This is a genomic window from Aliihoeflea sp. 40Bstr573 (genome assembly GCF_024105655.1).
In the GTDB taxonomy this organism is placed as follows: Bacteria; Pseudomonadota; Alphaproteobacteria; order Rhizobiales; family Rhizobiaceae; genus Aliihoeflea.
The window spans coordinates 224,249-270,835 of the sequence record NZ_JAAAMH010000005.1; the positions used below are offsets into that span (position 1 = coordinate 224,249).

General features: G+C 64.7%; 45 protein-coding genes and 1 tRNA gene (1 of these 46 running past the window's edge). 28 read left to right on the forward strand and 18 right to left on the reverse strand.

The genetic code is table 11. The annotated features are described in order from the left end of the window. The 6 genes from GTK01_RS09165 to GTK01_RS09190 form a co-directional block, all read right to left on the reverse strand. Positions 1–25 carry the 5' portion of a 3-hydroxybutyryl-CoA dehydrogenase gene (locus GTK01_RS09165; protein ID WP_252925569.1) on the reverse strand. Its footprint begins 857 nt before the window's first position, so the window shows 25 of its 882 coding nt (coding positions 1–25); its start codon is at positions 23–25; its stop codon lies off the left edge, out of view. Between the two features lie 129 nt (positions 26–154). Then, positions 155–1,084: an electron transfer flavoprotein subunit alpha/FixB family protein gene (locus tag GTK01_RS09170; protein WP_252925570.1), complete on the reverse strand. Its 930-nt coding sequence runs from the start codon at positions 1,082–1,084 to the stop codon at positions 155–157. Positions 1,085–1,109: 25 nt separating this feature from the next. Further along, positions 1,110–1,856, reverse strand: a complete 747-nt coding sequence (locus GTK01_RS09175) for an electron transfer flavoprotein subunit beta/FixA family protein (RefSeq protein ID WP_252925571.1) — start codon at positions 1,854–1,856, stop codon at positions 1,110–1,112. 167 nt (positions 1,857–2,023) lie between these two features. Then, complete coding sequence (locus tag GTK01_RS09180) at positions 2,024–2,782, reverse strand: rhomboid family intramembrane serine protease (RefSeq protein WP_252925572.1); 759 nt, start codon at positions 2,780–2,782, stop codon at positions 2,024–2,026. Between the two features lie 6 nt (positions 2,783–2,788). Next, positions 2,789–3,370 (reverse strand): cob(I)yrinic acid a,c-diamide adenosyltransferase, encoded by a 582-nt coding sequence (locus GTK01_RS09185; protein ID WP_252925573.1) that lies wholly within the window; start codon positions 3,368–3,370, stop codon positions 2,789–2,791. Position 3,371: 1 nt separating this feature from the next. After that, positions 3,372–3,572 carry a twin transmembrane helix small protein gene (locus GTK01_RS09190; RefSeq protein WP_024587019.1) on the reverse strand — a complete coding sequence of 67 codons (201 nt, stop codon included), beginning with the start codon at positions 3,570–3,572 and terminating at the stop codon, positions 3,372–3,374. Between the two features lie 262 nt (positions 3,573–3,834). Here GTK01_RS09190 and GTK01_RS09195 point away from each other — a divergent pair, with 262 nt between their 5' ends. Continuing rightward, on the forward strand, positions 3,835–4,689 hold the full coding sequence (locus GTK01_RS09195; protein WP_252925574.1) for a YihY/virulence factor BrkB family protein: 855 nt from the start codon (positions 3,835–3,837) through the stop codon (positions 4,687–4,689). On the opposite strand, the gene GTK01_RS09200 is transcribed toward GTK01_RS09195, so the two are convergent. After that, positions 4,656–5,549, reverse strand: coding sequence for a DMT family transporter (locus GTK01_RS09200; protein WP_252925575.1), 894 nt, complete (start codon positions 5,547–5,549; stop codon positions 4,656–4,658). The two genes, GTK01_RS09195 and GTK01_RS09200, sit on opposite strands and share 34 nt — an antisense overlap. A 145-nt stretch (positions 5,550–5,694) precedes the next feature. Between GTK01_RS09200 and GTK01_RS09205 the strand changes: the two genes are divergently transcribed. After that, positions 5,695–5,988, forward strand: coding sequence for a hypothetical protein (locus GTK01_RS09205; protein WP_252925576.1), 294 nt, complete (start codon positions 5,695–5,697; stop codon positions 5,986–5,988). On the opposite strand, the gene gluQRS is transcribed toward GTK01_RS09205, so the two are convergent. Next, the gene (gene gluQRS, locus GTK01_RS09210; RefSeq protein ID WP_252925577.1) at positions 5,985–6,860 is read right to left on the reverse strand and encodes a tRNA glutamyl-Q(34) synthetase GluQRS; all 876 of its coding nucleotides are present in this window, start codon (positions 6,858–6,860) and stop codon (positions 5,985–5,987) included. The two genes, GTK01_RS09205 and gluQRS, sit on opposite strands and share 4 nt — an antisense overlap. Before the next feature lie 70 nt (positions 6,861–6,930). Here gluQRS and GTK01_RS09215 point away from each other — a divergent pair, with 70 nt between their 5' ends. Both GTK01_RS09215 and GTK01_RS09220 read left to right on the forward strand, forming a co-directional pair. After that, positions 6,931–7,611, forward strand: a complete 681-nt coding sequence (locus GTK01_RS09215) for a DNA-3-methyladenine glycosylase (RefSeq protein WP_252925578.1) — start codon at positions 6,931–6,933, stop codon at positions 7,609–7,611. Between the two features lie 93 nt (positions 7,612–7,704). Next, a complete protein-coding gene (locus GTK01_RS09220) occupies positions 7,705–8,262 on the forward strand; it encodes an HNH endonuclease (protein ID WP_252925579.1) in 558 nt (185 codons plus the stop codon). A 27-nt stretch (positions 8,263–8,289) separates the two neighbouring features. Here GTK01_RS09220 and GTK01_RS09225 read toward each other — a convergent pair whose 3' ends face one another. Together GTK01_RS09225 and GTK01_RS09230 are read right to left on the reverse strand one after the other, a co-directional pair. Next, entirely contained in the window at positions 8,290–8,796 is a 507-nt protein-coding gene (locus GTK01_RS09225) for a disulfide bond formation protein B (RefSeq protein ID WP_252925580.1), read from the reverse strand. Positions 8,797–8,807: 11 nt separating this feature from the next. After that, complete coding sequence (locus GTK01_RS09230; protein WP_252925581.1) at positions 8,808–9,389, reverse strand: YqaA family protein; 582 nt, start codon at positions 9,387–9,389, stop codon at positions 8,808–8,810. A 150-nt stretch (positions 9,390–9,539) separates the two neighbouring features. Here GTK01_RS09230 and GTK01_RS09235 point away from each other — a divergent pair. Then, positions 9,540–9,624: transfer RNA gene (locus GTK01_RS09235), tRNA-Leu, on the forward strand. A gap of 40 nt (positions 9,625–9,664) precedes the next feature. On the opposite strand, the gene GTK01_RS09240 is transcribed toward GTK01_RS09235, so the two are convergent. Next, positions 9,665–10,450, reverse strand: coding sequence for a helix-turn-helix domain-containing protein (locus tag GTK01_RS09240; protein WP_252925582.1), 786 nt, complete (start codon positions 10,448–10,450; stop codon positions 9,665–9,667). A 109-nt stretch (positions 10,451–10,559) separates the two neighbouring features. On the opposite strand from GTK01_RS09240, the gene GTK01_RS09245 reads away from it, so the two are divergent. The 3 genes from GTK01_RS09245 (at position 10,560) to GTK01_RS09255 (ending at position 15,402) form a co-directional block, all read left to right on the forward strand. Then, positions 10,560–12,134 carry an ABC transporter substrate-binding protein gene (locus GTK01_RS09245; protein WP_252925583.1) on the forward strand — a complete coding sequence of 525 codons (1,575 nt, stop codon included), beginning with the start codon at positions 10,560–10,562 and terminating at the stop codon, positions 12,132–12,134. Between the two features lie 85 nt (positions 12,135–12,219). Then, entirely contained in the window at positions 12,220–14,214 is a 1,995-nt protein-coding gene (locus GTK01_RS09250; protein WP_252925584.1) for a CocE/NonD family hydrolase, read from the forward strand. A 147-nt stretch (positions 14,215–14,361) separates the two neighbouring features. After that, positions 14,362–15,402 (forward strand): aldo/keto reductase, encoded by a 1,041-nt coding sequence (locus tag GTK01_RS09255; RefSeq protein ID WP_256483795.1) that lies wholly within the window; start codon positions 14,362–14,364, stop codon positions 15,400–15,402. Between the two features lie 5 nt (positions 15,403–15,407). On the opposite strand, the gene GTK01_RS09260 is transcribed toward GTK01_RS09255, so the two are convergent. The 3 genes from GTK01_RS09260 to GTK01_RS09270 form a co-directional block, all read right to left on the reverse strand. Further along, positions 15,408–15,653: a hypothetical protein gene (locus GTK01_RS09260; protein WP_252925586.1), complete on the reverse strand. Its 246-nt coding sequence runs from the start codon at positions 15,651–15,653 to the stop codon at positions 15,408–15,410. Between the two features lie 88 nt (positions 15,654–15,741). Next, the gene (locus tag GTK01_RS09265) at positions 15,742–16,980 is read right to left on the reverse strand and encodes a GNAT family N-acetyltransferase (protein WP_371924306.1); all 1,239 of its coding nucleotides are present in this window, start codon (positions 16,978–16,980) and stop codon (positions 15,742–15,744) included. Then, the gene (locus GTK01_RS09270) at positions 16,980–18,389 is read right to left on the reverse strand and encodes a polysaccharide biosynthesis C-terminal domain-containing protein (RefSeq protein WP_252925587.1); all 1,410 of its coding nucleotides are present in this window, start codon (positions 18,387–18,389) and stop codon (positions 16,980–16,982) included. Before GTK01_RS09270 ends, GTK01_RS09265 begins: the two co-directional genes overlap by 1 nt. A 96-nt stretch (positions 18,390–18,485) precedes the next feature. Between GTK01_RS09270 and GTK01_RS09275 the strand changes: the two genes are divergently transcribed. Next, positions 18,486–19,706: an MFS transporter gene (locus tag GTK01_RS09275; RefSeq protein ID WP_252925588.1), complete on the forward strand. Its 1,221-nt coding sequence runs from the start codon at positions 18,486–18,488 to the stop codon at positions 19,704–19,706. A gap of 7 nt (positions 19,707–19,713) precedes the next feature. Here the strand turns inward: GTK01_RS09275 and secA are convergent, their stop codons facing one another. Next, positions 19,714–22,434 (reverse strand): preprotein translocase subunit SecA, encoded by a 2,721-nt coding sequence (gene secA / locus GTK01_RS09280; protein ID WP_252925589.1) that lies wholly within the window; start codon positions 22,432–22,434, stop codon positions 19,714–19,716. A 234-nt stretch (positions 22,435–22,668) separates the two neighbouring features. Here secA and GTK01_RS09285 point away from each other — a divergent pair, with 234 nt between their 5' ends. The 6 genes from GTK01_RS09285 (at position 22,669) to GTK01_RS09310 (ending at position 26,802) form a co-directional block, all read left to right on the forward strand. After that, positions 22,669–23,649, forward strand: a complete 981-nt coding sequence (locus tag GTK01_RS09285) for a peptidylprolyl isomerase (protein ID WP_252925590.1) — start codon at positions 22,669–22,671, stop codon at positions 23,647–23,649. 24 nt (positions 23,650–23,673) lie between these two features. Further along, positions 23,674–24,915, forward strand: a complete 1,242-nt coding sequence (gene argJ / locus GTK01_RS09290; protein WP_252925591.1) for a bifunctional glutamate N-acetyltransferase/amino-acid acetyltransferase ArgJ — start codon at positions 23,674–23,676, stop codon at positions 24,913–24,915. 1 nt (position 24,916) lies between these two features. After that, positions 24,917–25,678, forward strand: a complete 762-nt coding sequence (locus GTK01_RS09295; protein ID WP_252925592.1) for an N-acetyltransferase — start codon at positions 24,917–24,919, stop codon at positions 25,676–25,678. Next, entirely contained in the window at positions 25,675–26,100 is a 426-nt protein-coding gene (locus GTK01_RS09300; protein WP_252925593.1) for a (deoxy)nucleoside triphosphate pyrophosphohydrolase, read from the forward strand. Before GTK01_RS09295 ends, GTK01_RS09300 begins: the two co-directional genes overlap by 4 nt. A gap of 109 nt (positions 26,101–26,209) precedes the next feature. Next, positions 26,210–26,524, forward strand: a complete 315-nt coding sequence (locus GTK01_RS09305) for a hypothetical protein (protein WP_252925594.1) — start codon at positions 26,210–26,212, stop codon at positions 26,522–26,524. A 92-nt stretch (positions 26,525–26,616) separates the two neighbouring features. Continuing rightward, entirely contained in the window at positions 26,617–26,802 is a 186-nt protein-coding gene (locus GTK01_RS09310) for a Flp family type IVb pilin (protein WP_252925595.1), read from the forward strand. Positions 26,803–26,806: 4 nt separating this feature from the next. On the opposite strand, the gene GTK01_RS09315 is transcribed toward GTK01_RS09310, so the two are convergent. Then, positions 26,807–27,664 carry a methyltransferase domain-containing protein gene (locus tag GTK01_RS09315; RefSeq protein WP_252925596.1) on the reverse strand — a complete coding sequence of 286 codons (858 nt, stop codon included), beginning with the start codon at positions 27,662–27,664 and terminating at the stop codon, positions 26,807–26,809. 65 nt (positions 27,665–27,729) lie between these two features. Here GTK01_RS09315 and GTK01_RS09320 point away from each other — a divergent pair, with 65 nt between their 5' ends. Genes GTK01_RS09320 through GTK01_RS09335 form a run of 4 tightly spaced genes read left to right on the forward strand, consistent with a single transcriptional unit; the run spans position 27,730 to position 30,085 of the window. Further along, positions 27,730–28,515: a ComF family protein gene (locus tag GTK01_RS09320; RefSeq protein ID WP_371924309.1), complete on the forward strand. Its 786-nt coding sequence runs from the start codon at positions 27,730–27,732 to the stop codon at positions 28,513–28,515. A 30-nt stretch (positions 28,516–28,545) separates the two neighbouring features. Beyond that, positions 28,546–28,812, forward strand: a complete 267-nt coding sequence (gene grxC / locus GTK01_RS09325; protein WP_252925598.1) for a glutaredoxin 3 — start codon at positions 28,546–28,548, stop codon at positions 28,810–28,812. Beyond that, positions 28,809–29,663: a carbon-nitrogen hydrolase family protein gene (locus GTK01_RS09330; protein WP_252925599.1), complete on the forward strand. Its 855-nt coding sequence runs from the start codon at positions 28,809–28,811 to the stop codon at positions 29,661–29,663. The genes grxC and GTK01_RS09330 overlap by 4 nt, the downstream gene beginning before the upstream one ends. Then, positions 29,660–30,085, forward strand: coding sequence for a DUF1178 family protein (locus GTK01_RS09335; protein WP_252925600.1), 426 nt, complete (start codon positions 29,660–29,662; stop codon positions 30,083–30,085). The genes GTK01_RS09330 and GTK01_RS09335 overlap by 4 nt, the downstream gene beginning before the upstream one ends. A 149-nt stretch (positions 30,086–30,234) precedes the next feature. Here GTK01_RS09335 and ubiG read toward each other — a convergent pair whose 3' ends face one another. Next, complete coding sequence (ubiG, locus tag GTK01_RS09340; protein WP_252925601.1) at positions 30,235–30,993, reverse strand: bifunctional 2-polyprenyl-6-hydroxyphenol methylase/3-demethylubiquinol 3-O-methyltransferase UbiG; 759 nt, start codon at positions 30,991–30,993, stop codon at positions 30,235–30,237. Positions 30,994–31,150: 157 nt separating this feature from the next. Between ubiG and GTK01_RS09345 the strand changes: the two genes are divergently transcribed. The 9 genes from GTK01_RS09345 to GTK01_RS09385 all read left to right on the forward strand — a co-directional run bounded on the left by GTK01_RS09345 (position 31,151) and on the right by GTK01_RS09385 (position 44,095). After that, the gene (locus GTK01_RS09345; RefSeq protein WP_252925602.1) at positions 31,151–32,077 is read left to right on the forward strand and encodes an ABC transporter ATP-binding protein; all 927 of its coding nucleotides are present in this window, start codon (positions 31,151–31,153) and stop codon (positions 32,075–32,077) included. After that, positions 32,074–32,835 carry an ABC transporter permease gene (locus GTK01_RS09350; RefSeq protein WP_252925603.1) on the forward strand — a complete coding sequence of 254 codons (762 nt, stop codon included), beginning with the start codon at positions 32,074–32,076 and terminating at the stop codon, positions 32,833–32,835. The genes GTK01_RS09345 and GTK01_RS09350 overlap by 4 nt, the downstream gene beginning before the upstream one ends. A 126-nt stretch (positions 32,836–32,961) precedes the next feature. Beyond that, positions 32,962–34,215: an aspartate kinase gene (locus GTK01_RS09355; protein WP_252925604.1), complete on the forward strand. Its 1,254-nt coding sequence runs from the start codon at positions 32,962–32,964 to the stop codon at positions 34,213–34,215. An 80-nt stretch (positions 34,216–34,295) separates the two neighbouring features. Next, positions 34,296–36,566 (forward strand): phosphoenolpyruvate--protein phosphotransferase, encoded by a 2,271-nt coding sequence (gene ptsP / locus GTK01_RS09360; protein ID WP_252925605.1) that lies wholly within the window; start codon positions 34,296–34,298, stop codon positions 36,564–36,566. 11 nt (positions 36,567–36,577) lie between these two features. Beyond that, positions 36,578–37,657: a peptide chain release factor 1 gene (gene prfA / locus GTK01_RS09365; RefSeq protein WP_252925606.1), complete on the forward strand. Its 1,080-nt coding sequence runs from the start codon at positions 36,578–36,580 to the stop codon at positions 37,655–37,657. Beyond that, positions 37,650–38,504 (forward strand): peptide chain release factor N(5)-glutamine methyltransferase, encoded by an 855-nt coding sequence (gene prmC / locus GTK01_RS09370; protein ID WP_252925607.1) that lies wholly within the window; start codon positions 37,650–37,652, stop codon positions 38,502–38,504. The genes prfA and prmC overlap by 8 nt, the downstream gene beginning before the upstream one ends. Positions 38,505–38,795: 291 nt before the next feature. Next, the gene (locus tag GTK01_RS09375; RefSeq protein WP_252925608.1) at positions 38,796–39,644 is read left to right on the forward strand and encodes a DUF4167 domain-containing protein; all 849 of its coding nucleotides are present in this window, start codon (positions 38,796–38,798) and stop codon (positions 39,642–39,644) included. Between the two features lie 204 nt (positions 39,645–39,848). Next, on the forward strand, positions 39,849–42,455 hold the full coding sequence (clpB, locus tag GTK01_RS09380) for an ATP-dependent chaperone ClpB (RefSeq protein ID WP_252925609.1): 2,607 nt from the start codon (positions 39,849–39,851) through the stop codon (positions 42,453–42,455). A 161-nt stretch (positions 42,456–42,616) separates the two neighbouring features. Then, positions 42,617–44,095: a L,D-transpeptidase family protein gene (locus tag GTK01_RS09385; protein ID WP_252925610.1), complete on the forward strand. Its 1,479-nt coding sequence runs from the start codon at positions 42,617–42,619 to the stop codon at positions 44,093–44,095. Positions 44,096–44,178: 83 nt separating this feature from the next. On the opposite strand, the gene GTK01_RS09390 is transcribed toward GTK01_RS09385, so the two are convergent. Next, positions 44,179–46,125 (reverse strand): M23 family metallopeptidase, encoded by a 1,947-nt coding sequence (locus GTK01_RS09390; protein ID WP_252925611.1) that lies wholly within the window; start codon positions 46,123–46,125, stop codon positions 44,179–44,181. Positions 46,126–46,587 lie beyond the last annotated feature (462 nt).

Here is a 46,587-nt window from a genome sequence, read left to right on the forward strand (position 1 = left end):
CGATCGTCCTGATTGTACCCGTCATCGTGATGTAATCCCGTCGAGCCGCCTTCGTATGGGCGTCTTCACTTCATATTGCGGTGCAAAGTAAAAGGGCGAGACTGGTTCGTCCAGTCCCGCCCGCTGTCATTTGCAACAATTCCCGACGGCTGTGTCAGAGCGCCTTTTCGAGCTCCGGAAGCACGGTGAAGAGATCGCCGACGAGGCCGTAATCGGCGACCTGGAAAATCGGCGCTTCCTCGTCCTTGTTGATGGCGACGATGACTTTCGAGTCCTTCATGCCGGCAAGATGCTGGATCGCGCCGGAAATGCCGGCTGCGATGTAGAGCTCGGGGGCGACGACCTTGCCGGTCTGGCCGACCTGCCAGTCGTTCGGTGCGTAGCCGGCGTCGACGGCCGCGCGGCTTGCGCCGACGGCAGCGCCGAGCTTGTCGGCGATCGGCAGCATGACCTCCTCGAACTTCTCCTTCGAGCCCAGCGCGCGTCCGCCCGAGATGATGATCTTCGCCGAGGTCAGTTCGGGGCGATCGGACGCAGCGATGCGGTTTTCGACGAAGGTCGAAAGGCCCGGATTGTCGGCGGCCGAAACGCTTTCCACCGAAGCCGAACCGCCTTCGCCGGCGGCCTGGAAGGAGGCGGTGCGAACGGTGATCACGCGCTTGGCGTCAGTCGACTGCACGGTCTGGATCGCGTTGCCGGCATAGATCGGGCGCTTGAACGTATCGGCGGAGACGACCTCGACGATGTCGGAAAGCTGCATCACGTCGAGGAGGGCGGCGACGCGCGGCATCACGTTCTTGGCCATGGTGGTGGCCGGCGCGATGATCGTGTCGTAGCCGTCGGCTAGCTTGACGATAAGGGCGGCGAGCGGCTCGGCAAGGCGCTCGGCGAGCTCGTCGGCCTCGGCCAGCAGAACCTTGCGCACGCCGGCCAGCTTGCCGGCGGCATCGGCCGCAGCCTGCGCGCCCTTGCCCGCCACCAGCACGTCGACGTCGCCGCCGATCTGGGAAGCTGCCGAGAGCGCCTTGACGGTCTGGTCCGACAGGGTCGCGTTGTCGTGTTCGGCAATCAGAAGAATAGCCATGTTGTCTGTTCCTTTTGCCTTGAAATTACAGAACGCCGGCGGACTTGAGGCTCGCCACCAGTTCGGCGACGTCCTTGACCTTGACGCCCGCCTTGCGGCCGGCCGGCTCCTCGGTCTTCAAGACCTTCAGATGCTGCTTGACTTCCACGCCGTAATCGGCGGCGGACTTCTCGTCGAGCGGCTTCTTCTTGGCCTTCATGATGTTCGGCAGCGAAGCATAGCGCGGCTGGTTGAGGCGAAGATCGGTGGTCACGATTGCCGGCATCTTGGCCTCGATCGTCTGCAGGCCGCCATCGACCTCGCGCGTGACCTTGGCTTTGTCGCCCTCGATCTCGATCTTGGAGGCGAAGGTCGCCTGGCTCCAGCCGAGCAGGGCGGCGAGCATCTGGCCGGTCTGGTTGGCGTCGTCGTCGATCGCCTGCTTGCCCAGGATGACGAGGCCAGGATTTTCCTCTCCCACGACGCCCTTCAGGATCTTGGCGACGGTCAGCGGTTCGGTGGTCTCGTCGACCTTGACGAGGATCGCACGGTCGGCGCCCATCGCAAGGGCGGTGCGCAGCGTTTCCTGGGCCTGCTGCGGTCCGATCGAGACGACGACGATCTCTTCGGCCTTGCCGGCTTCCTTGAGACGGATCGCCTCTTCGACGGCGATTTCGTCAAACGGGTTCATCGACATCTTCACATTGGCGAGGTCGACGCCCGAGCCGTCCGCCTTGACGCGGATCTTGACGTTGTAATCCACCACCCGCTTGACGGGGACCAGAACTTTCATTCGCTTGAGACCTTTCCCTTGGATGCAGCGTCTGCATCTAACAATGTGCACGGCTCGGCACTTGTCAGAAATCGACATTCCGGGGCTGCCCGGCACAATCGCGGCGGACCGTAGTTTGTGGCGGAATGAGCGTCAATAGCGCGCTCGGCCCTCAAAACGGTTGAATTTCACTGGTCCCAGGGACCGCGTGGCCGCGCCGGATCGCCGGCAACCGGCGCGACGATCGCCGCTTGCGGCGTGACGATCCGGCGGTCGAGCAGCGGCACCTCCGGTCGTTTCAGCGCGACCAGCAGGACGGCGCCGGCGAGGATGCCGCCGATATGGGCGGCCCAGGAAATCTGGTCCTCCCCTGCCAGCGCGAACATGATGAACTGGAACCCGATCCACAGCGCCAGGACGATCCAGGCGGGGATGCGCAAGGGAAGCCGGCCGAAAGCCAGCACCCAGATCTTCACGCGCGGGTGGAGCAGGAGGTAGGCCGAGACGATGCCGGCGACGGCACCCGAGGCGCCGATCAGCGGAACTTCCGAAAGGGGCGCCATCATTCCATGGAACCACGCGCCGGCGACCGCGCAAAGAAGGTAGAAGGCGAGGAATTTCCAATGTCCCATAGCGTCCTCGACATTGTCGCCGAAGACCCAGAGGAACAGCATGTTGCCGCCAAGATGCAGAAGATCGCCATGCAGGAAGGCGTAGGTGACGTAGGACGCCTTGCCGGGAAGAATGGCGAGTTCAGGCGGCAGTTCGACATGGTCGAAGGCAACGGAGGGAATGTAGCCGTAGGAATAGGCAGCGGCCTGCGTCGCCTCCCACCCGCCGGCCACGCTCCAGAAATAGACAATGACGTTCACCGCGATCAGGCCGACCGTGACATACTGCGCCTTGATGAAACGGAGGCGGTTGGCGTCGTGGAGCGGAATGAACATGCGTCGTCAGCGGTTCTGTCCGGGCACCCACAGGACGTCGGCTCGGCCGTCGTCGTTGACGGCGCGGGCGGCCACGAAGAGGAAGTCGGAAACGCGATTGATGTAGCGTATCGCGTCGGCGCCGACGATCTCGCCCTCCACCCGCGACAGTTCCACCATCATCCGTTCGGCGCGGCGCGTGACAGTGCGCGCAAGGTGAAGCGCGGCCGCGGCGGGCGAGCCGCCCGGCAGGACGAACGTGCGCAGCGGCTCGAGGCGCTTGTTCAGGACGTCGATATCGGCTTCGACGCGCGCGACCTGCGACGCGACGATACGCAGCGGCTCGTAGGGCAGGGGCTTGCCGGTGTCGGGCGCGGCCAGATCGGCGCCGAGGTCGAACATGTCGTTCTGGATGCGCACGAGCATGGCGTCGATTTCGCGATGGGCGGTCTCGGTGTGGACGCGCGCCATGCCGATGCAGGCATTGGCCTCGTCCACCGTGCCGTAGGAGGCGACGCGCAGGTCGTATTTTGGCCGACGCTCCCCCGAACCCAATGCCGTCGTGCCGTCATCGCCGGTGCGGGTATAGATGCGGTTCAAGATGACCAAGTCAGCCTCCGGACTGGCGGGAGAAATAGAGCGCCAGCATGACGAAGACGAGCGCCAGGAACTGCAGGACGACGCGCGCCTGCATCAGCTTGTTGGACGTGTTGCCGGAGCCGCCGCGCATCATGTTGATCAGGCCGCGCACAAGAACGAAGGCGACCGCGACCATGAACAGGACGGCAATGACGTTGAAGACGGTGGACATCTGAATTCCCGATTTGGAAAGAAAAGCGCCGCAAGACGTTGAGGAATGCGCGGCGCGCATTTGGACATGAGGTTGGCATGCATTATGGAGCGCAGCCGTGCAATCTTCCAGTGGCGGCGGCCGATTGCCTCACGGCTATCGAGTTTCGGGCAAGCCGGCCGCTCTAGAAGTGAAACCGGAAGTTGGCTGAAACCGTATCGTCAACTGATCTGGAACAACGTTTCGAGGCTCGGGATTGGTCGATGTCTTTGCTGGTCCGACGATGATCCGACAGGTTGTCGCGACGAAGCGGGTGCTGGGTGACGCACTCGGGCATTTCAACAATGACGACGGCTGGGCGATGGCGAGCCATCTGGCCCTGTCGGCGCTGCTGGCGTTGTTTCCGTTCCTGATCTTCGCCACGTCGCTCGCCAGCTTCCTCGGTGCCAAGGCGTTTGCGGACACCGCCGTCCATCTCGTCTTCGACACCTGGCCGGATGAAATCGCTTCCCCGATCGCCTATGAGGTGACCAGCGTGCTCACCGTCCAGCGCGGCGATTTCCTTACTCTCGGCGTCATCATCGCTGCCTTCTTCGCGTCCAACGGCATCGAGGCCTTGCGCGTCTCGCTCAATCGCGCCTACCGGGTCAGCGAAACGCGGTCGATCTTCACGTTGCGGCTGCAGAGCCTCGCCTTCGTCTTCATCGCGACGGTCGGATTCGTCGTCGTCTCGGCGCTGCTCGTCGTCGCGCCGCTGATCGCAGACCTTGCCCAGGAGCATGTCCCCTGGCTTGAGCCCTATATGGGCACCATCACGATCTGGCGATTCGTTGTTGCGTCACTGGTCATCGTGACTGGTCTGGTCGCCGTGCATTTCTGGCTGCCGGCCGGCAAACGGCGCTTCGTCGACATCGTGCCCGGCATCATCTTCACGCTGATCGGCTGGGTGATCGGGTCGACGGCATTTGCGAACTACCTGTCGCAATTCTCGTCCTATGCCACGACCTATGCGGGCCTTGCCTCGATCATGATCGCGCTGGTGTTCCTTTACATCGTCTCGGTGATCTTCATCATGGGCGGCGAGCTCAATGCCGCGATGAAGCGCTATTTCGAGGCCCGCGCGCGCGTTCCGGGCTGAGCCCTTCTCGTCGCCACGGCCACACCGATGGTCGTCAGCACCATGCCGCCGATCTGCAGCGCGTTGAGCGTCTCGCCAAACAGCACCCAGGCGATGAGCGCCGTCACGGACGGCACGAGGTAGAAGAGCGACGACACCTTCGCCACCTCGCCCTCGCGGATGAGATACATCAGCAGGAAAATCGCGCCAACCGAAAGGACCAGCACCAGCCAGGCCATGGCGAAGACCAGATCGCCGGTGAGGCGATAGGTCTGCGTTTCGAATGCGAAGGTCGCGACGAGCATCAGCGCGGCGCCGCCGACATATTGCCAGATCGTACCGACGACGAGATCCCCGCTCGCCACGAAACGCTTTTGCCAAACCGTTCCGGCACTGATCGCAAGCATGGCGACGAATGCTGAAACGAGCGTCGCCGCCGTCACGCCGCCGAGCGCGCCGAGCTTGGGCGCAAGCACGATGGCGACGCCGGCAACGCCGAGCGCCATGCCTGCCCAGTGTCTGCCCGTTAGCCGTTCACTCAGGAACGCTGCCGCCATCATCGCGGTTGCGAGCGGTTGCAGGCCGACGATCAGTGCCGAAAGTCCCGCCGGCATGCCGTTGTGGATCGCCCAGAAGACACCGCCCAGATAGACGCCGTGGATCAGCGCGCCAGCAATCATTGCGTGCGCCGCCTGCCGGCGATCCATCGCGCGCCAGCGGATGGCGATGAGCAACAGCCCCAGGAGAGCGATCGTCAGGGCGAAGCGGACCGCGAGGAAGACGAAGGGCTCGGCCCACGGCATCGCATAACGCGCGCCGATGAAGCCAGTTGACCAGAGCAGTACGAAGACGATTGGGACGAGGCGGATCAGGAGCGGCATTAAAACTCGCGCGGTTCTTGTGCAGTCGCTCTAATTGCGTTGCGATGCGCAAGCAATTCGAAAGAATTGAAGCGCACTCTTATGTTCGATGCGGGTGAATGCAGACGGGGCGCATCCTTGACCCTTGGAGGGAAAGGATAATCGCATGCTTTGGAATCTGAGTTTCATCTGGCTGTGCATGGCGGTGGCATCGGTTGCGATCCTGTCGTTTCTGCTCGGGCTTTGCATGGACGCGATCATGGGCCCCGACGGCTTCGGGCCGATCGGCAATACGGTCGTGCTCATCGCCGGCTTCTTCCTGACGATCGCGCTCTACAACCATGTCGGTCATAAGTTCGTCGATCTGCGGATCGCGACGACCCATGGGCTCGGGGGCGCATTCGTGACGGTGGCGCTTCTGGCGGGACTGAAGGCGATCGGGAGCCGGATGCGGCTCTAGAGCCCGACCATCCGCCGGATGTCGTTCGGGGTCAGGCCAGCCGTGCGCAGGGCTTCGAGCCCGGTGTCGCCGCGGCTCTTGGACAATTTGCGTCCATCCTCGCCCAGGATGAGATCATGATGCAGATAGACCGGCGGCGACAAGCCGAGCAGTTCCTGCAACAGCCGCTGGCCCGACGTCGCATGGAAAAGATCGCGTCCGCGCACGACATGGGTGACGTCCTGGATCGCGTCGTCGACGACGACCGATAGTTGGTAGCTCGTCGGCACGTCCTTGCGCGCGACGATGAAATCGCCCCAGACGCGCGGATCAGCCGATATCAGGCCGGTCTCGCCTTGCGGGCCCGAGCCCTGCTCCTGCCAGTCGAGCTTGCCCGAAACGCGCTCCATCGCCGCGTCGATGTCGAGCCGCCATGCAAAAGGCGCGCCCGCCTCGATGCGCGCGCGGCGCTCGTCTTCCGGCAATTCGCGCTCGATCGTCGGATAGAGCGGCGCGCCGTCCGGATCGCGCGGCCAGTCCGCCCCTCGCGCTTCCTCCTCGGCGATGACAGCGCGGACGTCGCCGCGCGACAGGAACGCGGGATAGACGAGTTCGGCCTCGACAAGGCGGTCGAGCGCCTCCCGGTAGTCGTCGAGATGGCCGGACTGGCGGCGCACCGGTTCCTCCCACTCGAGCCCCAGCCATTCGAGATCGTCGAGGATCGCGCGCTCGAACCGCGGCCGGCAGCGCTCGCGATCGATGTCCTCGATCCGCAGCAGGAAACGGCCGCCAACCTGTCGCGCCAGATCGTGGTTCAAGAGCGCGGAATAAGCGTGGCCGAGATGGAGCGGGCCATTGGGGCTCGGCGCGAAGCGGAAGACGGGTTGCGACATTGACAGGTGAAGAGCGTTGCAGGGTTGATCGTGCGATTGCTACGCTGGATCGGTGAGGAGGACAAATGCCATGCGCCGTATCGACACGCCGGACGACATCGCCGAGGGGCTGAGCGCGCTTGTCGCCGCAGATCCGCGCCTGGCGGACGTCATCCAGACCGCCGAAGAGGTGACGCTTCGGCGCAGTGAGCCGGGTTTCGCCAGCCTCGTCTCCATCATCGTGTCGCAACAGGTGTCGCGCGCCAGCGCGCAGGCGATGATGCGCAGGCTTACCGCGCTCGCCGACCCGCTGACACCACACGCTGTCGCCATGGGCGGGCCGGACATGCTGCGCGAGGCCGGTATCTCGCGGCCGAAGCAGCGCGCGATCCTGGCGCTTGCCGAAGCGCTGGACGCCAGGACCATCGACCTCGAAGCACTGTGCCTGCTTGATGCCGAGGAGGCGATCGGCCATCTGACGGTGCTGCCGGGCATCGGTCCGTGGACGGCGCAGATCTATCTTCTCTTCTCCGCCGGCCATCCCGACATCTTCCCGGTCAAGGACGTCGCGCTGCAGAATGCCGTCGGGCGCGCCTTCGCCATGGACGTGCGGCCGAGCGAGCGCGAGCTGCACGCTATCGCCGCAGCATGGAGCCCGTGGCGCGGGGTCGCGGCGCGGCTGTTCTGGGCCTATCACCATGCCACGATCGGGCGGAGTGCCGCGCCGATGCTGACGCCCGCCGACGCCGACCCGCAAACGCGCTTGGGATAAGCGACGCAGCGTCAACAAGTCGCTTCACATCCCTGTCACGTCGGGCTTACATTGTCGGCGAAGGATCGCTGTCGACTCGAAGGAGATCAGGTCTTGACGGTTGCCGTCTCGCCGGATGGCTTGCCTGCACTGGTGCTGAATGCGGACTACCGCCCGCTCAGCTATTACCCCTTGTCGCTCTGGTCCTGGCAGGATGCGATCAAGGCCGTCTTCCTCGACCGCGTGAATATCGTGGCCGAATACGAGCACGCCGTATCCTCGCCCACCTTCAGCATGAAGCTGCCGAGCGTGGTGTGCCTCAAGAGCTACGTGAAGCCTTCGCGCCACCCCGCCTTCACTCGCTTCAACGTCTTCCTGCGCGACCGTTTCCAGTGTCAGTATTGCGGCACGCACGAGGACCTGACCTTCGACCACGTCACGCCGCGTCGCTGCGGCGGCGCCACAACCTGGGAAAACGTCGTCGCGGCCTGTTCGCCGTGCAATCTGAGGAAAGGCGGCATGCTGCCGAGCCAGGCCCGGATGTGGCCGCGGCAAAAGCCCTACCAGCCGACCGTTCACGACCTGCACAATAACGGCCGGCTCTTCCCGCCCAACTATCTGCACGAAAGCTGGATCGACTATCTCTACTGGGATGTCGAGCTGGAGCCCTGACGGACGACTTTTCGAGCCATTGCGCGGCTACGCTTTCCTGAACGCGGCAACGTAGCCGATCGCGGCGAGGACGAAACTCGCCACCGCGTTCCATCCTGCGAAGGACAGGCCGAGGAAGCGGCCCGCCGCCTGGTCGCAGGAGGGCGGGATGACGCTGTTTAGCGAATCGAGCAGGCTGCCGCCGCTTGGCGCGGGCGCCACGACGCCGCAATCGGACGGCCCCAGCCACCAGCCCCATTCGACGCCGGCATGGAAGACGCCGAGATATAGGCTCCAGGTCATCAACAGTGCGCCGGCGAGCAGGATGCCTCGAACGAGGATGGGCGGCGCCTTGGCAAAGGCTGCGATAAGCCCCGCGATCATGACCGGAGCGCCGATATAATAGGGCGTGCGCTGTTCCAGGCACAGCTTGCAGGGGATGTAGCCGGCCAGGTGTTGAAATCCGAGCGCGGTCCCGACCGTTACGGTCATGCCGACCGCCAGAACCGCGAGCGCGCCCTGTTGCAAACGTCCGATCGGGTCGGTCAGAGCCATGTTGCGTCCTCTTAGAACATATAGCGCACGGCGACGAAGCCGCCGATCAGCAGAACCACGAATGCGGTGAACAAAAGGCCGAGATGCCTTTCGATGAAGAGGCGGATCGGCTCGCCGATGCGATAGAGCAGCCAGGCAACGAGGAAGAAGCGCAGGCCGCGTCCGATGATCGAGACGACGATGAAGATTGCAAGGTTGAAACCGGTGGCGCCGGAAAAGATCGTCAGAACCTTGTAGGGGAAGGGCGTGACCGCGCCGAAGAGGATGCCCCAGGCGCCCCATTCATTGTACCAGTTCGCCATCTGATCGAAGGCGTCTTCCTTGCCGTAGAAAGCGAGGATCGGCCTGCCGACTGCCTCGAACAGCCAGGCGCCGATGGCGTAGCCCAGAAGTGCGCCCAGCACGGATGCGATGGTGCAGATCAGCGCATAGCGCAGCCAGCGGCGGCGCTCGGCGAGCACCATGGGGATGAGGATCGTATCCGGCGGGATCGGAAAGAACGAGCTTTCGATGAAGGAGACGCCGCCGAGCGCCCGTTCGGCATGGCGCGTGCGCGCCAGCGACATGGTCCAGTCGTAGAGCTTTCGAAGCATCTTGCCCCTCATTGCAGTCCGGCAGAGCTAGAGCCAAACGGCAACCAGTGCAACGCGTTTTCACTATTGCACAGGGGCGATATTCCGGTTGACGGGTTTGGGTCTGACCGTATAGTCCGCAGCCATCCCGAGGCGCTTCGCGCCTTTTGGGCCCCTGTGGCGGAATTGGTAGACGCGCTCGACTCAAAATCGAGTTCCGCAAGGAGTGCTGGTTCGATCCCGGCCAGGGGCACCACGATTTCTTCCAGACATCGAGCGCGCAAGCAGCACGGCGATCAGCCGGCGGTGAGCGGCTGCGCCTCGGACAGGTAGCCTGCGACCACCGAAGGTATCTGGGCTGAAGCCCAATCGTAGGTGCCGCAGCTTCCAAGGAGTTTTCGCAAGTCTGGATGGGTGCCGTCGAAACGCCAGATCATACGCGATGCGTAGGGCTGGTTGTCCTTGCGCCAGGAGATGCCCATGGTGAGCCCGCGCAGATAAAGACGCTGATGGATTTCGAGCGGCAGCATGATCGTCTGCCCGAAAGTCGGCGCATCGCCGCGGGTGCGCTCCGTCACGAAGATCCGACCGCGGCGATAGGCGGCCAGACCATCGTAGCGCGACCGCTGCCGGATGCCGCTTGCCGCGTCCTCGATCCGCTCCAGCGACGTCACCGCGACCTTGCCCTCGTGTTCGCGCAAATGGGTGCACGAGCAGACGACCTGGCCCGGCCACGAAAGCGAGACGTGCCAGGTCTGGTAGAAGCCGAGATATCTGCGCAGTTCGGCAATGTCGCCGGGAAACGCGTCGTCGAGCGGTGGCGCAGGCGCAGCGGTGGCCACCCGGCGTCTGGCCATGACAGCCCTGAATTCTTCTGGACCCCGCTCGAAATCGACCGGATCGAGTTCGAACGCATGCGCGATTCTTGCAAGATTGTAGGGCGAGGGGCGAGACTGTCCGGAAATGTAGCGGTTGAACTGCTGGCGATTGAAGCCGTGCGTGCGGCAGAAGTGGGAGACGGACGGCATCGTGGCGCAGGCCTGGCGCAGGTTCAGGGCGAGCACTGTCGTATCGATTGGCATCACGGTAGCGTAAAGTAGCTCAAGTCCGCGTCAAGGCGCGAAATTGTCTTGCTCGATCGTTTCTCCAAGAATGCCCCCATCTCAGCATCGACCCGGAAGGATTATCGCCATGACGCTCGACCTGTCCAAGAGACGCGCTCCGTTCAAGCTCGATCGCCGCGGCTTTCTCCATGGCAGCGCGCTGGTCGGCATTGCCGCCGTGTCCGGCATTCTTGGCGGTCCGGCAAGCGCGCAGGAACCCAAGCGCGGCGGGACGCTGCGGCTGGGTCTTGATGGCGGGTCGACGGCCGATACGCTCGATCCGGCTATTGCCGCCGCCACCTTCGCATTCGTCCTGTGCCACTGTTGGGGCGACACGCTGGTCGAATCCCATCCCGAGACGGGCGAGGCGCTTCCATCGCTTGCGAAATCCTGGGACGTCTCCGATGACGGTATCACCTGGACGTTCCAGATACGCGAGGGGGTCGAGTTCCATGACGGCAAGCCGCTGACCGTCGACGATGTCGTCGAGACCCTGCGGCGCCACGCCGACGAAGGCTCGCAGTCCGGCGCGCTCGGGCTCATCGGCGATATCGAGCGCATCGAGGGCGAAGGAAACGAACTCGTCATCACCTTGAGCGAACCGAATGCCGATTTGCCGCTGGTCCTGACCGACTATCACCTGCAAATCCAGCCCGGCGGCGGGCGCGACGACCCCAATGCCGCGATCGGCACCGGCCCCTTCAAGCTGACCAACTTCACGCCGGGCGTGCGCGCGACTTTCGAGAAGAACGCCAATGACTGGCGCGACGACCGCGGTTTCGTCGATGCCGTCGAAATCACCGTCATGAACGATGCCACGGCCCGCAACAGCGCGCTTACCTCCGGCCAGGTCGATCTGATCAACACGGTCGACCCCAATACGGCAACGTTTCTGGGACGCGCGCCGAATGTCGAGATCCTGCGCACCGCCGGCAAGGGGTTCTATTCCTTCCTGATGCATTGCGATACGGCGCCCTTCGACAACAACGAGCTGCGCCTCGCCCTCAAATACGCGATCGACCGCGAAGCGATCCTGCGGCAGGTCGTCGGCGGCTTCGGCACCATCGGCAACGATTATCCGGTCAACGAGAACTACGCGCTCGCACCGACCGATATCGAGCAGCGCGTCTACGATCCGGAAAAGGCGGCCTTCCATTTCAGGCAGTCCGGCCATGAAGGGCCGATCCTGCTGCGCACGTCCGAGGCCGCGTTCCCCGGCGCGGTCGAGGCCGCACAGCTATTCCAGCAAAGCGCGGCGGCGGCCGACATTCCTCTGCAGGTGCAGCGCGAGCCTGATGACGGCTACTGGTCCGAGGTCTGGAACGTCCAGCCCTTCTGCGCTTCCTATTGGGGCGGTCGCCCGACGCAGGACGCGCGTTACATGACCTCCTACGTGTCCAACGCTGAATGGAACGACACGCGGTTCAAGCGGCCCGAATTCGACAGGATGGTACGCGAGGCGCGCGCCGAACTCGACGAGGATCGCCGCCGGGCCCTCTATCGGGAGATGGCGCTCATGATTCACAATGAGGGCGGGGCGATCATCCCGGTCTTCAACGACTATGTGAATGCCGCGGGCAAGCATGTGCGCAACTACGTTCACGACATCGGCAACGACCTTTGCAACGGACGTGTCGCAAGCGTGGTCTGGCTCGACGCCTGATCCGTCACCCAAGACGAAACCGTCAGCCTGCGCGGACGTGATCCGCGCAGGGCTTCCTGCCGCATTGCCCATCGAGGCCAGCAAAATGACAGAACGCAACTTCACCGTCATCGAGAACGAATGGATCTACCTGAAGGACGGCACCCGCCTTGCGGCGCGCATCTGGATGCCGGACGACGCCACGAGCGCGCCCGTTCCCGCGGTGCTGGAATTCCTGCCCTATCGAAAGCGGATCGGCACGGCGCCGCGCGATGAATCCACCTATCCGGTCTTTGCTGCGGCCGGCATTGCCGGCGTGCGCGTCGACATTCGCGGCTCGGGCGAATCCGACGGTGTCATCGACGGGGAATACACGCCTCTCGAATTGGCCAATGCCTTGGAACTGATCGAGTGGATCGCGTCGCAGCCATGGTCGAATGGCAGCGTCGGCATGATGGGGATTTCATGGGGCGGGTTCAACTGCCTGCAGGTCGCGGCGCTGAAACCGCCTGCGCTCAAGGCGGTCATCTCGATCGCCTCGACCGTCGATCGCTACAATGACGACATCCACTACAAGAACGGAACGCAGCTCGCCGCTCAACTTTCCTGGGCGGGCACGATGCTGGCCTATCAGTCCCGATCTCCAGATCCCGCGGTCGTCGGCGAACGATGGAAGGAGATGTGGCTCGAAAGGCTGGAGAACGAGCCGTTCTTCATGGAGGACTGGCTGTCCCATCAGCGTCGCGACGACTTCTGGCGGCATGGTTCCATTTGCGAAGATTTCGACAGCTTCCCCGTTCCCGCGCTCGTCATCGCCGGTTGGGCGGACGGCTATCGCAACACGCCCCTGAAGGCCGTCGAGGGAATGCCCGGCAAAGCAAAGGCGCTGATCGGTCCCTGGGTCCACAAATATCCCCATTTCGCCTACCCCAAGCCGCGCGCCGATTTCCATGGCGAGGCGATCGCCTGGTGGAATCGCTGGCTTCGCGATGGCGGTGATGCGGCGGAAGAAACGCCGCAGGTCCGCGCGTTCATTCTCGACGGCCCGCGACCGGCATTGTGGCGCGAAAGCGATCCGGGCTACTGGGTTGCAAAGGATCGGTGGGCAGCACCCGCCATGCTCGAACTGCAACTAGACGAGGCGCATCGGCTGGTGGCCAGCCCGCAGCAGCGGGCTGCAGGGCGCGCGCTCTTGCGCTCGCCGCTCGACACAGGCACGGCAGCCGGCGAGTGGTTCACGAGCAGCCCCGATGCGGAACTGGCGGGCGATCAGCGCACCGACGATGCCGGGTCCCTCGTTGTCGAAGGCGATGTTCTGGACGACGAACTCGTCATTCTCGGCCGCCCGGTCCTGCGTATCCGGCTGGCAAGCGACAGCCCGCTCGCAAACCTCGCCGTCCGTCTGGTCGACGTTCATCCGGACGGCACGGCAACGCGCGTTTCGTACGGCGTGCTCAATCTGGCGCATCGCAATGGCAATGCGCAGCCAGAACCGCTGACGCCCGGCGAAGACCATGCGTGTGCGGTCGAACTCGATGCGTGCGGCTACCGGTTCGCACCCGGCCACCGCATCCGCCTGTCGATCTCGACCGCCTACTGGCCGACCATTTTGCCGCCGCCCTTCGATGCGAAACTCGACATCGATCTGTCCGCGCTTGCGTTTTCCCTGCCGCTCATCGGCGCGCATGAGCGGATCGATCTTCCGGCGCCGCCGAATCCCGACCCGCTGCCGAAATACGAGCCGGTGTCGCCTGGCGAATCCAGACGGTGGGTGGAGCGCGATCTCCAGAACGGCGTCACGCGTTATCGCATCGTCGATGATGGCGGCCTCAACCGTCACCCCAAAAACGGACTCGCCTCGCGCGACCGCCGGGACGAAACATGGACGATCGCCGCGAACGATCCCTTGTCGATGACCGGCGAAACACGCTGGACCTGCGTTCTGTCCCGCGAAGGATGGGAGACGGTGACGCACTGCGTGTCGACTATTGCCTGCGACGAAGGGCACTGGCTGATCAGCGACAGCGTCGATGCCTCCCACGATGGCGAGACGGTGTTTTCGCGCCGCCGGGAGCGTCGAATTCCCCGCGACCACATGTAGGAAAACCGCCGCGCCGGGCATGTGCGGTGGTGCTCGCTTGTCGCGCCACCGCTTCAAATCCGTTCCGGGTGCATTTTGCCCTACAACTGGGCGCTCAAGCATGTGAGAAAGAGCAAGTCACCCGCCGTCGTATCGACAGCGCGGCGGATGACGGTCCGATGCTGCGCTTTGCAGCCCTATCCCGATCCGTTGGAGAGTTGTCCGTTGATAAAGCGTAGTCTTGGCAGAGATGGTCCTGAAATTGGCGCAGTCGGACTGGGCTGCATGAGCTTCGGCGGCATTTACGGGGCGACTGACATGGCCGAGAGCCACCGCACGCTCGCCCGAGCTCTCGATCTTGGCGTCGACCATCTCGACACAGCGAACATCTACGGCGAAGGCGTTGCCGAGGAAGTGATCGGCGCGTTCATCAAGGATCATCCGAACCGCTTCACCATCGCCACCAAGGCGGGAATCAAGAACCGGCCGGTGCGCGGCTTCGACAATTCGCCCGAGCATCTGCGCTCTTCGCTCGAAGCCTCGCTGAAGCGCCTTGGCGTCGACCATGTCGCGCTGTTCTACGTCCATCGGCGCGAGCAGTCGCGGCCGATCGAGGACGTGATGGAGACGCTCGTCCGCCTGAAAGACGAAGGCAAGATCGGTGCGATCGGCCTGTCGGAGATCGCGCCGTCGACGCTGGAACGCGCCAGTGCCGTTCATCACGTGGCCGCCGTCCAGAACGAGTATTCGCTGTGGACACGGCTTCCCGAGCTTGGCCTTTTGCAGGCGACGAAACGTCTGGGCACAGCGCTGGTCGCGTTCTCTCCCGTCGGCCGAGGCGTATTTTCCTCACCTGCCGTCGATCCCTCGAAATTTCGGGAGGGCGACTTCCGACGCCTCAACCCGCGCTTCATCGAGCCGAATTTCGGCTACAACAGCGCCTATATCGCCAGGTTCGCGGAGTTTGCGAAAGCGCGCGGCCTCTCGCCGGCGACGCTCGCCATCGCCTGGACCCTGGCGCGGGGGGACCACGTCATCCCGATTCCCGGAACGCGCAGCGCCGCGCATCTGGAAGAAGACGCCGCCGCGGCGGACGTCGTGCTCTCACCTGCGGACCTCGAGGCTATCGAGACGATCCTGCCGGTCGGCTTCGCGCATGGCGACCGCTACTCGGAGACCCAGGCCGTCGGCCCGGAGCGCTATTGCTAGGGCGGTCAGCGCACGAATGCGGTGATTGAGGCGCCGACGAGCACGATGGCGATCAACAGCAGCACGAGATAGGCGCGCTTCTTGTCGAACATGACGGCAAAGGAGCAGAACCAGACCGACACCGCGCCGCCCAGCGCGTAGAGGAAGGTCGGCTTGTCGGTCCACATCAGCCCGGCAAGCATCAGCCCGCCTATGATGAGGCTGCCGAAGACGATCATCAGGCTAAGGGCGAATCTATCGGAATCCATCAATCATCTCTCGTCGCACCGCATTCGACGCAGGCCTTGGCCTACCTTTCCTACATCGGCTGGCAGGGCCGAAAAAGCAAGCTTGCGGACATCATCTCCGCAGCGTCCGCCGGACGCGCAAGCGTGCGCGGCGAAGAAGATCGCGCAACCGCGCCTCGCGCTCGATGCCAAGCGCGGCGGCGTTGACGAGCCTGTCCGCCTTCGGTTCCAGCCCGACGATCAGGGTCGCCAGCGTTGACCGCTCGCTCCACAGGCGCGCGAGCACGGGATGGTCGGGAACGGCGCAGGAATCGGTCACCGTTACGTTGTAGTCGTCGAGGTGACGCTTCGTCACCTCGATCATGAGGAGCACACCGGGCGAATAGCCGGAGAATTCCTCGTCGAAAGCGGTCTTCCACGTATAGGCGATGCCCGATTCGACGAAGACGACGAGCGAGGCGACCGGCCGCCCTGAGACCGTGAGCGTGTGGATGCGGCACATGGCGCGTTCGCTGAGCCCGGCAATCGCCTCGCGCACGAAGGCGGCGCGGAAGCGGTCGATCACCATTGCCGTGCCGGCGCGGCCCTTCCACCCGCTCGCTTCGATGGCCAGAAACGTCTCGACGGCCAGCCGCGTTTCCTCGGGCGTTTCGGCGACCTCGTAGGCGATCCGCCCTTTCTCGGCGAGGCGGCGCTCCAGCCGGCGGTATTCGCGATAGTGCTTCTGGAGCGTTGCGGAGAGGTAGGCGTCGCCATCGAGGTCTGAGCGCAGCATGGGCCTTTCGCGCTCCCGCACCTTGGTTATCGGCAAGTTGAGCTCGGCGGCTGCGCTTTGCAGCGTCGCCGCGAAAATGCCGTCGGCGCGGATGTCGGCAAACTGGATCAGTTTCGGCAGGCCCTGTGCAGGTGCCGCCATCAGACGCAGGAAATCGGCGACGATGCCTTGCGGATCGTCGCGGTCGACGAGCGGCGTTCCGAGCGGGCCGAACGGGCTCGACCAGGTTCGGATCGCCGGCGGGCCGAGACGCAGCAGCGGGCGTTCGACCGAAAAGGGCACGAGCAGGCGCAGCCGGCTGCGCTTGTCGCGCTCGTCGCGCATGACCGCGAGCCGGACCTCGCGATCCTCCAGCCGCGGCATGGCCGGGGCAAGGAAGCGCGGGTTGAAGAAGACGTTCGGGTCGATCGCGCGCGCGGCCAGATGGTCGAGCTCGGTGACGAGGTCGTAGCCCGTCGAGGCTGGGTAGATGTCGAGCCGGCGCCCGCGCGCGATGGGCTCCCGGGCCTGTCCTGCGTCGCCGGCCAGATGATCGAGCATTGCGGCCGGATGCCGCCCTTGCGCCGTCGCGCCCATCACGATCCCCTTACCGGGGGCGCGGCTGCGCCCATCCACATGTCGATGCCGATCTTGCGGCGTACCGTGAGGGCAAGAAGCGCCGCCTCGCATACCATCGCGACGGCCGTCGCGATGGCGGCACCCCAAAGCCCGTATCGCGGGATCAAGAGGCAGTTGAGCCCGACATTGACGGCGAGCACGAGCGCATAGACCCGAGCGCATGCGTTCTGGTGCCCGCCCATGGTAAGCACGCTTTCTGCCGGCCCGACCACCGCTCGCGCGACGACGCCGGCGACGAGCACGAAGAGCAGCGGATAGCCGGCGGTGAACTCGGAGCCGAACAGCCTCAGCAGCGGCTCGCCCGCTGCCAGCAGAAGCGCGGCCATGGCGAGCGTCGGCCAGAATGTCCAGCGCACAGTGTCATGGGCGAATGCGGCGAGTTCGTCCGGACGGTCTCCATGCATCAGGCCGGCAAAGCGCTGCGCGACGCCGGCGCGGACTGCGAAATAGACGAAATGCACGAGCGCCAGCGTCTTCACGGTCGCGAAATAGACCGCGACGTCGGGCGGCGGCAGGAAGAAGCCGACCATCAGCACGTCGGCGTTTGTCAGGATGTAGATGAAGCCCTCGATCAGGAAGACGGGCAGCGAAACCACTAGCCAGCCGCGCATGGCGAAGGCGCGCTTTACGGGCTGGGCCTCGCGCTCGGCGCGGTTGGAGACGGTCACGAGCTGGAAAAGCGTCGTCGCATAGGTCGCAACGATGGCGGCATACATGGCGGTTTCGGCGTTGGCCGGCGCGCCGGTCGCCACCGCTCCCACCATCAGCACCAAGAGCAGGAGCGGGCGCAGAATGTAGGTCGGCAGCATGGCGTGCAACGCCCAGGCATGGCCGCGGGCGACGCCCTGCATCAGGTCCGAAAGTCCCATCATCGGCAGGCAGATCATCCCGAGCAGGAAGGGCACGACATGGTGCGGCTCGATCCGGTCCGACAGGACATGGATCATCGCGGCGCCCGCAAGGGCAACGACCGTGGACGCGGCGAGCACGATCACCCGGCTTCCCAGAAGCACCCCGCGCAGGTCCGACTGGCGCCCCTGGCCGCGATATTCGGGAATGAAGCGGATCATGGCGGTGTTGAAGCCGAGGCACGACAGGCTGCCGAGGATCAGTATCGCGGTCCAGACGAGGACGAAGACGCCATACTCGAAGCCGCCCATCCATCGGGCGAGGAAGACCTGGCTGGCGAAGGCGATGACGGCGGAGGCGACGCGAACGACGAAGGCGGTCAGCGACATGCGCGCGGCATGGCTGCGCTCGCCGGTTCCGAATGCAAGCCGGTCGAAAGCTTCAAGATATGGCCGTGCACGGGCGGCCAGCCGCTCGGGCAGAATACGTTCGGCCGTCGTTGCAGCGGAGACTCGCACGCTCTAACCTTTGATCTCGCGTCCAGCCCTACGGCATAGGGCACAACACTTTAAGAAACGGTTCGGCGCCCGCCGAAGCGCTGAACGGCCCGCCTCATGTCCAAGCCTGCCCCGTCCGATTTCGTCATCGCCACCTTGATCGGCATCACCCAGACGATCGGCTATGGCAGCCTCTATTACTCCTTCGGCGTCCTTGCCCCGTTCATGGCGGAAGACACCGGCCTGTCGCTCACCTTCGTCTACGGCCTTTTTTCAATCGCGCTTCTGGCATCGGGCTTTGTCGCGCCGCGCGCCGGACGCCTCTTCGACGGCAATGATCCGGCGCGCGTCATGGCTGTCGGCTCGTGCATCAGTGCCGCCGCGCTTGCTCTTTGGGGCCTGGCGCCAGGCAGGGTCGCCTTCGGCGCGTTCCTGATCGTGACCGAAATGAGCTCCGTCCTTGTCCTCTACGAGGCGGCCTTCGTGCTCGCGGCGCGGCTGTCGCCGGCCAATGCCCGGCGCACCATCACCGGCATCACGCTGATCGCCGGGTTCGCCTCGACGATCTTCTGGCCCCTGACGAGCTGGCTCGCCGGCTTCATCGAGTGGCGCACGATCCTGCTCATCTTCGCCGCGCTCAACCTTTTCGTCTGCGCGCCGCTGCACGTCTTCCTGATTCGCCGCACGCCGCGCGCGATTCCGACGCAAGCCGATGCCGGGCAGAAGCTGGCGGAAGGCACGCTCACCTCGTCGCGCGACCGCACCGTGGCCTTTCGCCTTCTGCTGGTCGCCTTCGCGGCCAACGCGTTCGTCATGTCGGCGGTTCATCTTCACCTGATCGGGCTGCTGGGCGCTCTGGGGCTCGGCGCATCGGCGGCGCTGATCGGCGCGCTGATCGGCCCGGCCCAGGTCGCCGGCCGCATCGCCGAATTCACCGCCGGGCCGCGCATCAGCGTCATGAGCGTCGCGCTGTTTGCCACCGGAGCGCTGCCGGCGGGCCTCGGCTTCCTGATCGGAGGATCGGGCTACCTGCCCGCCGCGGTCGTCTTCGCGCTGGTCTTCGGCGCGGGGCAGGGGCTTTCCTACATCGTGCGCGGCGTCCTGCCGCTGACGCTCTTCGGCGCCAACGGCTATGGCGCGCGGACAGGCAGGATCAATTCGGTGCGCTTGTTCGTGTCGGCGGGCGCGCCGGTCCTGGCGGCGGCCATTTTCGAGCGGTTCGGCGCCCAGACGGCGCTCGGCGTCATCGCCGCCGCGGGTCTCGTCGGGTTCATCGCGGTCATCGCGATCGTTCCGATCCTGCGGCGCGCCGGTCAGCCCGGCACGCCGTCGATCTGAGCATCCGTCAGGTGAACGCGCCGTGGCAGTGCTTGTACTTCTTGCCCGAGCCGCAGGGACATAGCTCGTTGCGGCCAACCTTGCCCCAGGTCCCCGGATCGTTGGGATCGCGGTCCTCGGGAGCAACGATACGGTTGTCGGCCAAGCCGTCCTCGCCCTCGGCGAAGTCGTCCTCGCCCGTCACCGGGTCGAGATGGTGGCCCTCGACGGCGGGGGCCTGCGGGGGCGGGGCGTCTGCGGCCTGGCGCACGAGTTCGACGCGCATCAACTGGCTGGTGACCACTTGTCGCAGATTGGCCAGCATCGACTGAAAGAGCTCGAAGGCCTCGGTCTTGTATTCGTTCAGCGGGTCGCGCTGCGCATAGCCACGGAAGCCGACGACCGAACGCAGATGGTCGAGATTGACCAGATGCTCGCGCCACAGGCTGTCCAGCGTCTGCAGCATGACCGACTTTTCGACATAGGTCATGATATCCGGGCCGAAGCGCTCGGCGCGATCGGCGGCGGCGGCGTTCGCAGCCTCCATCAGGCGCTCGCGGATCTGTTCCTCGTCGATACCTTCCTCGGCTGCCCATTCCTCGATCGGCAGATCAAGATTGAGCCCTTCGCGGACGCCCTCCTTGAGGCCCGCGACATCCCACTGTTCGGCGTAGGCGTTCTCGGGAATGTGCCGCGCGACGAGATCCTCGACCACGTCCTGACGCATCTCCGCGACCGTCTCGGAGACGTTGCCGCCTTCCATGAGCTGGATGCGCTGGTCGAACACGACCTTGCGCTGGTCGTTCATGACGTCGTCATACTTCAGAAGATTCTTGCGGATGTCGAAGTTGCGCGCCTCGACCTTCTTCTGCGCCTTTTCCAGCGCCTTGTTGATCCAGGGATGGATGATCGCCTCGTCTTCCTTGAGGCCAAGCTTGGTCAGCATGGAATCCATGCGGTCCGAGCCGAAGATGCGCATCAAATCGTCCTGCAGCGACAGGAAGAACTTCGACCGGCCGGGATCGCCCTGGCGGCCCGAGCGGCCACGAAGCTGGTTGTCGATGCGGCGCGATTCATGGCGTTCGGTGGCGAGCACGTAAAGGCCGCCTGCCGCAAGCGCCTTTTCCTTCAGCCGCTGCACGTCCTCGCGGATCGCCCTTTCCTTGGCGTCACGTTCGGGACCGGCCGGCATGTCGCCCAGTTCGGCCGCCACGCGCATGTCGGCATTGCCGCCAAGCTGGATGTCGGTGCCGCGCCCGGCCATATTGGTCGCGATGGTGATCGCGCCCGGCTTGCCGGCCTGCGCCACGATCGAGGCTTCCTGCTCGTGGTGGCGGGCGTTAAGCACCTGGAAGTCGGTGAAACCGTCCTTTTTCAGACGTTCGGCCAACTGCTCGGATTTCTCGATCGAGGTGGTGCCGACAAGGACCGGTTGGCCCTTGGAGCTCGCTTCCTTGATCTCGCGCACGATCGCCCGGTACTTCTCCTCGACCGTGCGATAGACCTCGTCATCCTCGTCGATGCGCTGGACGGGCAGGTTGGTCGGAATGTCCGAGACGCCCAGGCCGTAGATGTTGCCGAATTCTTCGGCTTCCGTCTGCGCCGTGCCGGTCATGCCGGCAAGCTTGGCGTACATGCGGAAGTAGTTCTGGAACGTGATCGAGGCCAGCGTCTGGTTCTCGGGATGAATCTTGACGTGCTCCTTGGCCTCCAGCGCCTGGTGCAGGCCTTCGGAGAAGCGGCGGCCCGGCATCATGCGGCCGGTGAACTCGTCGATGATGACGACCTCGCCATTGCGGACGATGTAGTCCTTGTCGCGCTGGAACAGGCGATGCGCCTTCAGAGCGTTGTTGACGTGGTGGACGATGGCGACGTTTTCGATGTCGTAGAGCGAGGCACCCTTGAGCATTCCGGCATCGCGCAGGAGGTTTTCGAGCTTTTCCGTGCCGTCTTCGGTGAAATTGGCCGTCCGCTGCTTTTCGTCGATCTCGTAGTCGTCGGCCTCCAGCATCGGAATGAACTTGTCGATCTGGTTGTAGAGTTCGGAGCGGTCCTCGAGCGGGCCGGAGATGATCAGCGGTGTTCGCGCCTCGTCGATCAGGATCGAGTCGACCTCGTCGACGATCGCGTAGAAATGTCCGCGCTGCACCATCTGGGCGCGCTCGTATTTCATGTTGTCGCGCAGGTAGTCGAAGCCGAGCTCGTTATTGGTCGCGTAGGTGACGTCGCAGGCGTAGGCCGCCTTGCGTTCTTCGTCGGAAAGTCCGTGGACGATGATGCCGGTCGACAGGCCGAGAAATCCGTAGACCCTGCTCATCCACTCCGCGTCGCGGCGGGCGAGGTAGTCGTTGACGGTAACGACGTGGACGCCTTTGCCGGCGAGCGCGTTGAGATAGACGGGGAGGGTTGCGACCAGCGTCTTGCCCTCGCCGGTGCGCATCTCGGAAATGCCGCCTTCATGCAGCACCATGCCGCCGATGAGCTGGACGTCGAAGGGACGCAGACCGAGCGCGCGCTTCGATGCCTCGCGGACGGTCGCGAAGGCCGGAACGAGGATGTCGTCGAGCGAGGTGCCTTCGGCAATCTGCTTCCTGAACTCGTCAGTCCGGGCGCGAAGCTGATCGTCGGTGAGGGCCGAAAGCTCGCCTTCCAGGGCGTTGATCGCCTCGACCCGCGGTCGCAGCCCCTTGATGCGCCGATCGTTCGAGGAACCAAAAATCTTGCGCGCGACGCCAGCGAGACTGACCATCCAAGGTCCTTTCGAAAAGAAAGTTTCCGGTCTGGACCGGAGCGCCCGTCGAGGGGGTAACGGGCTTGTGAAAAGACAGAAAAGCGCCCGGAAAACGGTTCTGGACGCCAAGACGAAGGACAGATAAGAGGGGGCACAAGCGATGTCAACGCCGCCGCCTGTGGGCGCAAATGCGGAATTCCGCCACATTCGCAAGGGCTGGAAACAGCATCGAACCCTCACTGGAGTTTCTTCATGAATGTTTTGTTTCGCCGCTTGTCCGCCGCCGTCGCGCTCGTCGCGCTGACTTCGGGCGCCGCCTTTGCGCAGGATACGACGCCTGCTGCGCCGGAACCCGCGGTCGCAGCCGACCCGTCCGCCATCGTCGCCACGGTCGAGGGGCAGGAGGTGACCGAGGGTGACCTGGCGCTCGCGCTCCAGGGCCTCGAGCAGCAGTTCGCGAACCTTTCGCCCGAACAGCGCCGCGCCGCCGCGCTTTCGGCGCTGATCGAAATCCGCCTCCTCGCCGCCAAGGCCGAAGAGGAAGGGCTCGACGACGCCGAAGAGTTCCAGCGCCAGATGGCGTTCCTGCGCGAGCGGGCTTTGCACAGCGCCTTCATCGAGCAGCAGGTCGCCGTCAGCGTGACGGATGAAGAGGTCCGCGCCCGCTACGACCAGGAGATCGCCAATACCCCGCCGACCAACGAAGTGCGCGCGCGCCACATCATCGTCGACAGCGAGGAGAAGGCGAAGGAACTGATCGCCGAGCTCGACGGCGGCGCCGATTTCGAGGAACTCGCCAAGGCGAACTCGACCGATGGCGCAGCTCAGCAGGGCGGCGACCTCGGCTATTTCGGCCAGGGCCAGATGGTTCCGGAGTTCGAAGAGGCGGCCTTCGCCATGGATGTCGGCGAGCACTCCGCCGAGCCGGTCCAGACGCAGTTCGGCTGGCACGTCATCAAGGTCGAAGACAAGCGCCAGCAGCAGCCGCCGGCTTTCGAGCAGGTCGGCCCGCAGATCCGATCGATCCTGCTGCGCGAGCGTTACTTCCAGACCGTCGAGGAAATCCGCGAGGCGGCTGACATCGAGATCTCCGATGCCGAACTGAAGGCGACGCTCGACGAGATGGAAGCGGCCGCACAGCCGGGTGCGCAGTCGGAATCGGATGCTGAAGCCGGCGCTGATGGCGCCGTCGATGCGGCGCCTTCCGACGAGACGACCGACCCGGCCGAATAAGCAGCAGACACAAAGACCAGCGCCATGTCCGACGCCGTTTCTCCGCTCGCCCCGAAAAGCTACCCGAAGATGCCGCCCATCGATGGCGTGCGGATCGCGACGGCGGAGGCCGGCATCAAGTACAAAGGTCGCACCGACCTTCTGGCCATGGTCTTTGACGAGGGGACGACCGTGGCCGGCGTTTTCACCAAGTCGAAATGCCCGTCGGCTCCGGTCGACTTCTGCCGGGCGAATCTGCCCGGTGGATCGGCCCGCATTCTGGTCGTCAATTCGGGAAATGCGAACGCATTCACCGGAAAAAAGGGCCGTGAAACCACCGAAATGACGGCCGATCTGGCGTCAAAAGCGGCCGGTTCCAGCTCAAAAGAGGTGTTTTTGGCGTCAACTGGCGTCATTGGCGAGCCTCTTGACGCCAAAAAATTCGCCCATCTGCTCGACGACATGGTCGCCCGTGCCCAGCCCGGCCTGTGGGCCGAGGCCGGCAAGGCGATCATGACGACGGACACCTATCCCAAATATCTGACCGCAACCTGCCAGATCGACGGTGTCGATGTGACGATCAACGGCATCGCCAAGGGCGCCGGCATGATCGCGCCGGACATGGCGACGATGCTCTCCTTCGTCGCGACCGACGCGCCGATCGGCGCGAAGGCGTTGCAGGATCTGCTTTCCAAGGGCGTCGGCATGACGTTCAATTCGGTGACGGTCGACAGCGACACCTCGACTTCCGACACGCTGATGCTGTTCGCCACCGGCGCGGCTGAAAAGCGCGGAGCAGCGCGGATCGAGGACGCGGAAGATCCCCGGCTTTCCAATTTCCGCCGTGCGCTCAACAAGATGCTGAAGGCGCTCGCGCTTCAGGTCGTGCGCGACGGCGAGGGCGCGCGCAAGCAGATCGGCGTCACCGTCACCGGCGCCAAGAATGCGCGTTCGGCCAAGCGTGTCGCGCTGTCCATCGCCAATTCGCCGCTGGTCAAGACGGCGGTCGCCGGCGAGGATGCCAATTGGGGCCGTGTCGTCATGGCCGTCGGCAAGGCCGGCGAGCCGGCGGACCGCGATCTCCTGTCGATCTGGTTCGGCGACATCCGCGTCGCCCATAGCGGCGAGCGGGACCCGGATTATTCCGAGGCGGCGACGTCCGCCTACATGGAGGGCGACGAGATCGATATCCGCGTCGATCTCGGCCTCGGGCGCGGTCAGGCGACGGTGTGGACCTGCGATTTGACCAAGGAATATGTCGCCATCAACGGCGACTACCGCAGCTAGGATGGCAGACGCCGACCTGCCCACGGTCCGGCGTTTGGAAGCGGCGGGCTTTCGCGCCTGGCCGGCCGAAATCGTATCCTATGACGGCACGTGGTCGGTGCGCACGACGGCCGGTTTGCCGACGCGCAGATCGAACTCCGTGACCCCGCTCGACCGTTCCGATTGCGACGGGCTGGAGCGCCGATTGCCGGGCCTGCGCGCGCGCTTCGCCGCGGCAGGATTTCCGGTGACGTTTCGCATCACGCCGCTGACGGGGAGGCGCCTCGTCGAGCAGTTCGACGAGATGAACTGGCCGGTGATCACGCCCTCGCTCGTCATGCGTGCGGAACTGGGCTCGACCTCCAGCGCGCAGCGGGAGGTCGAGATGGTGTCTCCGGCCTCGTTTTGTCGGGCAGGGATTGCGATCGGCGCCATCGACGCCGCGCGTGCTGCGCCGCTGCAAGCGCTTCTTGCGCGTGTCCCGGCGAAACTGGGCCTGTTCGTGCTGTCGGTCGATGGAGTTCCGGCCGCCAAGGCGATGTGCACTGTCGACGGTGCGATTGCCGGAATCTACGAGGTCGCGACCGCGCCGGCCTTTCGCTCGCAAGGGCTTGCCCGCAAGCTCGTATCGGCCGCGCTGGCCTTTGCCGCTGCGAGCGGCGCGTGCGGCAGCTTCCTGATGGTGGACAGGAACAATGCCCCCGCCATCGCGCTCTACGAATCCTTCGGCTTCACGGCGACCTACCCTTACGAATATCGTGCCGAACCGGAGGCGAGGACATGACCGAAGCGGCGAATGCCGAACCGAAGCGCCTGTTGCTCGTCGCGGCCTGCGCGCTCGTCGACGCGGATGGGCGTGTGCTCCTGGCGCAGCGACCGGCGCACAAGCAGTTGGGCGGCTTGTGGGAATTTCCCGGCGGCAAGGTCGAGCCCGGCGAAACGCCGGAGGAAACCGTCGTCCGTGAACTCCATGAAGAGCTCGGCATCGAAACCAAGACGGCGTGCCTTGCACCGCTAACCTTCGCCAGCCATTCCTATGAGAGCTTCAATCTCCTGATGCCGCTTTTCGTATGCCGCCGCTTTTGGGGTATCCCGCAGCCGCTTGAAGCGCAGCAACTGAAGTGGGTGCGCCCAAACAAGATGCGGGATTATCCGATGCCGCCGGCCGACGAGCCTCTGATTCCATTCCTGATCGACCTGCTCTGACCAGTATCGACGCTCGCCCAATGGTCGACTTTGCGTTTGCGCGTTAATCGATGATTCAGCCAATCCTGCAAAAGTCCTGTGGAATTTCATTTGAACAACAGGACTTCGCATGGCAGGCAGCGGGCAAGACCTTTCGGGCCGATCCTTCATCAGCCAGACGAGCGCGGGCATCCTGCGGGTGACACTGCTGTTCGGATCGGCGGTAATCGCGCTGACGCTTATCCTCGTGCCCATCGCTGACAAGAACGCCCGCGACCGGATGTTCGCATCCGTCGAATCACCGGGCATCGACCGGATGTCGACGGGCAGCATCGGGCCGCGCAGTTCGGCCGAGACATATACGATCCGGCGCAGCGTCCTTCAGCAGAGCCCGAGCGCGGTCTGCATCATCCGCGAGTCGGGCGCTCGTTCCGGCTCCTGCTGAGGCGGCAATTGCGCCGCTTGGCTCCACACTTCCTTAACGACGCCTCTTGGCAGGTTCCTAACTTCTCGACGCTAGGAAAGAGGACACGCTGAATGACGAGGCGCCTCATGCTGAAACGATTCCTGACGGACGAAAGCGGTGCGACGGCCGTCGAATATGGCCTGATCGCAACGCTCATCGGCGTTGCGATCATCGGCGGGGCCTCGGCGACGGGCACGGCCATCTCCAATCTGTGGGGCGGCAATGAAAGCGCGATCAACGAAGTCCTGACCCGCTGATCGTTCAGTCCGTCTTCAACGCCTTTGCAAGCGACACCGTCGCACTGCCGCGCCGCGCCGGCTTCTGCTGCGAGCCATGCGGCGCCCATCCCGAAAGCCAGACTGTCGCGAAGGTCGCCCGAATGCGCCCATCCGAATCGGCGAAGCGCTCTGCGTAGAGCCCGGCAGCCCGGACGAGAACCGCGCGCCGAACCGGCCGTGCACCGACGAGGCTGCTGGTGACGCCCATGGCCCGAAGATCGCGCATCAAGTCGAACATCGTATCGTAGCGCACGGTCGTTTCCTCGATATCGGCGACGGGCAGCGCAAAGCCTGCGCGCTGCAAAAGCCCGCCCGCATCGCGGATGTCGACGAGTGGATGGACGCGGCTTGCCGCGCCGCCGGTGATCTCGGCTTCGGCCGCCAGCAGGACCTCGCGCAACTCCTTCAGCGTGCCGGCGCCCGCAAGGCAGCCAAGGAACAGCCCGTCCGGCCGCAGGAGCCGCCGGATCTGGATCAGCGTTCCCGGTACGTCGTCGACTTCGCCGAGTGCATACAGTGAGACGGCAAGGTCCGCGCTTTCGGGAGGCAGTGCGAGATGATCGACGGGCGAGACCGCGCCGGGCGCACCGTCGAGAAGGGCGGAGTTCGCCTCGACCCGCTCGATGCTGCCAGCCTTCCCCGTCAATGCGACGGCGCGCGCGGCCTCGTCGACGAAGCCATGGAGCACGATTGCCCGGTCGAAATCGCGGCTGACCGTGGAAAGGCGCTCGGCAAGCTCGGCCGAGGCGGCGCGCATCAGGAAATCGCCGTGGCGTCCGGTTTGCGCGAGGGCTCGCATCTTGTGGGCGAGTGCGCGGGTCTGATCGAAGATTGCGTCCATGCGTACCTGAATGCGAAAGTGCGCCGTCATAGGGTGGATATGGGAAGCCGGGCTTGAGAAGTCTCGTGGTGGAACGGCTCGCAAAGATCAAGTCCGCCGGCGCCGCGGCCGGGCAAATCGCGGGCCGGATGCTCTTTCCGCCGACATGTCTTGGATGCCGGAAGATCGTTGCCGAAGGCGGCACGCTTTGCGCCTCCTGCTGGGGCGACATCCATTTTCTCGACGAGCCCTGGTGCGCGGTCTCGGGCGTGCCCTTCGCCTACGACATGGGAACGGGTGCGATCTCGCCCGCCGTCATGGCGTCGCCGCCCGCCTATGACCGCTCGCGCGCGGCCGTCGCCTATGACGGGGCCGCGCGCAGGCTGGCGCAGAGCCTCAAATATCAGGACCGCACCGACCTTGCACCCTGGCTGGCAGGCTGGATGGTGCGCGCGGGTCGCGACATCATCGACCATGCGGAGCTGCTCGTTCCGGTGCCGCTCCACCGCCAACGCTTTTTCACCCGGCGGTTCAATCAGTCGGCGGAACTGGCGCGTGCCATCGCCAGACAGACGGGACGGCCGTTTGCCGCCGAGGTCGTCATGCGCGTCAAGAAGACGCGCCAGCAAGTCGGCCTCAAGGCGAAGGAAAGGCAGGACAATGTCCGCGCCGCCTTTCTCGTGCCCGAAGGGAAAAAGGCTCTGATCGCCGGGCGGCATGTGTGCATCGTCGACGACGTCTACACGACCGGGGCGACGGTCTCTGCGCTTGCCAAGTGCCTTCGCCGTGCCGGTGCGCGCGAGATCTCCGTCTTGACCTTCGCACGGGTATTGCCGGGGGACTTCCGGCGAGGAAAGCCAGAGCCTATATAGACCTGCAAAGGCAACAGGACGGACCGATACATGGCCGACGTCGAAATCTATACACGAATGATGTGCGGCTATTGCGCAGCCGCCAAGCGGCTCCTCGACAGGAAGGGCGTCACTTATGTCGAACACGATGCGAGCTTTTCAGCGGAGTTGCGCCAGGAAATGATCGGCAAGGCCAATGGCCGCACGACCTTTCCGCAAATCTTCATCCAAGGGCGCCATGTCGGCGGATCGGACGACCTGCATGCGCTGGAGTCGGAGGGCCGGCTCGACGCAATGCTGAAAGGCGGCCAGGCATGAGCGGACCAGTGAAGGTCGCCGCGCTGCAGATGCGCTCCTCGACGTCGCTTGAGCGCAACATCGCCGATTTCGAGACTCTGGTGCGCGAGGCCGCGGGCAAGGGCGCGACCTACGTCCAGTCGCCCGAGATGACAGGGGCGTTGGTGCGCGACCGCGCCAGCTTGCGCGCGATGATCACGTCCGACGACAAGGATGCGCTCGTCATCCGCGCAGCCGAACTCGCCGCGGAACTCGGCATCTTCGTCCATATCGGCTCGACCGCAATCGCGCGGCCGGACGGAAAGGTCGCCAACCGCGCTTTCGTGTTCGGGACGGACGGTGCGCGGCTTGCGACCTACGACAAGATCCACATGTTCGACGTCGATCTCGACAAGGGCGAGAGCTGGCGCGAATCCGCGACGTACGAGCCGGGCAAGGTTTCGACCGTCGTCGATCTGCCTTTTGGGCGCATGGGGCTTGCCGTCTGCTACGATCTGCGCTTTCCGCAACTCTTCCGCGCGCAGGCGCTGGCGGGCGCCTCGGTGCTGACGGTGCCGGCTGCCTTCACCCGGCAGACCGGGGAGGCGCACTGGCACGTCCTGATCCGCGCCCGCGCGATCGAAAACGGCGCCTTCGTCATCGCCGCCGCGCAGGGCGGAACGCATGAGGACGGCCGCGAGACCTATGGCCATTCGCTGATCGTCGATCCGTGGGGCAAGGTTCTGGCCGAAGCGAACGGCGCGGAGCCGGGCGTGGTGCTTGCCGAGATCGACCTTGCTGCCTCGGCGGCCGCGCGCGGCAAGGTGCCGAACTTGAAGAACGCTCGCGACTTCACGATCGCGAATGCCGCAGGGCTGGCCAACGCGTCATGATCCGGTTCAACCTTGTTTGCGATGCCGGCCACGAATTCGATGGCTGGTTCCGGTCCAATGAGGACTACGAGGGGCAGCACAAGAGCGGTCTCGTCTCGTGCCCGACCTGCCATTCGGCCAAGGTCGCCAAGGCGTTGATGGCGCCGGCGGTCTCAACTGCGCGCAAGCAGGAGAAGATCGCGCTCGCTGTCGGCGCCGAGCAGCGCCAGATGCTGGCCAAGCTGAAGGAAATGGCCGACCATGTGCGCCAGAACGCGGACTATGTCGGCGACAAGTTCGCCGACGAGGCGCGCAAGATTCATTTCGGCGAGGTCGAGCGGCGCGGCATCTATGGCGAGGCGTCGGTCGAGGAGGTCAAGAGCCTCGCCGACGATGGCGTCGACTTCATGCCGCTGCCGACCTTCCCCGACGAACATAACTAGCAGGCCCGCCGAGATTCAGCCCTGAGCGGGCTGCAAACGGAGACGTTCCGTGCTTCAGGCACTCACGTCCTTGTTGGACGCGCCGCTCCGGTTCTCGCACGCCGCCGTATTCGGCTCGCACGGAACCTGATCGCGCCAGGCCTTGCGCCCTATGCTGGTCCCTCAGGCGGTTTTGCAGCCAAGATCATGTAATTGACGTCGAGATCGCGCGAGCGGTTCCACTGGTCGGTCAGCGGGTTGTAGGTGACGCCGGTGCGCTCGACAACCGACATGCCGGTGCCGGCGAGGCCCTTGTCGAGTTCCTCGGGGCGGACGAGTTTGTCGTATTGATGCGTGCCTTTCGGCAGCCAGCCGAGGACATATTCGGCGCCGACGATGGCAAGGCCCCACGCTTTCAGCGTGCGGTTGATGGTGGCGACGAACATCAGGCCCCCGGGCTTTACCATGTGCGCGCATTTGGACAGGAACAGGTCGACGTCGGCGACGTGTTCGACGACCTCCATGTTGAGGACGACGTCGAATTTCTCGCCAGCATCGGCCAGCGCCTCGGCGGTGGTGGCGCGGTAGTCGATCTTCACACGTGCCTCGGCGGCATGGATCTTCGCCACCTCGATATTCGTGGCCGAGGCGTCGGCGCCGACGACGTTCGCGCCGAGGCGCGCCATCGGCTCGCAGAGCAGGCCGCCGCCGCAGCCGATGTCGAGCAGGCGCAGGCCGTCGAAGGGCTTGGCTGCGCGCGGGTCACGGCCGAAATGCGTCGCCACCTGGTCGCGGATATAGGCAAGGCGTACCGGATTGAACTTGTGCAGCGGCTTGAACTTGCCGTTCGGGTTCCACCATTCCTGGGCGAGGCGCGAAAAGCGTTCGACCTCTCCGGCATCGATGGTGGTGCGCTGGGCATCTGACATGCGGGTGTCTCCTTCAGGAGTGGTCAAGTCGGGCGAGGGCGGCGAAAAGTCAAGCGCGCGAAATGGCAGGAGCGTGATGTCGGATCGCAGCCGGCGATTGCGTCCTCGGTGCTGCGACCTATATGCGCTGCGCCCACCCGAACTGCGAAAGCCTGCCATGCCCCCCGCTTTGTCGATCCGAAATCTCACCAAGACCTATGACTCCGGCTTCACGGCGCTGAAGGGTGTCGACCTCGAAGTCCAGCCGGGCGAGATCTTCGCGCTGCTCGGGCCCAACGGGGCGGGCAAGACGACGCTGATCGGCATTGTCTGCGGCGTCGTCAATGCCAGCGGCGGGGAGGTACTGGTCGATGGTCACGAGATCGTCGCGGAGTACCGCAAGACGCGGTCCATCATCGGCCTCGTGCCGCAGGATGTCTCGCTCGACGCGTTCGAAAGCGTGTGGGCCACGGTGTCGTTCAGCCGAGGCCTGTTCGGCAAGGGCAAGGATGACGCGCATGTCGAGAAGGTGCTGCGCGCGCTGTCGCTTTGGGACAAGAAGGACGAGAAGGTCATCAACCTGTCCGGCGGCATGAAGCGGCGGGTGATGATCGCCAAGGCGCTGGCGCACGAGCCGAAGCTGCTCTTCCTCGACGAGCCGACCGCGGGCGTGGACGTCGAACTGCGGCGCGACATGTGGGAAATGGTTCGCGGACTGCGCGCGACCGGCGTCACGATCATCCTGACGACGCACTATATCGAGGAAGCCGAGGAGATGGCCGACCGGATCGGCGTGATTTCGAAGGGCGAGATCATCCTGGTCGAGGACAAGGCAGCGCTGATGCAGCGCTTCGGCAAAAAGAAACTCGAGCTGGAACTTGCCCAGCCCCTGGCGGCGCTGCCGGCGGGTCTGACTGGGCGGGGCCTGGAAATCACCGATGACGGGCGCCGTCTCGTCTATTCCTACGACACGCAAGGCGAGCGCACCGGGATCACGGCGCTTCTGGCGGATCTTTCGAGCGAAGGCATCCGCTTTCGCGACCTCGAGACGCGGCAAAGCTCGCTCGAGGACATCTTCGTCGACCTGGTGAGGGAACGGGCATGAACTTTCACGCCGTCAAGGCCATCTACACGTTCGAGATGGCGCGCACGTTCCGCACCATCATGCAGAGCATCATTTCGCCGGTCGTCTCGACGTCGCTCTATTTCGTCGTGTTCGGCGCGGCGATCGGCTCGCGCATCGAGACGATCGACGGGGTCTCCTATGGCGCGTTCATCGTTCCGGGGCTGATCATGATGTCGCTTCTGACGCTTTCGATCTCGAACGCGTCATTCGGCATCTACTTCCCGAAATTCACAGGCACGATCTACGAGGTGCTGTCGGCGCCGATCTCCTATTTCGAAATCGTGCTCGCCTATGTCGGCGCGGCGGCAACGAAGTCGATGATGATCGGCCTCGTCATTCTCGCGACGGCGGCGTTCTTCGTCGACCTTGAGATCCAGCATCCCTTCATGATGGTGCTGTTTCTCGTCCTGACCTCGGTGAGCTTCTCGCTGTTCGGCTTCATCATCGGCATCTGGGCGGACGGGTTCGAGAAGTTGCAGATCATTCCGCTCCTGATCGTCATGCCGCTCGCGTTCCTGGGCGGGACGTTCTACTCGCTCGACATGCTGCCGCCCGTCTGGCAGACGATTTCGCTCGCCAATCCGGTCGTCTACCTGGTCTCGGGCTTCCGCTGGAGCTTCATCGGCACCTCCGACGTCAGCGTCTGGGTAAGCCTCGGCATGACGCTGGTGTTTCTCGTGCTGTGCCTTGGCATCGTGAGCTGGATGTTCCGGACCGGCTACCGCCTCAAGAAATAATCCGGCTCATCATCGCGGCTTGCCTCACTTGCACATGGCAGGCGATTTGAGTATGCAACCCGCGCCGCCGCCCGATCCTCAAGACGGGCGGCATGAACCGATCTTTGCCCCGAGGAATTCCCTTTCATGGCGCGTATCGTGATGAAGTTCGGCGGAACCTCCGTCGCCGACATCAACCGCATTCGCAATGTCGCGCGCCACGTCAAACGCGAGGTGGATGCGGGGCACGAGGTGGCTGTGGTCGTCTCGGCGATGTCGGGCAAGACGAACGAACTCGTCGCCTGGTGCCGCGAAGCCTCGCCGATGCACGATGCGCGCGAATATGACGCCGTCGTCGCTTCCGGCGAACAGGTGACGGCCGGGCTGCTGGCGATCACGCTTCAGGGCATGGGCGTTCATGCCCGCTCCTGGCAGGGCTGGCAAATCCCGATCAAGACCGACAACGCCCATGGCGCCGCGCGCATCCAGGAGATCGACGGATCGTTCCTCGCCAAGCGCTTCGGCGAGGGGCAGGTGGCCGTGATCGCCGGCTTCCAGGGCCTTGCGCCCGACAACCGGATCGCGACGCTCGGGCGCGGCGGGTCGGACACGAGCGCGGTCGCCATCGCCGCCGCCGTCAAGGCCGACCGCTGCGACATCTATACCGACGTCGACGGCGTCTACACGACCGACCCGCGCATCGAGCCGAAGGCGCGAAGGCTTGCCAAGATTTCCTTCGAGGAGATGCTGGAAATGGCCTCGCTTGGCGCCAAGGTCCTGCAGGTGCGCTCGGTCGAGCTTGCCATGGTACACAAGGTGCGTACTTTCGTGCGCTCCTCCTTCGAAGATCCGGACGCTCCCGGTATGGGCGATTTCGACAACCCGCCCGGCACGCTCATTTGCGACGAGGATGAAATCTTGGAACAGCAAGTCGTCACAGGCATCGCCTACGCCAAGGATGAAGCGCAGATTTCGCTGCGCCGCGTCTCGGACCGCCCGGGCGTCGCCGCCGGCATATTCGGCCCGCTCGCCGAAGCCAACATCAATGTCGACATGATCGTGCAGAACATATCCGAGGACGGATTGCGCACCGACATGACCTTCACCGTGCCTTCGGCCGATGTCGCCAAGGCGGTCGCGGTGCTGGAAAAGAACAAGGATCAGGTCGGCTTCGACGCGCTCCAGCATGACGAGGGCATGGCCAAGGTGTCGGTCATCGGCATCGGCATGCGCAGCCATGCGGGCGTCGCGGCGATCGCCTTCAAGGCACTGGCCGACCGCGGCATCAACATCCGCGCGATCACGACGTCCGAGATCAAGATTTCGATCCTGATCGACGCGGCCTATACTGAATTGGCCGTGCGGACTTTGCATTCCGTCTACGGGCTGGATAAGCAGTAAGAGGGGAACGGCCGACACGGAGTCGGTTGCCGGCCCTGGCAGAGCACAGGGCCGGATAGCGCCGTTGGAGTGAACGGTCGATGCGTGACATGGCGGCGGGACCGCGCGTATTGCTGAGACGGCTGCGCGAGCTCATGGCGGAAGCGCTTGAGCCGCAGGAGCGGCTCGACCGGATCGTGCGCGAGATCGCCTCCAACATGGTCGCCGAAGTCTGTTCGCTCTACGTGCTGCGCGCCGACTCGATCCTGGAACTCTATGCCACCGAGGGTCTGAACCCCGGCTCGGTCCACCTGGCGCAGCTCAAGCTCGGCCAGGGTCTCGTCGGCACGATCGCGGCGAGCGCGCGGGCGCTCAACCTTTCCGATGCGCAGAAGCATCCGGCCTTCGCCTACCTGCCGGAGACGGGCGAAGAGATCTACAATTCCTTCCTCGGCGTGCCGGTTCTGAGGGCTGGGCGTACGCTCGGCGTCCTCGTCGTGCAGAACCGCACGATGCGGCAGTATCGCGACGACGAGCTCGAGGCGCTCGAAACCATCGCCATGGTGATCGCCGAGATGATCGCGACGGGAGACCTTTCGCGGCTGACACGGCCCGGGCTGGAACTCGACCTGTCGCGGCCCGTGACCTTCAGCGGCCTGCCACTCAATGACGGCGTCGGGCTCGGCCATGTCGTGCTGCACGAGCCGCGCATTGTCGTCACCAACCTCTTCAACGAGGACACCGACACCGAACTGGAACGTCTCGGCGAGGCGCTCGGCTCGCTTCGACTTTCGATCGACGACATGCTGTCGCGCCGCGATGTCGCCTTCGAGGGCGAACACCGCGAGGTGCTGGAAGCCTATCGCATGTTCGCGAACGACCGGGGCTGGATCAGGCGGCTCGAGGAGGCCGTGCGCAACGGCCTGACCGCCGAGGCGGCGGTAGAAAAGGTGCAGTCCGACATGCGCGCGCGCATGCTGCACATGACGGACCCCTATCTTCGCGAGCGGATGAGCGATTTCGACGATCTCGCCAACCGTCTCCTGCGGCAGTTGATGGGACGCGGTCCCGAGGCGTTGGCCTCATTGATGAACCGCGACGCCATCGTCGTCGCGCGGCAGATGGGCGCGGCGGAGCTTCTGGACTATCCGCGCGACAAGCTGCGCGGGCTGGTGCTGGAAGAGGGCGCGGTGACGAGCCACGTGGTGATCGTCGCGCGCGCCATGGGCATTCCCGTCACCGGCCAGATGAAGGGCGTCGTCTCGATGTCCGAGAACGGCGACGCGATCATCGTCGACGGCGAGGAGGGGCGCGTCCACCTGCGCCCCCAATCCGATGTCGAGGCGGCCTATGCCGAGAAGGTGCGCTTCCGCGCCCGCCGGCAGGAACTCTACCGTGAATTGCGCGACAAGCCCTCGGAGACGAAGGACGGCGTGCACATCGACCTGATGATGAATGCGGGGCTTGCGGTCGACCTGCCGCAGCTCGCCGAGGCGGGCGCTGCCGGGATCGGGCTCTTTCGCACCGAACTCCAGTTCATGGTCGCGGCGACCTTCCCGCGCGCTGAGGCGCAGGAGCGCCTCTACCGCGATGTGCTTGAGGCGGCTGGCAAGAAGCCAGTGACCTTCCGCACGATCGACATCGGCGGCGACAAGGTGCTGCCCTATTTCAAGGGCGCGGGCCAGGAAGAAAACCCGGCGCTCGGCTGGCGCGCGATCCGCCTGACGCTCGATCGGCCTGGCCTGTTGCGCACCCAGATTCGCGCTCTCCTGAAGGCGGCAGGCGGGCGCGAACTGCGCGTCATGCTGCCGATGGTGACGGAGCTTTCCGAAATCGACGCGGCGCGCGACATTTTCGACCGCGAGGTGCGCCATCTTGCCCGCTTCGGCCACCATCTGCCGACGAGCTTCAAGATCGGCGCGATGCTGGAGGTGCCCTCGCTGCTCTGGCAACTCGACGAGCTGTTGGCAAAGGTCGACTTCGTCTCGGTTGGCTCGAACGACCTCTTCCAGTTCGTCACCGCGTCCGATCGCGGCAACACGCTTCTGGCCGACCGCTTCACGCCGCTTTCGGTGCCGTTCCTGCGGCTGTTGCGGCAGGTGGCGCGGGCGGGTGTGAAACATGGCACGCCGGTCACGCTTTGCGGCGAGATGGCCGGACGGCCGCTGCCGGCGATGGCGCTGCTCGGCGTCGGCTTCCGCTCGATCTCGATGTCGCCAGCGGCGATCGGCCCCGTCAAGGCGATGCTGCGCGACCTGCCGCTCGGCACACTGACCAAGGTGCTCGACGACGCCTTGGACACCACGGCCGAACATGCCGACATGCGCGTGCTGCTTTCCGGTTTTGCCGACCAGCACGGCGTCTCACTTTAGGAACTTCATAAATGATCGAACTGCCGCGCGACCGGATGGACCAGGTCATCAAGCGCTTCGAAATGCTCGAGGCGCAGATGGCGGCTGGCCCCGAGGCCGATGCCTATGTGAAGCTCGCCTCTGAATACTCCGAACTTCAGGACATCGTCGGCAAGGTGCGCGAGCTGCTTGCAGCGGAGGGGGAGCTTGCCGATCTCGAGGCGATGCTGGCCGACCGCTCGCTCGACAAGGAGATGCGCCAGCTTGCCGAAGTTGATCTGCCGGCTGTCGAGGAGCGGGTCGAAGCGCTGCAGCAGGAAATCCAGATCCTGATGCTGCCCAAGGATTCGGCAGACGAGAAGAACGCCATCCTCGAAATTCGTGCCGGCACCGGCGGCGACGAGGCGGCGCTTTTTGCCGGCGATCTCTTCCGCATGTACGAGCGCTACGCTGCGACGCAGGGCTGGAAGATCGAGCTGATTTCGGCCAGCGAGGGCGAGGTCGGTGGGTACAAGGAGATCATCGCGACGGTTTCGGGCCGCGGCGTCTTTGCGCGGCTGAAATTCGAATCGGGCGTCCATCGCGTCCAGCGCGTTCCGGAAACGGAAGGCGGCGGGCGCATCCACACCTCCGCCGCGACCGTCGCCGTGCTGCCGGAAGCCGAAGAGGTCGACATCGACATCCGCGCCGAGGACATCCGCATCGACACGATGCGCGCCTCGGGTGCAGGCGGTCAGCACGTCAACACCACCGACTCGGCCGTGCGCATCACCCATCTACCGACCGGCATCATGGTGGTTTCGGCAGAGAAGTCGCAGCACCAGAACCGTGCCAAGGCGATGCAGATTCTGCGCGCGCGGCTATTCGACATCGAGCGCACCCGGCTTGCCGACGAGCGCTCGGAATCGCGGCGCACACAGGTTGGCTCGGGCGACCGCTCGGAGCGCATCCGCACCTACAATTTTCCGCAAGGGCGACTCACCGACCACCGGATCAACCTGACCCTCTACAAGCTCGACCGCGTGATGCAGGGCGAACTCGACGAGGTGATCGATGCGCTGATCTCGGACCACCAGTCGAAGCTTCTCGCCGATATGGGCTCTCATGGCTGAGCCCGTCGAACTCGGCGAGACGATGCGGCGGGCGCGCAGGCGCCTGGAAGACGCCGGCATCGACAGCGCCGAGATCGACGCGCGGCTGATCGTCGAGCATGTGACGGGCACGACGCGGCTCGACCTGATCGCGCGGCCCGACCAGCTCGTTGCCGGACCGCATGTGGAGGCGATCGAGGCGGCGCTGGCCCGGCGGGCGGTGCGCGAGCCGGTGCATCGCATTCTCGGGACACGCGAATTCTACGGGCTGCCCATGCGGCTCTCGGCCGAGACGCTGGAGCCGCGGCCGGACACCGAGGTGCTGGTCGACGCGGTGCTGGCAGTGGCGGGGAAGGGGCCGCTGCGCATCCTGGATCTGGGTACCGGGACAGGCGCGATCTTGATCGCGCTTCTCGTCCAACTGCCACAGGCGACCGGCCTTGCGGCCGATATTTCGGACGAAGCCCTTGAAACGGCGGCCGCCAATGCCGACCTGAATGGGGTCGCGGCAAGGTTCAGCACGGTAAAGTCGGACTGGTTTGAGGATGTTGGCGGCGAATTCGACGTGATCGTCTCAAATCCGCCCTATATCGCGACGACAGATATCGCCGATCTCGACATGGATGTGCGCGGCTTCGACCCACAACGGGCGCTCGACGGCGGCGCGGACGGCCTCGACTGCTACCGGGCCATCGCAACAAGCGCCGGAGCCCACCTTGCCAGCAAAGGCTGGATCGGGGTCGAGATCGGACACGACCAGAAGGATTCGGTCACCGCGATTTTCGAAGAGACCGGTTTCGATTGCCACGAGGCCCGCAAAGATTTGGGCGGCAATAACCGCGTTCTCATCTTCCGGGCGAGCGATTGACCGGGGAAGCCCTGCAAAAAGGACTTGGCAAGACAAATCAATCCCGCTAGGTTTTGGTTGCCGGATGTGACGAAGCAGGCAGTGCTGTCATCGATTCGGTTCCCGTGACACAAACTGCCTTCTGCGTATGAGACGCCTTAGCTTCGCGCGGGGAATGTCCGGGCGTGACGCGAAACCGAAAAGCGGGACAAGTGGCGATAGCGCTTCGAGCGGCTGATCGCCGGAGCGATATTGCGGAACGGGCAAGGCCCGGGCGCCGCATGGATATTCTTACCAGATGAAGAGAAACTGATGAGGCCACAGCAGAACAGGCGCATGCGCGGACGCGGCAACAACAACAATAACAACAATAGCAACAACAATAACAACAACCGCAAGGGCCCGAACCCGCTCACCCGCAGCTATGAGAGCAACGGCCCGGACGTGAAAATCCGCGGCACCGCGCAGCAGATTGCCGAAAAGTACACGACGCTCGCCCGTGATGCGCAGAGCTCCGGCGACCGCGTCATGGCGGAGAACTATCTCCAGCACGCCGAGCACTACAACCGCATCATCGCCACGGCGCTGGCCCAGCAGGCCGCGACGCAGCAGCAGCAGCGCGACATGCGCGAAGATGACGACGAGGACGGCGACGACAACGATGCCGGCTTCGAGAGCAACGGCAACAACAATCAGAGCCAGCGCGGCGACCAGAACCAGCAGCCGCGCGGCGACCGGCCGAACCGCGACAATCGGGATCGGGATCGGGATCGGGATAATCGCGACCGTGACAATCGCGGCGATCGCGAGAACCGCGAAGAGCCGGTGGTCGCAGCCGATGGCAGCGGTCCGCAGCCTGTGATCGAAGGCGTTCCGGCCGAGGTCGCGCTGGGCGAGGGCGAATCCGGCCAGGGCCGCAAGGAGCGGCGCCCGCGCCGCGAGCGTTCACCGCGCCCGGAGCAGCCTGCTGATGAAGCTCCCGTTCCTTCTGTCGCATCGAGCCCGGCCGAACTTGCCGCAAGCGTCCAGAGCGCTGAGGCGGGCGAGGAGACGGCTGAGCGCAAGCCGCGCCGCACGCGCCGTCCGCGTCTCAAGGCGGACGAGGGCGAAAGCACCGCACCGGCCGAGAAGGCCGACGATGTTGGCGAAGCGGCGGCCTGACAAGGCGCAGCCAGGAAATGTCCAGAAGGGCGGTGGTCATCCACCGCCCTTTTTTGTTGTCCGGGCAAGTGCGTTCACTTGAGCGGGCCCCGTGCCGCTCCCATATTCCAGAGCGGAGCCTGCCGGCAGCAAGCGGGGGCGGCGCGTCACTACAATCTGAACCGGCGCTGCATGCCAGGCCGGGGCCGAAGGGAGACAGAAGACATGAACATCGAGAAGTATTCCGAGCGGGTCCGCGGCTTCATCCAGGCGGCCCAAACCATGGCGCTGTCGCGCAATCACCAGCAGTTCACTCCCGAACATCTCTTGAAGGTCCTGGTCGACGACGAGGAAGGGCTTGCCGCCTCGCTGATCGAGCGGGCCGGCGGGCGTGTGCGCGACGTGCGTATCGGCGTGGAGACGGCGCTGGAGGCTATGCCGAAGGTCGAGGGCGGCAGCGGCCAGCTCTACCTCGCACAGCCGCTGGCCAAGGTGTTCACCACGGCCGAGGAGCTCGCGAAGAAGGCGGGCGATTCGTTCGTCACCGTCGAGCGTCTCCTGACGGCTATGGCGATGGAAAGGTCGGCGAAGACCGCCGACATCCTCGCCAAGGCCGGTGTGACTCCCGTCGCGCTGAACCAGGTCATCAACGACATGCGCAAGGGACGGACTGCGGACTCCGCGTCGGCCGAGCAAGGCTATGACGCGTTGAAGAAATATGCGCGCGACCTGACAGCCGACGCACGCTCGGGCAAACTCGATCCGGTGATCGGCCGCGACGACGAGATCCGCCGAACGATCCAGGTGCTTTCCCGGCGCACCAAGAACAATCCGGTGCTGATTGGCGAGCCCGGCGTCGGCAAGACGGCGATCGCCGAGGGGCTGGCCCTGCGCATCGTCAATGGCGACGTTCCGGAAAGTCTCAAGGACAAGCAGTTGATGGCGCTCGACATGGGCTCGCTCATTGCCGGCGCGAAGTATCGCGGCGAGTTCGAGGAGCGGCTGAAAGCCGTTCTGTCCGAGGTTCAGGCGGCGGCCGGCGGCATCATCCTTTTCATCGACGAGATGCACACGCTGGTGGGAGCTGGAAAGGCCGATGGCGCGATGGACGCGTCGAACCTCTTGAAGCCCGCGCTGGCACGCGGCGAACTCCACTGCGTCGGTGCGACGACGCTCGACGAGTACCGAAAGCATGTCGAAAAGGATGCCGCGCTCGCTCGCCGTTTCCAGCCGGTTTTCGTGGAGGAGCCGACGGTCGAGGACACGATCTCGATCCTTCGCGGGCTGAAGGAGAAATACGAGCAGCACCACAAGGTGCGGATTTCGGACTCGGCTCTGGTGGCTGCCGCGACATTGTCGAACCGCTACATTACCGACCGCTTCCTGCCGGACAAGGCGATCGATCTCGTTGACGAAGCCGCATCCCGGCTGCGCATGCAGGTCGACTCGAAACCCGAACTGCTCGACGAGCTCGATCGGCGCATCATGCAGCTCAAGATCGAGCGGGAAGCGCTGAGGAACGAGACTGACGTCGCCTCGAAGGATCGCCTGAGCCGGCTTGAGAAGGAACTTGCCGACCTCGAAGAGGAATCGGCCCGCGTGACGAGCCTTTGGGCGGCGGAAAAGGAAAAGCTCGGCCTGGCCGCAGATCTCAAGCGCCAGCTCGACGAGGCGCGCAACGAACTCGCCATCGCGCAGCGCAAGGGCGAGTTCCAGCGGGCGGGCGAACTTGCCTATGGCCGCATTCCCGAACTCGAAAAGAAGCTTGCCGAAGCCGAAAGCCAGGACAATGTCGGATCGATGGTCGAGGAGACCGTCACGCCCGACCATGTCGCGCATGTGATATCGCGCTGGACGGGCATTCCCGTCGACAAGATGCTGGAAGGCCAGCGCGAGAAGCTGTTGCGCATGGAGGACGAACTCGGCAGGCGGGTCGTTGGCCAGGGTGAAGCCGTGCAGGCCGTGTCGAAGGCCGTCCGTCGCGCCCGCGCGGGGTTGCAGGACCCCAACCGGCCGATCGGCTCGTTCATCTTCCTCGGGCCCACCGGCGTCGGCAAGACCGAGCTGACCAAGGCGCTCGCGGATTTCCTGTTCGACGACGAAAGCGCGATGGTGCGCATCGACATGTCGGAATACATGGAGAAGCACTCGGTCTCGCGCCTGATCGGCGCACCGCCTGGCTATGTCGGCTATGACGAGGGCGGAGCGCTGACGGAAGCCGTGCGCCGCCGGCCCTATCAGGTCGTGCTCTTCGACGAGATCGAGAAGGCGCATCCTGACGTGTTCAACGTGCTCCTGCAGGTGCTCGACGACGGACGCTTGACGGACGGACAAGGCCGCACGGTCGACTTCCGCAACACGCTGATCATCATGACGTCGAACCTCGGCGCGGAATATTTGGTCGCACTTGGCGAGGACCAGGATGCGGACGCCGCACGCGACGACGTGATGGCGGTGGTGAGGGCCTCCTTCCGGCCAGAGTTCCTGAACCGCGTCGACGAAGTGATCCTGTTCCATCGGCTGCGCCGTCTCGACATGGGCAAGATCGTGATGATCCAGCTCAACCGGCTGGAGCGGCTCCTGACCGATCGCAAGATCACCCTGTCGCTCGACCAGGAGGCGATCGACTGGCTGGCTGAGAAGGGATACGACCCGGCTTATGGCGCGCGCCCGCTGAAGCGCGTGATCCAGAAGGAACTTCAGGACCCACTGGCTGAGCGCATCCTGCTCGGCGAGATTCTCGACGGGTCGACTGTCAAGGTCACGGCGGGCTCCGACCGGCTGAACTTCCATACCACAGCGCAAGGCGGGGCGGTCGGCGAGGCCGCCTGACGCGGAAAATCCGGCCGGCTTGCGCCGCAATTGCGGCCCATGCCGGCCATTTTCATGTCCCGTTCATTCTTCATGAACCATAGTCGGGCACGTCGCTGCGCGGCGTTGATCAAGATTGATCACCGAACGCAACCGTAACGCATTTGGCTGGTTTGATAGAAATGATCGCACGACCGTTTTCACTCACCCTTCTCGGCATGCTTCTTTCGGCCGGCACCGCGGGCGCCGCCGTCTCGGTCGTGGAGCCGCCCGAACGCCGCGTCGATGCGCGCTCCGGAGTGCAGGTCGCTCAGCGCGAGGTCGACGTCTATTACGACCAGTTCGGGCGTGAAGTGCTGGTCGATCCCTATACCGGCGAGGTGATCGCCATCGTGGGCGAGGGTGCGGTCCAGCGCGAACGCGTCATCGAGCCCGATCCGTGGGGCGGCGACTACGTCGAGCCCGAGCGCTACGAACCTTATGAAGACGACCGGCGATTGCGTCGCGAGCAGCGCATGCGCGAACTCGGGCGCTATCCGGGCCGTCGGCCTGACGGCTTCCCAGAATTCCGAGAGCCGCCGCCGATCCCGCCGCAGCCGCAGATGGCAGCGCCGCAGCCTCAGCCGAGCACGCCCCAAATGGCAGCTCCGCAACCGCAATCCCCCGGCGCCGTCGAGCGCCAGCCGCTCGGCAACCAGGCGACGGCGAGCGTCTCCGGCGAAGAGCCGGCCGGCCTGACGCAGCCGGGCACGGCGATCGAGATCGATCCAGGCACCCAACCGCCGTCCATCTCCACGCCGCGGGCCTCGCTCTCCGGCGCCAGCGAGGACGTGGCAAAGATCCAGATCGTGCTATCGCGCATCGGCGCTTCGCCGGGCGTGATCGACGGACGGATGGGCGACAACGTCAACAAGGCGATCGCCACCTACCAGGAATTGCGCGGCGAAGCGCTGCGCACCTACGACACGCAGTCGATCGAGGCCGTGCTGCAGGACACCGGCGGCGATGCCTTCATCGAATACGAGATCACGCCCGTCGACGCGGCGGGCCCGTTCATCGCGTCCGTGCCGGAAGATTATGGCCAGAAGGCGCAGCTCGAGACGCTTGGCTACACGTCGGTTGCCGAAAAGCTGGCCGAGCGCTTCCACATGGACGAGGACTATCTGCGCGCGCTCAATCCGGGTGCCAATTTCGAGCGACCCGGGACGCGCATCCGCGTCGCCAACGTTGTGCGTCCCAAGCGCGAGCAGGTTGCGCGGATCATCGCCGACAAGAGCGCCAAGCAGGTGCGTGCGTTCGACGCCAGCGGCAAGCTCGTCGTCGCCTATCCGGCCACGATCGGCTCCCAATCGACGCCCTCTCCAACCGGCACGCATACGGTGGAGCGCATCGCGCTCGATCCGGAGTACACCTACAATCCCAAGATCAATTTCAAGCAGGGCGACAACGACAAGGTGCTGACCATCCCGCCGGGACCGAACGGCCCGGTCGGGTCCGTCTGGATCGCGCTGTCGAAGCCAACCTACGGCATTCACGGCACGCCGGAGCCCTCGAAGATCGGCAAGACCTATTCCAATGGGTGTATCCGTTTGACCAACTGGGACGCGCAGGAACTCGCCAGGCTCGTGTCGAAGGGTGTCACGGTGGAGTTTCAGGAATAGGGTTCTGGACTGGCTGGAACGAAAAAGGGCTGCTTCGGCGGCCCTTTCTTTTTCTCCTCAGCTGGTCGCGGTGATGCGCTTCGTCAGTTGGTCGCGGCCATGCGCAGCGGCGGCACCGGGTCGCCGTTCAACAAAGCGTCGATGCGCTGGCGCTCATAGTTGAAGGCTTCCAGTTCCTGGCCTTCGAGCGAGCGGTTCTGCGGCAGGCGCACCCGCATGGGGTCGACCTTGGTGCCGTTGACGATCAGCTCATAGTGAAGATGGTTGCCGGTCGACAGGCCCGTCGAGCCGACATAGCCGATGACCTGGCCCTGGCGCACCCGCGCGCCAGCCCGGACGCCGTCGGCTATCGCATGCTGGTGGCTGTAGGACGAAACATAACCATTGGCGTGGCGAATGATCGTCTGCCGGCCGTAACCGCCCGTCCAGCCGGCTTCCTCCACGACGCCATTGCCCGAGGCGATGATCGGTGTACCGCGCGGCGCGGCCCAGTCGACCCCGGTGTGGGCGCGCACATAACCGAGGATCGGATGGCGCCGGCCGCCGAAACCCGAGGTGAAGCGACCGTTGGGAACCGGATTGCGCAGCAGGAACTGCCGCGCCGAGCGACCTTCCTCGTCGAAATAGTCGAGCGTGCCGTCCTCCATCTGGAAGCGGTAAAAGCTGCGCGTCGTCGCGCCGAAGGAGGCGCTGACATAAAGGAGCTCCGAATCGCCGGTGGCGCTATCGTCAGCGTCGGGATTGGAGAAGAAGAGCTCGATGCGGTCGGTTGGGCCGAGCCGCGACTGGTAGTCGACCTCCGCGGCCAGAAGCCGGATCAGTTGCCGCGTCATGTCGCGGTTAAGCCCATAGGAATATGCCGCGCGGTAGATGCCGTCATAGACGGTCGGCAGATTGCCGGCCGCGCCGATGACCGGGATCGAACCCTGCATGGCGATGGCGATCGCCGGGTTGGGTTCGGGCTCGTCGCCGGGCACGAACTGGCCGCGGTCGTCGATGGCGACCGTCGCGCGATGAGCGGCTTCCTGATAGAGGCTGGCGCGCATGATACGGGCCTCTTCGCCGGCGATCTCAAGCCCGATGCGAAGCACCGAGCCGGCGGGCAGGGTTTCGCTGTCGGCCATCTTGGCAACGGCCTCCGCCATCGCCACCGAAGGTGGGTCGTCATAGCCAGCCTCGGCGAGGAGTTCGGCGATCGGTTCCTCGCGACGCGCGACCACCATGTCTTCGGCGAATTCCGGTGCTACGTCTGTGGCCGGCTCGCGCGGCGCGATCGACACGTTTTCCGGCACCACCCGGATGCCGTAGTTGCCGAGCGCCGTGCCGGCGAGGCCGTCGCCGAAGCGCTGCGGGTCGACATAATGCAGCGCGGCGACCTGGATGTCGCCATCGGTCAGGATCGCGCCGGTGTTGCGCACGACCGCCTCCACCTCGTCGGCCGACAATTCGCTGCGCGTGTCGAACGTCGCCGAATCGAGCGGGAAGGCGGTGGTGCGCAGGCTGACCTCGCTCTCCACCTTGGCGCCGTAGATCTGGCCCATGGCGACGGTGGGGGCTGGCGGTGCCTCCTCGGCGAAGACTTCCAGCGGATCGAAGGCAGGATAATCGCGGTCGGTCGAATGGCCGGCGGCAAGCGCCATGTCGACATGCACGAACGGGACGGTGCGCACGATGTCGACGTCGTTCTCGCGCTGAAGCGTCGAAATCTCCATGCGGCGGCGATCCGACATGCTCGCGAGGATGCGCGAAGCAACGAGCCGGCCGGTCTTGGTCGCCTCGCCGGTGGCAGACGCGGCGCTGTCGAGAGGCGGCGGGGTGGCGGCCTGCGATGCGCGCGTCACGACATTGCCCGCGTCGAGCGCGGCGAACAGCGCGACGCCCATCAAGATGCTCGAGGTGATGCCGGTCAGGAAGGTTCCGGACAGCCAGCGGGCGGAAATTTCCCGCCGATCGGGCGGGCCGCTGCGGCCGGCGCCGTTGAGCGGCGGCTCGTCTCCCAATTCCCATGCGGCCAGATCGAGTTCGTTCATGCAATCTCTTCATGTGGCGCGCCAATTCGTCGAAACGAGGCGGCCGATTTGCAGTCCGTGATGGGACAATTGCCCGCCGGGACCTGCGAAGTCAACGAAGCGGCCGGAATGGCGCCGGCCTGTCCACGGCTTCCCGCCTCTGCCGGTTCAATAGGGCCCTAATTAGGCACGCGCGCGTATGCGAGAGGCTGCTACCAAATCTTCCGTGGGGTATTCCGTTGGGTGACACAAAACTTTCGCAAAAACTTTGAATTGGTCGTTGACAGTTTTGGGGAGTGGGGACTATAACCCGCTCAACAACGACGGCGGCGACGCTGCTGGCGACGAAGAAGGTTGCTTCTGAGTTTCGCGAAAGTTGGTTGACATTACAGAGTATCGCTCTTAAGTGAGCGTCGACTTTGAGGCCTTGAGGCGGTAGCGGATAGGCTGGGACGTTTTGCCGGTTGGCGGGGTGTCTGTTCT

What these genes read in the sequence shown, in the direction of transcription:
- GTK01_RS09170 (WP_252925570.1), bottom strand. Translation starts at nt 1,084, where the DNA reads ATGGCTATTCTTCTGATTGCCGAACACGACAACGCGACCCTGTCGGAC.
- GTK01_RS09175 (WP_252925571.1), bottom strand. Translation starts at nt 1,856, where the DNA reads ATGAAAGTTCTGGTCCCCGTCAAGCGGGTGGTGGATTACAACGTCAAG.
- GTK01_RS09180 (WP_252925572.1), bottom strand. Translation starts at nt 2,782, where the DNA reads ATGTTCATTCCGCTCCACGACGCCAACCGCCTCCGTTTCATCAAGGCG.
- GTK01_RS09190 (WP_024587019.1), bottom strand. Translation starts at nt 3,572, where the DNA reads ATGTCCACCGTCTTCAACGTCATTGCCGTCCTGTTCATGGTCGCGGTC.
- GTK01_RS09195 (WP_252925574.1), top strand. Translation starts at nt 3,835, where the DNA reads ATGATCCGACAGGTTGTCGCGACGAAGCGGGTGCTGGGTGACGCACTC.
- GTK01_RS09200 (WP_252925575.1), bottom strand. Translation starts at nt 5,549, where the DNA reads ATGCCGCTCCTGATCCGCCTCGTCCCAATCGTCTTCGTACTGCTCTGG.
- GTK01_RS09205 (WP_252925576.1), top strand. Translation starts at nt 5,695, where the DNA reads ATGCTTTGGAATCTGAGTTTCATCTGGCTGTGCATGGCGGTGGCATCG.
- gluQRS (WP_252925577.1), bottom strand. Translation starts at nt 6,860, where the DNA reads ATGTCGCAACCCGTCTTCCGCTTCGCGCCGAGCCCCAATGGCCCGCTC.
- GTK01_RS09215 (WP_252925578.1), top strand. Translation starts at nt 6,931, where the DNA reads ATGCGCCGTATCGACACGCCGGACGACATCGCCGAGGGGCTGAGCGCG.
- GTK01_RS09225 (WP_252925580.1), bottom strand. Translation starts at nt 8,796, where the DNA reads ATGGCTCTGACCGACCCGATCGGACGTTTGCAACAGGGCGCGCTCGCG.
- GTK01_RS09230 (WP_252925581.1), bottom strand. Translation starts at nt 9,389, where the DNA reads ATGCTTCGAAAGCTCTACGACTGGACCATGTCGCTGGCGCGCACGCGC.
- GTK01_RS09240 (WP_252925582.1), bottom strand. Translation starts at nt 10,450, where the DNA reads ATGCCAATCGATACGACAGTGCTCGCCCTGAACCTGCGCCAGGCCTGC.
- GTK01_RS09245 (WP_252925583.1), top strand. Translation starts at nt 10,560, where the DNA reads ATGACGCTCGACCTGTCCAAGAGACGCGCTCCGTTCAAGCTCGATCGC.
- GTK01_RS09250 (WP_252925584.1), top strand. Translation starts at nt 12,220, where the DNA reads ATGACAGAACGCAACTTCACCGTCATCGAGAACGAATGGATCTACCTG.
- GTK01_RS09255 (WP_256483795.1), top strand. Translation starts at nt 14,362, where the DNA reads ATGACGGTCCGATGCTGCGCTTTGCAGCCCTATCCCGATCCGTTGGAG.
- GTK01_RS09265 (WP_371924306.1), bottom strand. Translation starts at nt 16,980, where the DNA reads ATGGGCGCGACGGCGCAAGGGCGGCATCCGGCCGCAATGCTCGATCAT.
- GTK01_RS09275 (WP_252925588.1), top strand. Translation starts at nt 18,486, where the DNA reads ATGTCCAAGCCTGCCCCGTCCGATTTCGTCATCGCCACCTTGATCGGC.
- secA (WP_252925589.1), bottom strand. Translation starts at nt 22,434, where the DNA reads ATGGTCAGTCTCGCTGGCGTCGCGCGCAAGATTTTTGGTTCCTCGAAC.
- GTK01_RS09285 (WP_252925590.1), top strand. Translation starts at nt 22,669, where the DNA reads ATGAATGTTTTGTTTCGCCGCTTGTCCGCCGCCGTCGCGCTCGTCGCG.
- argJ (WP_252925591.1), top strand. Translation starts at nt 23,674, where the DNA reads ATGTCCGACGCCGTTTCTCCGCTCGCCCCGAAAAGCTACCCGAAGATG.
- GTK01_RS09295 (WP_252925592.1), top strand. Translation starts at nt 24,917, where the DNA reads ATGGCAGACGCCGACCTGCCCACGGTCCGGCGTTTGGAAGCGGCGGGC.
- GTK01_RS09300 (WP_252925593.1), top strand. Translation starts at nt 25,675, where the DNA reads ATGACCGAAGCGGCGAATGCCGAACCGAAGCGCCTGTTGCTCGTCGCG.
- GTK01_RS09305 (WP_252925594.1), top strand. Translation starts at nt 26,210, where the DNA reads ATGGCAGGCAGCGGGCAAGACCTTTCGGGCCGATCCTTCATCAGCCAG.
- GTK01_RS09310 (WP_252925595.1), top strand. Translation starts at nt 26,617, where the DNA reads ATGACGAGGCGCCTCATGCTGAAACGATTCCTGACGGACGAAAGCGGT.
- GTK01_RS09315 (WP_252925596.1), bottom strand. Translation starts at nt 27,664, where the DNA reads ATGGACGCAATCTTCGATCAGACCCGCGCACTCGCCCACAAGATGCGA.
- grxC (WP_252925598.1), top strand. Translation starts at nt 28,546, where the DNA reads ATGGCCGACGTCGAAATCTATACACGAATGATGTGCGGCTATTGCGCA.
- GTK01_RS09330 (WP_252925599.1), top strand. Translation starts at nt 28,809, where the DNA reads ATGAGCGGACCAGTGAAGGTCGCCGCGCTGCAGATGCGCTCCTCGACG.
- GTK01_RS09335 (WP_252925600.1), top strand. Translation starts at nt 29,660, where the DNA reads ATGATCCGGTTCAACCTTGTTTGCGATGCCGGCCACGAATTCGATGGC.
- ubiG (WP_252925601.1), bottom strand. Translation starts at nt 30,993, where the DNA reads ATGTCAGATGCCCAGCGCACCACCATCGATGCCGGAGAGGTCGAACGC.
- GTK01_RS09345 (WP_252925602.1), top strand. Translation starts at nt 31,151, where the DNA reads ATGCCCCCCGCTTTGTCGATCCGAAATCTCACCAAGACCTATGACTCC.
- GTK01_RS09350 (WP_252925603.1), top strand. Translation starts at nt 32,074, where the DNA reads ATGAACTTTCACGCCGTCAAGGCCATCTACACGTTCGAGATGGCGCGC.
- GTK01_RS09355 (WP_252925604.1), top strand. Translation starts at nt 32,962, where the DNA reads ATGGCGCGTATCGTGATGAAGTTCGGCGGAACCTCCGTCGCCGACATC.
- ptsP (WP_252925605.1), top strand. Translation starts at nt 34,296, where the DNA reads ATGCGTGACATGGCGGCGGGACCGCGCGTATTGCTGAGACGGCTGCGC.
- prfA (WP_252925606.1), top strand. Translation starts at nt 36,578, where the DNA reads ATGATCGAACTGCCGCGCGACCGGATGGACCAGGTCATCAAGCGCTTC.
- prmC (WP_252925607.1), top strand. Translation starts at nt 37,650, where the DNA reads ATGGCTGAGCCCGTCGAACTCGGCGAGACGATGCGGCGGGCGCGCAGG.
- GTK01_RS09375 (WP_252925608.1), top strand. Translation starts at nt 38,796, where the DNA reads ATGAGGCCACAGCAGAACAGGCGCATGCGCGGACGCGGCAACAACAAC.
- clpB (WP_252925609.1), top strand. Translation starts at nt 39,849, where the DNA reads ATGAACATCGAGAAGTATTCCGAGCGGGTCCGCGGCTTCATCCAGGCG.
- GTK01_RS09385 (WP_252925610.1), top strand. Translation starts at nt 42,617, where the DNA reads ATGATCGCACGACCGTTTTCACTCACCCTTCTCGGCATGCTTCTTTCG.
- GTK01_RS09390 (WP_252925611.1), bottom strand. Translation starts at nt 46,125, where the DNA reads ATGAACGAACTCGATCTGGCCGCATGGGAATTGGGAGACGAGCCGCCG.